General features: G+C 62.3%; 62 protein-coding genes and 2 tRNA genes (1 of these 64 cut by a window edge). 38 read left to right on the forward strand and 26 right to left on the reverse strand.

Going from position 1 to position 55460, the window contains the following annotated elements; genetic code table 11:
• The 3 genes in view from ribB to VR863_RS05745 are tightly spaced (at most 4 nt apart) and all read left to right on the forward strand, a layout consistent with a single transcriptional unit that may run on beyond the window.
• A protein-coding gene (gene ribB / locus VR863_RS05735; protein WP_324827476.1) for a 3,4-dihydroxy-2-butanone-4-phosphate synthase crosses the window boundary here: on the forward strand, positions 1–660 show its 3' portion. It extends 612 nt beyond the left edge of the window; the window shows 660 of its 1272 coding nt (coding positions 613–1272); its start codon lies beyond the left edge, outside the window; its stop codon occupies positions 658–660.
• Between the two features lie 4 nt (positions 661–664).
• Complete coding sequence (gene ribH / locus VR863_RS05740) at positions 665–1087, forward strand: 6,7-dimethyl-8-ribityllumazine synthase (protein WP_324827477.1); 423 nt, start codon at positions 665–667, stop codon at positions 1085–1087.
• A 4-nt stretch (positions 1088–1091) separates the two neighbouring features.
• Positions 1092–1922 carry a DMT family transporter gene (locus VR863_RS05745; RefSeq protein WP_324827478.1) on the forward strand — a complete coding sequence of 277 codons (831 nt, stop codon included), beginning with the start codon at positions 1092–1094 and terminating at the stop codon, positions 1920–1922.
• Here the strand turns inward: VR863_RS05745 and VR863_RS05750 are convergent.
• The 3 genes from VR863_RS05750 to eno all read right to left on the reverse strand — a co-directional run bounded on the left by VR863_RS05750 (position 1919) and on the right by eno (position 5423).
• The gene (locus VR863_RS05750; RefSeq protein WP_324827479.1) at positions 1919–3010 is read right to left on the reverse strand and encodes an Rv3169 family protein; all 1092 of its coding nucleotides are present in this window, start codon (positions 3008–3010) and stop codon (positions 1919–1921) included. The genes VR863_RS05745 and VR863_RS05750 overlap by 4 nt on opposite strands.
• Positions 3010–4059, reverse strand: a complete 1050-nt coding sequence (locus VR863_RS05755; RefSeq protein WP_324827480.1) for an aminoglycoside phosphotransferase family protein — start codon at positions 4057–4059, stop codon at positions 3010–3012. Before VR863_RS05755 ends, VR863_RS05750 begins: the two co-directional genes overlap by 1 nt.
• Before the next feature lie 80 nt (positions 4060–4139).
• On the reverse strand, positions 4140–5423 hold the full coding sequence (eno, locus tag VR863_RS05760) for a phosphopyruvate hydratase (RefSeq protein WP_324827481.1): 1284 nt from the start codon (positions 5421–5423) through the stop codon (positions 4140–4142).
• A gap of 171 nt (positions 5424–5594) precedes the next feature.
• Between eno and VR863_RS05765 the strand changes: the two genes are divergently transcribed.
• The 6 genes from VR863_RS05765 (at position 5595) to VR863_RS05790 (ending at position 8431) form a co-directional block, all read left to right on the forward strand.
• Positions 5595–6239, forward strand: a complete 645-nt coding sequence (locus tag VR863_RS05765) for a hypothetical protein (protein ID WP_324827482.1) — start codon at positions 5595–5597, stop codon at positions 6237–6239.
• Between the two features lie 22 nt (positions 6240–6261).
• Entirely contained in the window at positions 6262–6687 is a 426-nt protein-coding gene (locus VR863_RS05770; protein ID WP_324827483.1) for a phage holin family protein, read from the forward strand.
• Complete coding sequence (locus VR863_RS05775) at positions 6687–7028, forward strand: hypothetical protein (RefSeq protein ID WP_324827484.1); 342 nt, start codon at positions 6687–6689, stop codon at positions 7026–7028. The genes VR863_RS05770 and VR863_RS05775 overlap by 1 nt, the downstream gene beginning before the upstream one ends.
• 31 nt (positions 7029–7059) lie before the next feature.
• Positions 7060–7593 (forward strand): hypothetical protein, encoded by a 534-nt coding sequence (locus tag VR863_RS05780; protein ID WP_324827485.1) that lies wholly within the window; start codon positions 7060–7062, stop codon positions 7591–7593.
• A gap of 107 nt (positions 7594–7700) precedes the next feature.
• Positions 7701–7931: a DUF4170 domain-containing protein gene (locus VR863_RS05785; RefSeq protein ID WP_324827486.1), complete on the forward strand. Its 231-nt coding sequence runs from the start codon at positions 7701–7703 to the stop codon at positions 7929–7931.
• Positions 7932–7942: 11 nt separating this feature from the next.
• Positions 7943–8431: a GNAT family N-acetyltransferase gene (locus tag VR863_RS05790; RefSeq protein WP_324827488.1), complete on the forward strand. Its 489-nt coding sequence runs from the start codon at positions 7943–7945 to the stop codon at positions 8429–8431.
• A gap of 29 nt (positions 8432–8460) precedes the next feature.
• Here VR863_RS05790 and greA read toward each other — a convergent pair whose 3' ends face one another.
• The 3 genes from greA to carA all read right to left on the reverse strand — a co-directional run bounded on the left by greA (position 8461) and on the right by carA (position 13772).
• Positions 8461–8928: a transcription elongation factor GreA gene (greA, locus tag VR863_RS05795; protein ID WP_324827489.1), complete on the reverse strand. Its 468-nt coding sequence runs from the start codon at positions 8926–8928 to the stop codon at positions 8461–8463.
• A 112-nt stretch (positions 8929–9040) separates the two neighbouring features.
• Entirely contained in the window at positions 9041–12364 is a 3324-nt protein-coding gene (gene carB, locus VR863_RS05800; RefSeq protein WP_324827490.1) for a carbamoyl-phosphate synthase large subunit, read from the reverse strand.
• Between the two features lie 223 nt (positions 12365–12587).
• On the reverse strand, positions 12588–13772 hold the full coding sequence (carA, locus tag VR863_RS05805) for a glutamine-hydrolyzing carbamoyl-phosphate synthase small subunit (RefSeq protein WP_324827491.1): 1185 nt from the start codon (positions 13770–13772) through the stop codon (positions 12588–12590).
• A gap of 152 nt (positions 13773–13924) precedes the next feature.
• Between carA and VR863_RS05810 the strand changes: the two genes are divergently transcribed.
• The 9 genes from VR863_RS05810 (at position 13925) to VR863_RS05850 (ending at position 22293) form a co-directional block, all read left to right on the forward strand.
• Positions 13925–14377, forward strand: a complete 453-nt coding sequence (locus VR863_RS05810; RefSeq protein WP_324827492.1) for a GatB/YqeY domain-containing protein — start codon at positions 13925–13927, stop codon at positions 14375–14377.
• The gene (locus tag VR863_RS05815; protein ID WP_324827493.1) at positions 14374–15075 is read left to right on the forward strand and encodes a hypothetical protein; all 702 of its coding nucleotides are present in this window, start codon (positions 14374–14376) and stop codon (positions 15073–15075) included. The genes VR863_RS05810 and VR863_RS05815 overlap by 4 nt, the downstream gene beginning before the upstream one ends.
• Positions 15076–15107: 32 nt before the next feature.
• On the forward strand, positions 15108–16964 hold the full coding sequence (gene dnaG, locus VR863_RS05820) for a DNA primase (RefSeq protein WP_324827494.1): 1857 nt from the start codon (positions 15108–15110) through the stop codon (positions 16962–16964).
• 53 nt (positions 16965–17017) lie between these two features.
• Positions 17018–19039: an RNA polymerase sigma factor RpoD gene (gene rpoD, locus VR863_RS05825; protein WP_324827495.1), complete on the forward strand. Its 2022-nt coding sequence runs from the start codon at positions 17018–17020 to the stop codon at positions 19037–19039.
• Between the two features lie 74 nt (positions 19040–19113).
• A complete protein-coding gene (gene rpiB, locus VR863_RS05830) occupies positions 19114–19551 on the forward strand; it encodes a ribose 5-phosphate isomerase B (RefSeq protein ID WP_324827496.1) in 438 nt (145 codons plus the stop codon).
• Between the two features lies 1 nt (position 19552).
• The gene (glyA, locus tag VR863_RS05835) at positions 19553–20866 is read left to right on the forward strand and encodes a serine hydroxymethyltransferase (RefSeq protein ID WP_324827497.1); all 1314 of its coding nucleotides are present in this window, start codon (positions 19553–19555) and stop codon (positions 20864–20866) included.
• A gap of 10 nt (positions 20867–20876) precedes the next feature.
• Positions 20877–21113 (forward strand): hypothetical protein, encoded by a 237-nt coding sequence (locus tag VR863_RS05840; RefSeq protein WP_324827498.1) that lies wholly within the window; start codon positions 20877–20879, stop codon positions 21111–21113.
• A complete protein-coding gene (gene nrdR / locus VR863_RS05845) occupies positions 21114–21578 on the forward strand; it encodes a transcriptional regulator NrdR (protein WP_324827499.1) in 465 nt (154 codons plus the stop codon). It begins immediately after the preceding gene.
• Positions 21571–22293: an RNA methyltransferase gene (locus VR863_RS05850; RefSeq protein ID WP_324827500.1), complete on the forward strand. Its 723-nt coding sequence runs from the start codon at positions 21571–21573 to the stop codon at positions 22291–22293. Before nrdR ends, VR863_RS05850 begins: the two co-directional genes overlap by 8 nt.
• Here VR863_RS05850 and VR863_RS05855 read toward each other — a convergent pair.
• Positions 22283–22594, reverse strand: coding sequence for a chorismate mutase (locus VR863_RS05855; protein ID WP_324827501.1), 312 nt, complete (start codon positions 22592–22594; stop codon positions 22283–22285). The two genes, VR863_RS05850 and VR863_RS05855, sit on opposite strands and share 11 nt — an antisense overlap.
• A 222-nt stretch (positions 22595–22816) precedes the next feature.
• On the opposite strand from VR863_RS05855, the gene rpsD reads away from it, so the two are divergent.
• On the forward strand, positions 22817–23431 hold the full coding sequence (gene rpsD, locus VR863_RS05860) for a 30S ribosomal protein S4 (protein ID WP_324827502.1): 615 nt from the start codon (positions 22817–22819) through the stop codon (positions 23429–23431).
• 87 nt (positions 23432–23518) lie between these two features.
• Here the strand turns inward: rpsD and VR863_RS05865 are convergent, their stop codons facing one another.
• The 11 genes from VR863_RS05865 to VR863_RS05915 form a co-directional block, all read right to left on the reverse strand.
• A complete protein-coding gene (locus VR863_RS05865; RefSeq protein WP_324827503.1) occupies positions 23519–24229 on the reverse strand; it encodes a M50 family metallopeptidase in 711 nt (236 codons plus the stop codon).
• A complete protein-coding gene (gene tgt, locus VR863_RS05870; protein ID WP_324827504.1) occupies positions 24226–25356 on the reverse strand; it encodes a tRNA guanosine(34) transglycosylase Tgt in 1131 nt (376 codons plus the stop codon). The genes VR863_RS05865 and tgt overlap by 4 nt, the downstream gene beginning before the upstream one ends.
• 2 nt (positions 25357–25358) lie before the next feature.
• Positions 25359–26258 (reverse strand): DUF481 domain-containing protein, encoded by a 900-nt coding sequence (locus VR863_RS05875; RefSeq protein WP_324827505.1) that lies wholly within the window; start codon positions 26256–26258, stop codon positions 25359–25361.
• Positions 26259–26427: 169 nt separating this feature from the next.
• Positions 26428–26985 carry an outer membrane beta-barrel protein gene (locus tag VR863_RS05880; protein ID WP_324827506.1) on the reverse strand — a complete coding sequence of 186 codons (558 nt, stop codon included), beginning with the start codon at positions 26983–26985 and terminating at the stop codon, positions 26428–26430.
• A gap of 106 nt (positions 26986–27091) precedes the next feature.
• On the reverse strand, positions 27092–27856 hold the full coding sequence (locus VR863_RS05885) for an ABC transporter permease (protein ID WP_324827508.1): 765 nt from the start codon (positions 27854–27856) through the stop codon (positions 27092–27094).
• A complete protein-coding gene (locus tag VR863_RS05890) occupies positions 27856–28791 on the reverse strand; it encodes an ABC transporter ATP-binding protein (RefSeq protein ID WP_324827509.1) in 936 nt (311 codons plus the stop codon). Before VR863_RS05890 ends, VR863_RS05885 begins: the two co-directional genes overlap by 1 nt.
• Before the next feature lie 11 nt (positions 28792–28802).
• The gene (gene queA, locus VR863_RS05895; protein WP_324827510.1) at positions 28803–29834 is read right to left on the reverse strand and encodes a tRNA preQ1(34) S-adenosylmethionine ribosyltransferase-isomerase QueA; all 1032 of its coding nucleotides are present in this window, start codon (positions 29832–29834) and stop codon (positions 28803–28805) included.
• Positions 29835–29871: 37 nt separating this feature from the next.
• Positions 29872–30564 (reverse strand): peptidylprolyl isomerase, encoded by a 693-nt coding sequence (locus tag VR863_RS05900; protein WP_324827511.1) that lies wholly within the window; start codon positions 30562–30564, stop codon positions 29872–29874.
• A 78-nt stretch (positions 30565–30642) separates the two neighbouring features.
• A complete protein-coding gene (coaD, locus tag VR863_RS05905) occupies positions 30643–31155 on the reverse strand; it encodes a pantetheine-phosphate adenylyltransferase (RefSeq protein WP_324827512.1) in 513 nt (170 codons plus the stop codon).
• A complete protein-coding gene (locus VR863_RS05910) occupies positions 31155–32045 on the reverse strand; it encodes a polyprenyl synthetase family protein (RefSeq protein ID WP_324827575.1) in 891 nt (296 codons plus the stop codon). The genes coaD and VR863_RS05910 overlap by 1 nt, the downstream gene beginning before the upstream one ends.
• A 14-nt stretch (positions 32046–32059) precedes the next feature.
• A complete protein-coding gene (locus VR863_RS05915) occupies positions 32060–32317 on the reverse strand; it encodes an exodeoxyribonuclease VII small subunit (RefSeq protein WP_324827513.1) in 258 nt (85 codons plus the stop codon).
• A 63-nt stretch (positions 32318–32380) separates the two neighbouring features.
• On the opposite strand from VR863_RS05915, the gene VR863_RS05920 reads away from it, so the two are divergent.
• Genes VR863_RS05920 through VR863_RS05945 form a run of 6 tightly spaced genes read left to right on the forward strand, consistent with a single transcriptional unit; the run spans position 32381 to position 37099 of the window.
• Entirely contained in the window at positions 32381–32776 is a 396-nt protein-coding gene (locus tag VR863_RS05920; RefSeq protein WP_324827514.1) for a DUF2177 family protein, read from the forward strand.
• 10 nt (positions 32777–32786) lie between these two features.
• A complete protein-coding gene (locus VR863_RS05925) occupies positions 32787–33467 on the forward strand; it encodes a hypothetical protein (protein ID WP_324827515.1) in 681 nt (226 codons plus the stop codon).
• Between the two features lie 10 nt (positions 33468–33477).
• On the forward strand, positions 33478–35667 hold the full coding sequence (gene purL / locus VR863_RS05930) for a phosphoribosylformylglycinamidine synthase subunit PurL (RefSeq protein WP_324827516.1): 2190 nt from the start codon (positions 33478–33480) through the stop codon (positions 35665–35667).
• Positions 35668–35679: 12 nt separating this feature from the next.
• Positions 35680–36006 (forward strand): DUF6122 family protein, encoded by a 327-nt coding sequence (locus tag VR863_RS05935; RefSeq protein ID WP_324827517.1) that lies wholly within the window; start codon positions 35680–35682, stop codon positions 36004–36006.
• Between the two features lies 1 nt (position 36007).
• Positions 36008–36415 carry a DUF3052 family protein gene (locus VR863_RS05940; RefSeq protein WP_324827518.1) on the forward strand — a complete coding sequence of 136 codons (408 nt, stop codon included), beginning with the start codon at positions 36008–36010 and terminating at the stop codon, positions 36413–36415.
• Between the two features lie 12 nt (positions 36416–36427).
• On the forward strand, positions 36428–37099 hold the full coding sequence (locus VR863_RS05945; protein WP_324827519.1) for a nitroreductase family protein: 672 nt from the start codon (positions 36428–36430) through the stop codon (positions 37097–37099).
• 5 nt (positions 37100–37104) lie between these two features.
• Here VR863_RS05945 and VR863_RS05950 read toward each other — a convergent pair whose 3' ends face one another.
• Together VR863_RS05950 and serB are read right to left on the reverse strand one after the other, a co-directional pair.
• Entirely contained in the window at positions 37105–37938 is an 834-nt protein-coding gene (locus tag VR863_RS05950; RefSeq protein WP_324827520.1) for a Coq4 family protein, read from the reverse strand.
• A gap of 79 nt (positions 37939–38017) precedes the next feature.
• Positions 38018–38905: a phosphoserine phosphatase SerB gene (serB, locus tag VR863_RS05955; RefSeq protein WP_324827521.1), complete on the reverse strand. Its 888-nt coding sequence runs from the start codon at positions 38903–38905 to the stop codon at positions 38018–38020.
• Between serB and miaA the strand changes: the two genes are divergently transcribed.
• The 7 genes from miaA (at position 38904) to VR863_RS05990 (ending at position 45407) form a co-directional block, all read left to right on the forward strand.
• A complete protein-coding gene (miaA, locus tag VR863_RS05960; protein WP_434784971.1) occupies positions 38904–39863 on the forward strand; it encodes a tRNA (adenosine(37)-N6)-dimethylallyltransferase MiaA in 960 nt (319 codons plus the stop codon). The two genes, serB and miaA, sit on opposite strands and share 2 nt — an antisense overlap.
• Before the next feature lie 108 nt (positions 39864–39971).
• A complete protein-coding gene (gene ilvB, locus VR863_RS05965; protein ID WP_324827524.1) occupies positions 39972–41723 on the forward strand; it encodes a biosynthetic-type acetolactate synthase large subunit in 1752 nt (583 codons plus the stop codon).
• Positions 41723–42022 (forward strand): hypothetical protein, encoded by a 300-nt coding sequence (locus VR863_RS05970; RefSeq protein ID WP_324827525.1) that lies wholly within the window; start codon positions 41723–41725, stop codon positions 42020–42022. The genes ilvB and VR863_RS05970 overlap by 1 nt, the downstream gene beginning before the upstream one ends.
• Positions 42019–42534 (forward strand): acetolactate synthase small subunit, encoded by a 516-nt coding sequence (gene ilvN, locus VR863_RS05975; protein WP_324827526.1) that lies wholly within the window; start codon positions 42019–42021, stop codon positions 42532–42534. The genes VR863_RS05970 and ilvN overlap by 4 nt, the downstream gene beginning before the upstream one ends.
• A gap of 27 nt (positions 42535–42561) precedes the next feature.
• Positions 42562–43596, forward strand: coding sequence for a ketol-acid reductoisomerase (gene ilvC, locus VR863_RS05980; protein WP_324827527.1), 1035 nt, complete (start codon positions 42562–42564; stop codon positions 43594–43596).
• 49 nt (positions 43597–43645) lie between these two features.
• The gene (locus VR863_RS05985; protein ID WP_324827528.1) at positions 43646–44254 is read left to right on the forward strand and encodes a DUF6151 family protein; all 609 of its coding nucleotides are present in this window, start codon (positions 43646–43648) and stop codon (positions 44252–44254) included.
• A 4-nt stretch (positions 44255–44258) separates the two neighbouring features.
• Positions 44259–45407, forward strand: coding sequence for an alpha-hydroxy acid oxidase (locus VR863_RS05990; protein ID WP_324827529.1), 1149 nt, complete (start codon positions 44259–44261; stop codon positions 45405–45407).
• On the opposite strand, the gene VR863_RS05995 is transcribed toward VR863_RS05990, so the two are convergent.
• Together VR863_RS05995 and VR863_RS06000 are read right to left on the reverse strand one after the other, a co-directional pair.
• The gene (locus VR863_RS05995; protein ID WP_324827530.1) at positions 45404–46531 is read right to left on the reverse strand and encodes an epoxide hydrolase family protein; all 1128 of its coding nucleotides are present in this window, start codon (positions 46529–46531) and stop codon (positions 45404–45406) included. The genes VR863_RS05990 and VR863_RS05995 overlap by 4 nt on opposite strands.
• Before the next feature lie 2 nt (positions 46532–46533).
• Positions 46534–46956, reverse strand: a complete 423-nt coding sequence (locus VR863_RS06000; RefSeq protein ID WP_324827531.1) for a PaaI family thioesterase — start codon at positions 46954–46956, stop codon at positions 46534–46536.
• A gap of 224 nt (positions 46957–47180) precedes the next feature.
• Between VR863_RS06000 and leuA the strand changes: the two genes are divergently transcribed.
• Positions 47181–48863, forward strand: a complete 1683-nt coding sequence (gene leuA, locus VR863_RS06005; RefSeq protein WP_324827532.1) for a 2-isopropylmalate synthase — start codon at positions 47181–47183, stop codon at positions 48861–48863.
• A 27-nt stretch (positions 48864–48890) separates the two neighbouring features.
• Here leuA and VR863_RS06010 read toward each other — a convergent pair whose 3' ends face one another.
• The gene (locus VR863_RS06010; protein WP_324827533.1) at positions 48891–49064 is read right to left on the reverse strand and encodes a hypothetical protein; all 174 of its coding nucleotides are present in this window, start codon (positions 49062–49064) and stop codon (positions 48891–48893) included.
• A gap of 196 nt (positions 49065–49260) precedes the next feature.
• Here VR863_RS06010 and VR863_RS06015 point away from each other — a divergent pair, with 196 nt between their 5' ends.
• On the forward strand, positions 49261–50310 hold the full coding sequence (locus tag VR863_RS06015) for an amidohydrolase family protein (protein ID WP_324827576.1): 1050 nt from the start codon (positions 49261–49263) through the stop codon (positions 50308–50310).
• Positions 50311–50390: 80 nt separating this feature from the next.
• Entirely contained in the window at positions 50391–51359 is a 969-nt protein-coding gene (locus VR863_RS06020) for an NAD(P)H-dependent flavin oxidoreductase (protein ID WP_324827534.1), read from the forward strand.
• On the opposite strand, the gene VR863_RS06025 is transcribed toward VR863_RS06020, so the two are convergent.
• From VR863_RS06025 to VR863_RS06035, 3 genes are all read right to left on the reverse strand, one after another.
• The gene (locus VR863_RS06025; protein ID WP_324827535.1) at positions 51356–51871 is read right to left on the reverse strand and encodes an AHH domain-containing protein; all 516 of its coding nucleotides are present in this window, start codon (positions 51869–51871) and stop codon (positions 51356–51358) included. The genes VR863_RS06020 and VR863_RS06025 overlap by 4 nt on opposite strands.
• A gap of 18 nt (positions 51872–51889) precedes the next feature.
• Positions 51890–52609, reverse strand: a complete 720-nt coding sequence (locus tag VR863_RS06030) for a hypothetical protein (RefSeq protein ID WP_324827536.1) — start codon at positions 52607–52609, stop codon at positions 51890–51892.
• A gap of 205 nt (positions 52610–52814) precedes the next feature.
• Positions 52815–53300 carry a flavodoxin family protein gene (locus VR863_RS06035; RefSeq protein WP_324827537.1) on the reverse strand — a complete coding sequence of 162 codons (486 nt, stop codon included), beginning with the start codon at positions 53298–53300 and terminating at the stop codon, positions 52815–52817.
• Positions 53301–53380: 80 nt separating this feature from the next.
• On the opposite strand from VR863_RS06035, the gene recJ reads away from it, so the two are divergent.
• The 3 genes from recJ (at position 53381) to VR863_RS06050 (ending at position 55459) form a co-directional block, all read left to right on the forward strand.
• On the forward strand, positions 53381–55165 hold the full coding sequence (gene recJ, locus VR863_RS06040; RefSeq protein WP_324827538.1) for a single-stranded-DNA-specific exonuclease RecJ: 1785 nt from the start codon (positions 53381–53383) through the stop codon (positions 55163–55165).
• A gap of 95 nt (positions 55166–55260) precedes the next feature.
• Positions 55261–55335, forward strand: a tRNA-Glu gene (locus tag VR863_RS06045).
• A 49-nt stretch (positions 55336–55384) separates the two neighbouring features.
• A tRNA-Glu gene (locus tag VR863_RS06050) sits at positions 55385–55459 on the forward strand.
• Position 55460 lies beyond the last annotated feature (1 nt).

The following is a 55460-nucleotide window of genomic DNA, read 5'->3' on the forward strand; positions in this document are numbered from 1 at the left end:
CACACGGAAGCCGCGGTCGATATCGCGCGCCTCGCGGGCCTTAATCCATCGGGCGTGATCTGCGAGATCATGAACGAAGACGGCAGCATGGCGCGTCTCGACGATCTCGTCGGGTTCGCACGGCGGCACAATCTCAAGATCGGGACCATCCGCGATCTTATCGAATACCGGATGCGGCACGATCACCTGGTCGAGCGCGCCAGCGAAAGCGCGTTCACCTCGGACTATGGCGGTGAATGGCGCGCGATGACCTATCGCAACGCTGTCGACGGGAGCACGCACGTCGCTCTGCAGAAGGGCCGCGTCGAGCCGGGCAAGCCCACGCTCGTCCGGATGCACCGTATCTCGATCTTCGACGACGTCCTTGGCCGCACGGGTTCGCGCAAGCGTACCTTGCAGCGGGCGATGAAGGTCATCGGAGAAGAAGGCGCCGGCCTTATCGTGGTGCTGATGCCCAATCGTCCGGAATACCTGCAGAACGAAGTCGGCGGCGTGCGCCCGACCGATTCGGGCGAATTGCGCGAATACGGCGTCGGCGCCCAGATCCTTGCCGATCTCGGCGTGCACGAAATGGAACTTCTCACCAATTCGCACCACAATGTCGTGGGCCTCGAGGGCTACGGTATTTCTGTCACGGGCGAACGCCCCATTCCGGAGTAAGCACTTGGCCCGTTTTCTGATTGTCGAAGCGCGTTTTTACGATCACCTCAACGACATGCTGGTTGTTGGCGCGCGCGCCGCGCTGACCAAGGCCGGACACGAAGCCGATGTCATCACCGTTCCCGGTGCGCTTGAAGTGCCCGGCACGATCTCGATGGCTGCCGACAGCGGGCAGTATGACGGGTTTGTCGCCATCGGCGTGGTTATCCGCGGTGAAACCTATCACTTTGAAATCGTCGCGGGCGAAAGCGCGCGCGGGATCATGGCGTTGACTATGGACGGCATCGCCATCGGCAACGGCATCCTTACGGTCGAGAACGAGGATCAGGCGCTTGTCCGCGCCGACCCAGCCCAGAAGAACAAGGGCGGTGAGGCCGCTGAGGCAGCCATGGCGTTGCTGGATCTGCAGGCCAAATTCGCAACCTGACACGGTGGCGGAATTCGCAGCCCTGATGATGATCGCATCGGGTGCGATCCATGCGGTTGTGAACGCCGTGCTGAAGTCAGGTGACGACAAGCTGGCAAGCCGGGCGCTGATAGATCTGAGCGGGGGCCTGCTGGTCCTGCCGGCGATCTTTCTCTTCCCTGCACCGCATGGTGCCTGGGGCTGGCTGGCCGGCTCGCTGGTCGTCCACGCCATCTATTTTCTGTCGCTTGTCCGCGCTTTCGAGGTTGCGGACATGAGTGCGAGTTACCCCGTCATGCGCGGCACGGCTCCTGTTTTTGCCGCGATGGGAAGCGTCGCGTTCCTCGGCGATGCGATCACCGCGCCGGTTGCTGTTGGAATGGGCCTTGTGACGACCGGCATTTTCGCCAGCGCGATCGGTCGCAATCTGACCTGGCATGCGCTGGGCTGGTCCTTGCTGACCGGCATGTCGGTTGCCTGCTACACCGTGCTGGACGCGGGCGGTGTAAGAAATGCGCCTTCGCCCATGTCCTACATCGCCTGGGCGTTTTTCGTCCTTGGGGCCGTGATCGGCGCGTCCTTTGCGCTGTATCGCGGGCCGCAGTTCATCACCTACGCACGCCGGAATTGGCGCGGCTGTGTGGCGGCAGGCGCTCTGGGCGTGGTTAGCTATGGCCTGGCGATGCTGGCCTATTCGGTCGAAGACCTGCCGCGGCTTGCTCCGTTGCGCGAAAGTTCGATCCTGTTCGCGCTGGTGATCGCAGTCGTTTTCCTGGGCGAAAAGGCTGACCGGCTGAAAATTGCCGGCGGCGCGACAATTTTCGCAGGCGTGGTGACGTTGCTGCTTGCCCGTTAGGCGGAGCCATCCAGAAATTCGCGCAGACCAAGCGGGGAAAATGCCCCGATGATGAGTTGCTCGAACACGCCGATGCCAACCTTTCCATCGTTTGCGGTTACCTTTACCGGCATCTGGACATGGAGATTTTCCGGCTGAAGCGGGTCGAGATTGTCCAGATCGATGTCCTCACGGACCGACTTGGGACCGCCATGATACAGGCCGTGGTTCCATTCCGGATGCGTGTACCCCAGCCCCTTCATTTGAAAACGCCCCAGGGGTTCGAACGTCACTTCTTCAGGCGCACCGCGCACCGCGAGCGACAGCGTTCCATCCGACGGCCAGCGGGTTTCCGGGGTCAGCCGCGTTCGCATGCTGCCGATGCCTTCGTGGATTTCGTCCGGACCGGCGCCCTCGCCTGCCCACGCAGCGCGGGTGTTCCAGGCTTCGCCATGCTCGTCGTTGTTCACATGGAAAAACAGGCTGCCGTCGGGAAAGTTGATCGGGGTCCATTGCCAGAAAAAACCCGGCAACGTGTGCCCCGGCATCGGCTGGAGATCACGCGTCCCCACGGGCCGCACACCCCAACTGCGGTCACGTGTGCCCATCGTGTCGGCATCGAGATCGCGCCGGTCACCGTCGACCTCGATCCAGCCATCGTAACGCCCGTTCTGCGTCATGCGGGTGTAATCCATGAACGCGCGCGGCCCGATGCGGTGCGTGAAGCGCGGTTCCTCGATCGGAAATGCCCGGCCGGAAAAGGTAATGTCGGCCGAAATGCCTTCGAAATCGTCGACGACGATACGAAGCTGTTCCAGCGGCTGCACGACTTCGATACGGATCGGGCCGACGGACAGGTCCATTCGTTCCATCCCCAGCTGGCGGGTGGCGTGAATGCAGTGCTGCACACCGCCGCGGATCACGTTGAAGTGCGCGTCTATGACATCGAGGTGCGGGTAAATTCCCAGCGCCGCCGCAAAAAACCCGCTGCCATCGGGCGCATATCCGTTGAAGAAATACCGGTCGTAGAAATTCCGGTCGGTGCCGGAATACGCCACCGGTTCGGGAGTTTGGTGGATCGGGAAATCGTCGCCGCGCGTAAGTACCATCAAACTGTCTCCTTGAGTGCCGCGATACTGTCATGCGCCAGGGCCAGCGAACAGGCCCCTCGTGCCATGGACAGAAAGTTGGCGTCGCCGCGAACGGTGCGTTCCACGAAGGCGGCGCTGAATACGGCAGTAGATACCCCGTGCAGAATGCCGAGGCGGTAATCGTCCATGATATCGGCACGTGTGAGGTTTACGCCGCGCTCCGCCATTTCGGAGAGCCACAGATCGAGCAGTTCGCCCTCGTGCTCGCGCCAGAGCGCCACGCCAATCCCGCACCCCATCAGATAGCCGACATCGGTCATGGCCTTGCCGATCGTGACCGTTTGCCAGTCGAGCACGGCGATGGGTTCGGCCCCGCCACGAACGTCGAACAGCATGTTGTCGAGGCGGAAATCCCCATGGACAAGACATTGCGGCGGATCATCGCGGTGGAACCACAGGGGCGCCGCTTCGGCCAGTTCTTCGCAAACGCGCATCATCGCCGGGTCCAGCGTGTCGGCATACCTGTCACGGAAGATGGCCTGCGCCTGCGGGTACAATTCGGCGATCTTGGGGCCAAGATCGGGAGGTGGCTGGATCCACTCGGCTTCCAGCAGATCGGCCCTGCCCCAACTGGGTGCGTGGACCGCGGCGGCCTGACCGATGGCGGCGCGCGCATCGCCAATGCCGCATCCGGAAATCTGGTCGCCCTGGCGGGCCGGACCGAGGTCTTCGAAAAGAAGGATGAAATCGCCGCCGTCTTCGCTCACGTCGGCAAACAGGACTTGCGGGGCGCGGACCGCCAGATGCGGGGCCGCCTGCCGGTAGAATTCCACTTCCTTGCGGTACAGCCCGAACATCACCGCCGTGCCCCTGCTTGCGGCATCGGCGGCGGAAAATTTACCGGCAAGCGTCGACGGGCAGCCCTGCCCTTCGAGATGAAACCGCACGCTGTCGCCCACCTGGCCTGTGCCAATCGGCTGCCAGGTCACGCTGTCGACACGCAGGCCGAGCACGCCGCTCAGCCATTCGGCCGAAACCTCATCGGGATGCACTGGGAAGTCCGCCAAGCCCCTCTCCTCAAAAGAGCAATAGGGAAGGCTAACCCGTGTGCGACCCCATGACAATCACGGGGTAAAGAAACCCGGTATCAGGCCAGCTTTCCGAAGCACGCACCGCCGGCATAGACGGCGCTGTCGCCCAGTTCTTCTTCGATACGGATGAGCTGGTTATACTTGGCCAGGCGGTCCGAACGGGCGAGCGAGCCGGTCTTGATCTGCCCGCAATTGGTCGCAACGGCGAGGTCGGCGATGGTAGCATCCTCCGTCTCTCCCGAACGGTGCGACATGACGGCGGTGTAACCGGCACGGTTGGCGATGCTTACCGCGTCGAGCGTTTCGGAAAGCGTGCCGATCTGGTTGACCTTCACCAACAGGGAATTAGCCAGCCCCTGCCGGATGCCGTCGCTCAGACGCGTCGGGTTGGTAACGAACAGATCGTCCCCCACCAGCTGGACCGTCGCGCCGACACGGTCGGTCAGCGCCTTCCACCCGTCGAAATCGTCTTCCGCCATGCCATCTTCGATCGAACGGATGGGATAGTCGCGGCACAGCTTGTCGAGATATTCGGCCATTTCGTGCCCGTCGAGCGAGAGGTTTTCGCCCGAAATCTCGTATTTCCCGTTCTTGAAGAATTCGGTGGAGGCGCAGTCCAGCGCAAGGACGATGTCTTCGCCCGGCTTGAAGCCGGCCTGCTCGATCGAGGCCATGATGAAATCGAGTGCATCGCGCGTGCTGGCCAGGTTCGGTGCGAAGCCGCCTTCGTCGCCGACCGATGTCGCAAGCCCCTTTTCGTGCAGTTTTTTCTTGAGCGTATGGAAAACCTCGGCACCCCACCGCACCGCTTCCGTCAGGCTGTCGGCGCCCACGGGCATGACCATGAATTCCTGGATGTCGATCGGGTTGTCCGCGTGTTCGCCGCCGTTGATGATATTCATCATCGGGACCGGCAGCACATGGGCGGAAACGCCGCCGATATAGCTGTAAAGCGGAAGGCCACGGGCCGCTGCCGCTGCCTTGGCAACCGCCATGCTGGTGCCAAGGATAGCGTTGGCGCCGAGCCGCGCCTTGTTCGGCGTGCCGTCGAGAGCGATCATCACCTGATCGACATCGCGCTGATCTTCGGCGTCGATACCCAGTATCGCATCGGCGATTTCGGTATTGGCCGCATCGACCGCCTTGGTCACACCCTTGCCCAGGTAACGGTTCTGGTCGCCGTCGCGCAGTTCCACGGCTTCGTGGGCACCGGTGGACGCGCCCGAAGGGACCGCGGCGCGGCCGAAGCTGCCGTCTTCCAGCAGAACGTCAACCTCGACCGTGGGATTGCCACGGGAATCGAGAATTTCGCGGGCGTGGAGGTCGATGATCGCGGTCATGGTAGCGTATGCTCCGGACAAAGGTGTTGTAATTGTGTATGACACCCCCAGATGGAGAGTCGGACGCGCTCTATTCGCCGGAACATCGGCGTGCAAGTTGCGTTGGAGAAACGAGGGCCGGGTTTTGAAGATAGCCTGGATGAATACGAATTGAGGGTAAGGACGAGAGCAATGGCCGAAACCAGCGGAACCGACGCGCCGAAACAGCGCAAGACGAACAGCAAATCCACCACCAGCAAATCACCTGCCGCCAAAACGCCGCGCAAGACCGTGGCCAAGAAGGGCGCAGCCAAGGAGACCACCCCCGTGACCAACACTATCGAACCGAACACCACCACCGACAAGCGCAGCGAAGCCAAATCGCGCTTCAACGCCGCGCTCGAAGAAGCCAAGGCCGGTGCCGCTGCCCTCAAGGCAGACGGTAAGGACCGCGCTGTCGCCTATCGCGATCAGGCCAAGGGCAAGAGCGAAGATTGGGTAGCGGAAGCCAAGGCCTATGGCACCGACGCCAAGGTCAAGGGCAAGGAACTGGCCGTCGAAGGCAAGGTCAAGGCCAGCGAAGGTCTGCGCTCGCTCAGCCGCATCGTCGATGAAAACGCCCACCAGGTCGACGACAAGCTTGGCGCCAAGTACGGCGACTATGCGCGCACCGCGTCGCGTTCGCTGGATGAATACGCCTCGAAGCTGGACCAGAAGAGCGTTGACGACCTGGTCGAAGACAGCCGCGAAATGGTCCGCAAGAGCCCCGGCCTCGCGGTCGGCATTGCAGCGGTCGCAGGCTTCATGCTTTCGCGCCTGTTCCGCGGATCGCGTTGATCGTCGCTGACAGGGGATTTTGATGCGGGAAGATGAAGGCGGACAGTCCGCGGACTATGTCGGTCCGCTCGACCTGCCCGACGAACATGAGCCTTACGAACACGATGCCGCCAGCGACGAACCGTCGCTGGCGGACGAAGTCTTCGCACTGATCGACGACGGCAAGACCTATGCCGAAGCCGAGCTGGCTTTCCAGAAGAGCCGGGCTGCGTTCGCCGCCAATCGGTTGAAGGGCGCGGTCGCGTTTGCGCTTGGCGCGTTCGGCGTCTTCCACCTCGCGCTCATTGCGGGAACGGTGGGGGTTGTCCTGGCGCTGGTCCCTATTGTCGGGCCGTGGTTTGCCACGGCCATCGTGACCGTCGCTCTTATTGGCGCGGGTCTGATTCTGCTGAAGTTGCTGAAGGACCGGATCGACGACATCCGATCCGCGTTCGAGGATGACGAATAATGGCTGACCGGCGTGCGCGCATGGTGGAATACAGGTATCTGCGCGATTCCGCGCGGGCCCTGGTAGAAGCCGATATCGATCATCTGAAAACGGGTCTTTCCCAAAAGGGCTTCGCCGCACGGGCGGTGGACAGGGTCAAGACCGGTGCGCTCGACATTTACGACGAGGCGGTCGATGTCGCGGAAGACAACAAGGGTGCGCTGGCCGCGCTATTGGCGGCGATCCTTGTCTGGTTTGCGCGCAACCCGATCCTGTCGATCTTCGGAATTGGCGAGGACGAGGACGACATGGCGCATGAGCGCGACGAAACGGCGGAACGTATAGACCCCTACGACCGTTGATTTTTTGAACACGAATTTCCGGAGGATACCCATGGCCGACACAGCCCCGACCGACAACGTCACCCCGATCAGCGCCGACAGCAAGCTGACAGACGAACAGAAACGCGACCAGCTTCGCGCAAAAATCGAAGCCGGCGAACAGCGCAACGCAGACCGCACTTTTGCCGACCAGGCAAAGGAAGCGGCCGACACTGCGATCGATTTCACGCGCAAGCATCCGATTACCGTCATTGGCGGCGCGATCGCGGTTGGCCTTGCCATCGGAGCCATGACCCGTCCGGGTCGCAAGCTCGGGCGCCGTGGCGGCGTTCTCGCCACGCTCGCAGCGGAGGCCGCAATGGCCTACGGTGCGCGTTTCCTCGATGGCGCCGGCAATGCAGCGCAGCTTGCCGGTGACCGGCTCGAGGATTTCGGCGATACCGCCGCGACCACGGCGCGCGGCCTGCGCCGGGACGCGTCGCACCGTCTGGATGTTGCCGGAGACGTACTTCGCGCTTCGGGGCGCAAGGCAGCCCGCAAGGGTTCGCGCGCCGCACGGTCGATCAAGACACGCCTTCCCGGCTGATTATCGCATGTGAATACGAAGCCGTAGCGGCGCGACAGGGTTGCCTGTCGCGCCGCTTTCGTTATTGGCGCAGCCATTCCCTCCTCCCCGATACGGAAATTTGACCAATGGAAGAAAAAGAGAGCAAGCAGGCGCTCTACCTGGTGATGGGTGGCCGCGTCACCGATCCGCGCAGCGTTACCTTCGCCGATCCGGAAAGCCTGCACGTCGCAGGCGTCTACAGCACCTATGATGCGGCGGTCGATGCGTGGCGTGCAAACGCCCATCGCACGGTTGACGATGCCGAGATGAAATACGTGATCGTCCACCTGCACAAATTGCTCGATCCGGCGGGCTAAACCGCGCAGTTATGATCTACAGTCTGCGCCCTTATCGCGACGCGGATGCAGAGGATCTCGCCAGCGTCATCAAGGCCGCAATCGAGGACATCGGTCCCAGTGCCTATGCTGCAGACCAGGTCGCCGCATGGTCGGCACGCCATCCCGGCGCGGATCGGTTTCGCGAACGGGTGGCGGAAAACGATGCGATAATCGTCGCGGTCGACGGGGGCGACCGGCCCGTTGCGTACGTTCTGTTGCAACGTGACGGTCACCTCGATCATCTTTACAACCATCCCGCCCATACCCGGCGCGGACTGGCCGCGCGCTTGCTGGCCGAGGCGGAAACCCTTGCGCGCGCATGGGGCGCGCCCAGCTTATTCACCGAGGCGAGCGATCTTGCACGTCCGGCGTTCGAACGCGCAGGCTACATCATGGTCAGCAGGCGCGACTTTACCATCGAGCACGACGGGAAAGCGGTGCCGATCCACAATTGGGCGATGGTAAAACCGCTGGACTGACGAATGCCGGCAGATGCCGACACGTCCGATCAGATGAATTCGATCTTCTTGATCAGGTAGAACCGGTCACCCGACGGGACGGTCACTTCGATCTCGTCGTCGACCTGCTTGCCGATAAGCGCGCGGGCGATGGGCGAATTGTAGCTGATCCGCCCCTTGGCTGCGTCCGCTTCGGTCTGACCGACAATCTGATACTTCAACGGCTTTTCGTCCTCGTCGAGCAGAGTGACGGTTGCGCCGAAGATTACCTTGTCGCCGGAAAGCGTCGTCGGATCGATGATCTGCGCGCGGCTGACCTTGTCTTCGATATCGCCGATAAGCGCTTCCACCTGACCCTGCCGTTCCTTGGCAGCGTGGTATTCCGCGTTCTCCGAAAGATCGCCATGCGCGCGCGCTTCTTCAATCGCATCCACGATTTTCGGTCGCTCTGCGCGAAGGACCTTCAGATCCGCCGTGAGCTTTTCGTAGCCCTCGGCCAGCATTGGCACTTTTTCCATGGGGCCCCTTAATCCTTCCTGTTCAACCCCTTCGCGGACAATTCGAATACGGACCGCCAAGTGCGGATCCTGCCCTGTTCGAATGTCTGGAGGGGAAATGCGTTCGTTCTTGTCAGCTATAATAGTCTTGCAAGGAACGCACTTCAAGCTGGCTTGGCGAAACCTCCGCAATCGCCCGCGCCGCCGCCAGCGATGCCGCGGCAGTGGTGTAATACGGAAGCTTCTTTTCCAGCGCGCTCGCGCGGATGGATTGGCTGTCGAGCAGCGACTGCCAACCTTCGGTGGTGTTGAAGATCAACGCCACTTCGCCATCGATGATCGCGTCCACGATATGCGGCCGCCCTTCGGCAACCTTGTTGACGCGTTCCACGTTCAGCCCCTGATCCGTCAGGAATTTCTGGGTGCCGCCGGTTGCGATCACCTTGAACCCCTGATCGAGCAGCGTCTTGATCGCGGGCAGGATCACGTCCTTGTCGCTGTCCTTCACGGACACGAACAAGGTGCCTTCACGCGGAAGGTTCATGCCCGCCCCCAGCTGGGATTTGAGGAAGGCGGCGGGGAAATCGCAATCGATCCCCATCACTTCGCCGGTCGACTTCATTTCTGGCGACAGGATGGGATCGGAACCCGGGAACCGGCTGAACGGGAACACCGCTTCCTTGACCGACATATGCTTGGGCCGGATATTAAACGGCTCGAATTCGTGCAGGCCTTCGCCGGCCATCACGCGTGCGGCGATCTTGGCCACGGGCCGGCCGATGGCCTTGGCCACGAACGGCACCGTGCGGCTGGCGCGCGGGTTCACTTCGATCAGATAGACATCGCCATCCTTCACCGCGAACTGGACGTTCATCAGGCCGCGTACCTGAAGCGCTTTCGCCAGAGCTTCCGCCTGGCGCTCCATCTCGGCAATCACGTCGTCGGGCAGGCTGTAAGGCGGCAGCGTGCAGGCGCTGTCACCCGAATGGACGCCCGCTTCCTCGATATGCTGCATCACGCCGGCAATGCGCACTTCGAAACCGTCGGAAATGACATCCACGTCGCATTCGACCGCATCGCGCAGGTACTGGTCAACCAGCACGGGGCTGTCGCCCGATACGTTCACCGCCGTGGCGATGTAATCATCGAGCTGCGCTTCGCTGTCGACGATTTCCATGGCGCGGCCACCCAACACGTAGCTTGGGCGCAGCAGCACCGGATACCCGATGCTGCGCGCCACGGCGGCGGCTTCGTCGCGGCTGCGGGCGATGCCGTTTTCCGGCTGCATCAGTTTCAGCTTGCCGACCAGCTTGGCAAAGCGTTCGCGATCTTCGGCAAGGTCGATCGCGTCCGGGCTGGTGCCTAGGATCGGCACGCCTTCGCGTTCCAGCGCGGCGGCAAGTTTCAGCGGGGTCTGGCCGCCGAACTGCACGATCACGCCAACGACTTCACCCTTCGACATTTCGACGCGCAGGATTTCCAGCACGTCTTCTTCGGTCAGAGGTTCGAAATAGAGCCGGTCCGACGTGTCGTAATCGGTCGAAACCGTTTCCGGGTTGCAATTGACCATGATCGTTTCGAAGCCGGCTTCGGCCAGCGCGAAACACGCGTGGACGCAGCAATAGTCGAACTCGATGCCCTGCCCGATGCGGTTTGGTCCGCCACCCAGGATGACAATCTTCTTGCGATCAGAAGGATCGGCTTCATCTTCCGGTTCGCCGAAGCTGGGCGCTTCGTACGTGGAATACATGTACGGCGTTACCGCTTCGAATTCCGCCGCGCAGCTGTCGATCCGCTTGAACACCGGATAGACGCCCAGCTTGTGGCGCAGGGCGCGCACTTCCTGTTCGCTGGTGGCCCCGGCCATGGCGCGAAGTGCATCGTGCAGCAGCCCCGAACGCTTCGCCTGGGTTTCCCCCAGACCGCCCGCGACACCCACCGATCGCACCGCCAGCGTGGCGAGGCGCCGGTCGGAAAAGCCCATGGCCTTGAGCCGGCGCATTTCGGTTTCGGTATTCGGCAGGCCGTTGTGGCCGATCATGCTTTCTTCGTAGATGATCGCTTCGATCTGGCGCAGGAACCACGGGTCGAACCCGGTGATCGGCTGGATTTCCTCTACCGTCAGCCCTTCGCGGAAAGCCTGTGCGATCCGCAGGATACGGTCGGGCGTGCGCTGGCTGAGGGCGGCGTTGATCTTGTCCTTCGCCACGCCTTCCAGTTCGGGCACGCGGTTGAACCCGTCCAGCCCGGTTTCCAGACCGCGCAGGGCCTTCTGCATCGATTCGGCGAAACACCGACCGATGGCCATGACTTCGCCAACCGACTTCATCGCGGTAGACAATTCGGCCTTGGCGCCCTTGAATTTCTCGAACGCGAACCGCGGGATTTTCGTGACCACGTAGTCGATCGTCGGTTCGAAACTGGCGGGGGTCGCCCCGGTGATCTCGTTCTGGATTTCGTCGAGCGTGTAGCCCACTGCCAGCTTCGCCGCGACGCGGGCGATCGGGAAGCCGGTGGCCTTCGACGCCAGGGCGGACGAGCGCGACACGCGCGGGTTCATTTCGATCACGATCAGGCGGCCATCGACGGGATTGACCGCGAACTGCACGTTTGATCCGCCGGTCTCCACACCGATTTCGCGCAGCACATCGATGCTGGCGGTCCGCATGATCTGGTATTCTTTATCAGTCAGCGTCAGCGCCGGGGCGACGGTGATGGAATCGCCCGTGTGCACGCCCATCGGATCGACGTTTTCGATCGAGCAGATGATGATGCAATTGTCCTTGCGGTCGCGCACCACCTCCATTTCGAATTCCTTCCAACCGAGGAGCGATTCCTCGATCAGGACTTCGGTGGTGGGGGATGCGTCGAGGCCTTCGCGCACGATCCGCTCGAACTCCGCCTTGTTGTAGGCGATGCCCCCGCCCGTGCCGCCCAGCGTGAAGCTGGGGCGGATGATGGAAGGCAGTCCGGTGCGTTCCAGCACAGCATAGGCATCGTCGACCGAATGCGCGATGCCGCTGCGCGCGCTTTCGAGGCCGATCTTGTCCATCGCCTCGCGGAATTTCTGGCGGTCCTCGGCCTTGTCGATGGCTTCGGCATCGGCGCCGATCATCTGGACGCCGTATTTCTCGAGCGTACCGTCCTTGTCCAGGGCAAGCGCGCAGTTGAGCGCCGTCTGCCCGCCCATCGTCGGCAGCACCGCATCGGGACGTTCTTTCGCGATGATCTTGGCGACGATTTCGGGCGTGATCGGCTCGATATAGGTCGCGTCCGCCATATCCGGATCGGTCATGATCGTGGCGGGGTTGGAGTTGACCAGAATGACCCGGTAGCCCTCCTCCTTCAGCGCCTTGATCGCCTGCGTGCCGGAATAGTCGAACTCGCACGCTTGGCCGATAATGATCGGGCCGGCGCCAATGACGAGAATCGAGGATATGTCAGTGCGTTTGGGCATTAAAGGTGCTTTCTCGCCAGTTCCGCAAGCTGTTCGATGGCATCTTTGCTGAGACGCAAAGTTTGTGAGACCTTCCCAGGTATTTCCCTGTCAGCCGAACCCATCGTATTGATTTGGAGGAACTTCTCGCCGTTTTGGCCTCGGATGGACCAACCTCCGTACGTCTGTGAATGACGAGCATTCGCTTTGAGATCGAGCTCTTCGAATTTCCGGATTATCGCCATTAGCTCTCTCCAAGCCCCCCCACGAATTTCTCGAACAGATAGAAGCTGTCCTGCGGGCCGGGGCTTGCCTCGGGATGATACTGCACCCCGAACGCCTTCTTGCCCTTGATGCTGATCCCGCAATTGGTGCCGTCGAACAGCGACACGTGCGTTTGCTCCACATTATCCGGCAGGGTGTCCACATCGACCGCGAAGCCGTGGTTCATGCTGGTAATCTCGACGAGGCCCTCGCTCTCACCCCATCCGCCGCCGACGCGCTGCACGGGGTGGTTGGCGCCGCGGTGGCCCTGGAACATCTTGGCGGTCTTTGCGCCAGCCGCCAGGCCAAGCATCTGGTGGCCGAGGCAGATGCCGAACAGCGGCACGTCCGCATCCAGCAGGCCCTTGATCACCGGAACCGCATATTCGCCCGTCGCCGCCGGATCGCCCGGGCCGTTCGACAGGAACACGCCGTCCGGCTTCAGCGCCATGATCGCGTCCAGCGAAGTGCGCGCGGGAACGACCGTTACCTTGGCCCCCGCCTTCACAAGATTGCGGAAGATGTTGTCCTTGGCGCCGAAGTCCATCGCCACCACGTGCGGTTTGTTCGCCCCTCCCTGCGTATAACCGAAGCCCAGCTTCCACTGGCCGCCGTCCCATTCCTCGTTCCCGTCACGGGTGACGCCCGGAACCAGGTCCAGCCCTTCGAGGCCCGACCATTCGGCCGCCTGTTTCTTCAGGGCTTTCAGGTCGAATTCGCCGCGCGGGCTGTGGGCGATTACCGCGTTCGGCGCGCCATTGGTGCGGATGCGGCGCGTCAGCGCGCGGGTATCGACACCCGACAGGCCGATCTTGCCGTGCGCCGTCATCCATTCGACAAATTCCTGCTGGGCGCGGAAATTGGATTGCGGGGTCACTTCCTGCCGCACGATGCAGCCGACCGCGCCTAGGCCGCGGCTTTCGTGATCTTCCTCGTTCGCGCCGACGTTGCCGATGTGCGGGAAGGTGAAGGTGACGATCTGGCTGTCATAGGAGGGATCGGTCATTACCTCCTGATATCCGGTCATCGCCGTGTTGAAGCAGACTTCGCCGACGGCCGAACCGGTCGCCCCGAAGCCCTTGCCCCAGATACAGGTTCCGTCGGCAAGAACGAGGACTCCCGTCGCGCCTTTGGGTTGCGCGTGCGAGAATGCGGGCAGGGCCATTGTGGGCTCTCCGAGTCAGGGGTTTTCCGGCGATGTCGCTAAGCCGTGGCCGCTATAGGTGTGGCCGCGTCCCGTCAAGCGCAACACTTGGCTTTGCGGCAGCTTCCCCTACATGAGGCATCAACCATCCACAGATTAGGTTACGAGACCCCATGCTCCGCGAAAAGATCCAGACCGAGACCGTCACCGCCATGAAGGCCAAGGACAAGGAACGCACCGCCGCGCTCCGTCTGATCGGCGCCAAGATCAAGGATCGCGACATCGAGCTGCGCACCTCGGACAAGAAGCCCGACGATGACGAGATGGTGACCGACGTGCTGCTCAAGATGGCAAAACAGCGCCGCGAATCGATCGAAATGTACGAAGACGGCGGCCGGCAGGAACTGGCGGACAAGGAAAAGGCCGAACTGGCCGTGATCGAGGAATTCCTGCCCAGGCAGATGAGCGAGGATGAAACCCGCGCCGCCATCGGTGCGATCAAGGCCGATCTTGCTGCTGACGGCATGAAGGACATGGGCCGCGTGATGGCCGAATTGAAATCCCGCCACGGCGCCACGCTCGACATGAGCAAGGCCAGCGGTCTGGTGAAGGAAGCGCTGTCGTGAAACGTATCGTTTTCGCCCTGCCCGCGCTGGCGATGATGGCCGCTTGCGGCGAACCTGCCCCCCAGCCCGAACCGACGCCCACTGCCACGGTCGCCGCGCCGCGCAACCTGGTGGCTGCGGACCTCGATATTTCGGCTCTCGGTGCGCGTATCGTCGGCCCGCAAGGTCCCGAGGTGGAAACCGTGCTGAGCGCGGGCAACCGCCAGGTGGGGCTGATGACCAGCTTCGTCGCGTGTCCCGAAGGCACGCAGGAATGTGTGCCCGGCGCCATGCCCGAAGGCACGGTGTACACCTACGTCCACCGCGTGACCCTGGCCGATGTAGACGACGGCGCAGAAGAACAGCCGCAGCCGGAAGACGGGCCGGAAGTCGCCGAGGCACCGCCCACCTTGTTCCGCACCACGCACAAGGCGCATGGGTTCACCGGCGCGCTGGGTTACACTAGCGCCGAAGCCGCGACCGCGCTTGGCAGCCCCGACGCCCTGACGACCACGCTCGATAACGGACACATTATCTGGCGCGTGACCAGCGGCGAAGGATGGCAACCGGGTGCTACGATCACCTTCTGGTGGCAATCCACGATGCCGCCCGCCGGTCCGGCCGACGCCTATCTGCTGGAAGTGGACGGCAACCAGTCGATTGCCCGCGGCCCGTTTCCGGCCGAAGAAAAAGCGGCAACCGCGAAACGGGTGAACTAGCGGTCATGGCCCTGCCGCGATAGGAAAGGCCAATGGCCCTTTCACCCCAATGGCTGGACGAATTGCGAATGCGGACCACGCTGTCCGCCGTGATTGGCCGTACCACGCGGCTGACCAAGGCAGGGCGTGAATTCAAGGCCTGCTGCCCGTTCCACAACGAAAAGACGCCCAGCTTCTACGTCAACGACGAGAAGGGCTTTTACCACTGCTTCGGGTGCGAAGCGCATGGCGATGCCATCCGCTGGCTGACCGACCAGCGCGGGATGCCCTTCATGGACGCGGTGAAGGAACTGGCCGCAGAAGCCGGGATGGAAGTGCCCGCCGCCGATCCGCGGTCCGCAGAACGCGCCGAAAAACGGGCCAGCCTGCACGATGTGACCGCTGCGGCGCAGGAATGGTTCGCCGCCAATTTGCGCGGGGCCGAGGGGGCCGCCGCCCGTGCCTACCTCGGGCGTCGCGGGTTCAACGAAGCGATCGTGCGCGAATTCGGCTTCGGCTTCGCGCCCGAGGACCGACAATCGCTCAAACGCGCGCTCGGTCGGTACGAAGAACCGATGCTGATCGAAGCTGGAATGCGCATCACGGTCGAGGACAAGGAACCGTACGACCGGTTCCGCAATCGCCTGATGCTGCCAATCCACGATACCCGCGGGCGGGTGATCGCCTTCGGTGGCCGTATCCTCGACGCCGAAGCGAACCCCAAGGCCCCGAAATACCTCAACAGCCCGGACACGCCGCTGTTTGACAAGGGGCGCACGCTTTACAATCTGCACCGGGCCGCACCGGCGGCGCGCCAGTCCGGCCGGATAATCGTGGTCGAAGGCTACATGGATGCCATTGCGCTGGCCAACGCAGGCATTGCCGAAGCGGTCGCCCCGCTGGGCACGGCGTTGACCGAAAACCAGATCGAGCTGCTTTGGCGCCAGGTCGAACGGCCGATCTTGTGCTTCGACGGGGACAACGCGGGTCAACGCGCCGCGATGCGTGCGATCGCCCGTGCGCTCCCGATGCTGCGGCCCGCGCATTCGCTGTCCATCGTCCGCCTTCCGGCTGGGATGGACCCCGACGATCTGATCAGGGAACAGGGCGTCGGAGCGATCGAGCGTCTGCTGGCAGAACCTTCAAGCCTACTCGACACCTTGTGGGACTTCGAGAAAGCGGCCGGTCCGCTCGATTCGCCGGAAGACAAGGCCGGACTGAAAGCCCGCTTGCTCGCCCACGTAGAGACAATCCAGGACCCCGATATCCGCTCGCTGTACAAGCGCGAACTGCTCGAGAGGTTTTCCAGTTTCGCCTTTCCGCCCCGCCCGCAGCGCGAATTCAAACCGCGCACGCCGTGGAAAAAAGGCGATTGGCGCCAGCCCAATCCCACGCTCGCCCCCGAAGTGGCCGACCGGCTGAGGCGTACCATGGCCGGCGGCGCGCGCGACGCCTTCACCCGCGCCGTCATAGCGGGGCTGGTCCGTTTCCCGGACCAGATCGTTCGCCACGAACAGGCCCTTTCGGATTATGCGCGTCGTGACCAAAATGTCGGTCCGACGATAGATTTGCTGCTGGAAGCGGTAGAGGCGCTTGATTTACCCGACCAATCGCCCATATCGCTAGTTCAGGGCCTTCCCGCCCCACCCGAGAAAGCTCATTTCGCCTTTCTAGATGAAGGCATCGACCCGGGTGATGCGCGCGAGGATCTGGCCGAAGCCGTGTCGTTGCTGGTCGAAAGGCCCGCGCTTGAATCCGCGCTCGCGGAGGCTACAGCGCGTTTCGAACGCGACCCGGAAGGTTCTATCGCCGAACAGGCACGATTGCGCGAGCGGTTGCTGGCCCTTAACGAGCGGTTGAAGCTTTTCGGTCGAAGGAAAGCTGCGGCGACGGACGAAACGGATTCATGATCGCTGTGGGGGCCGGCCCCGCTTCGATCGCAGGAACGGATTGACAAGAGTTTATGGCCACCAAGTCGAAGTCCACCGACAAGGACGACGCACCGCTGATCGATCTCAACGAGGCATCGATCAAGAAGCTCATCGCCAAGGCGAAGAAGCGCGGATACGTCACCTATGACGAATTGAACGACGCTCTGCCGCAGGGCGAAATGAGTTCGGACCAGATCGAGGATATCCAGTCGGCATTGTCCGACATGGGCGTGCAGATTGTCGAAAGCGACGACGAAGCGGAAAGCTCCGACGAAGCCGAGGTGGAGGAAATCGCTCCTTCCGCGACCGACGGCGGCGAGGAAAAGGCGGCCAAGAAGGTCGCCACCCCCACCCGCAAACTTGCCGCTGGCGAGCGTACCGATGATCCGGTTCGCATGTACCTGCGCGAAATGGGCGCTGTCGAACTGCTCAGCCGCGAAGGCGAAATTGCCATCGCCAAGCGCATCGAGGCTGGCCGCGACATGATGATCATCGGCCTGTGCCAGAGCCCGATCACGTTCCACGCCATCATCCAGTGGTCCGAAGCGCTGAACGCCGAGGAAATGCAGCTGCGCGAGATCCTCGATCTCGATGCGATGCTTTCCAAGGAACCGCCGGCAGACAAGATGACCGACGACGCCGAAGACGATGACGACGGCGAAATCTCGGAAGAAACCGCCGGCCCGTCGATTCGCGAGGATGACGACGAGGACGAGGACGAATCCGAGGACGGTGAAGAAGGCGAAGAAGGCTCTTCCAAGGACGACGAGGAAGAGGAAGAGGACAACACCATGTCCCTCGCCCAGATGGAAGCCGCGCTCAAGCCGGACGCCATCGAACGATTCGCCCGCATCACCGACCTGTTCCGCAAGTTCGAGAAACTGCAGGCCGAACGCGTCGACACGCTGGGCCGCGGAGACGCGTTCCCCGCCGCGAAGGAAAAGAAGTACGAAGCGTTGAGCGAACAGCTCACCGCCGAGGTCGAGAGTGTCCAGTTCCACGCGACCAAGATCGAATTCCTGGTCGACAATCTTTACGCCTTCAACCGTCGTCTGACGGCTCTGGGCGGCCAGATGCTTCGCCTTGCCGAACGCCACAAGGTCAAGCGCATCGACTTCCTCGAAGCCTATATCGGCAACGAGCTCGACGATGCATGGCTGCATGACCGGGTAAAGAAGGACAAGAAGTGGGCGGCCTTCGCCGAGAAGGAAGCCGATGCGGTCGAGCGCATTCGCGCCGAGATTACCGATATCGCCAGCCAGACCGGCATGAGCCTCGAAGAATTCCGCCGCATCGTGAACATGGTGCAGAAGGGCGAGCGTGAGGCACGCATCGCCAAGAAGGAAATGGTCGAGGCGAATCTGCGGCTCGTGATTTCCATCGCCAAGAAATACACCAACCGCGGTTTGCAGTTCCTCGACCTTATCCAGGAGGGCAACATTGGCCTGATGAAGGCGGTCGACAAGTTCGAATACCGCCGTGGGTACAAGTTCAGCACTTATGCAACCTGGTGGATTCGGCAGGCCATCACCCGTTCGATCGCCGACCAGGCCCGTACGATCCGTATTCCGGTCCACATGATCGAAACGATCAACAAGCTGGTCCGCTGTTCGCGGCAATTCCTGCACGACCAGGGCCGCGAACCGACACCCGAAGAGATGGCGGAAAAGCTTTCCATGCCGCTCGAGAAGGTTCGCAAGGTGATGAAGATCGCCAAGGAGCCGATCTCCCTCGAAACGCCGATCGGCGACGAGGAAGATTCGCATCTCGGCGACTTCATCGAAGACAAGAACGCGATCATCCCGGTCGACGCCGCAATTCAGGCCAACCTCAAGGAAACGGTTACCCGCGTCCTGGCCAGCCTGACCCCGCGTGAAGAGCGTGTGCTGCGTATGCGGTTCGGCATCGGCATGAACACCGACCATACCCTCGAGGAAGTCGGCCAGCAGTTCTCGGTTACCCGCGAACGCATCCGTCAGATCGAGGCCAAGGCGCTGCGCAAGCTCAAGCACCCGAGCCGCAGCCGCAAGATGCGTTCCTTCCTCGACCAGTAAATATTGCCGCTTTGCCGGTGATTTTCGGTTCGGCCCGCTGGCAATCAGCGGGCCGTTTCCGTATGGGCGACGCCATGCGTATCGCCATTGCCTCCGACCACGCCGCAATCGACCTCAAGGCCGAGCTGCGCGACTGGTTGATCGAACAGGGCCACGAGGTCGCGGACCTCGGCCCGGACACAGCAGACAGCGTCGATTATCCCGACTTCGGCTACAGGTTGGCGGCAGTCGTGGCCGACGGAACGGCTGAACGCGGCGTCGCCCTGTGCGGATCGGGAATCGGCATTTCGATCAGCGTCAATCGTAACCCGTCGGTTCGCTGCGCGCTGGTGTCGGAACCCCTGTCCGCTGCGCTTGCGCGCGAACACAACGATGCGAACTGCCTTGCAATGGGCGCCCGCCTGACCGGGATCGACATGGCCAAGGCCTGTCTCACCGCTTTTCTAGAAACCGAATTCGCCGGCGGCCGCCACCAGCGCCGCGTCGACAAACTCACCAATCCGGATATCTGACATGGCTACGCACCCCGCGAACTCGACCCGCGACCCGATGGACCGTTTCTGGCACGACACGCTGGCCGAAGCCGATCCCGAGATCTATTCCGCCGTCCGCAAGGAACTGGCCCGCCAGCAGGACAAGATCGAACTGATCGCGAGCGAGAACATCGCCTCCAGCGCAGTGCTGGAAGCTGCGGGCAGCGTGTTCACGAACAAGTACGCCGAAGGTTATCCCGGCAAGCGTTACTACGGCGGATGCGATTATGCGGATGTGGTCGAAACCCTCGCGATCGAACGGGCCAAACAGCTTTTCGGCTGCGAATACGCCAACGTGCAGCCCAATTCCGGCAGCCAGATGAACCAGGCCGTGTTCCTGGCTCTGCTGCAGCCGGGGGACACGTTCATGGGCCTCGACCTCAATTCGGGCGGGCACCTTACGCACGGATCGCCCGTTAACATGAGCGGGAAATGGTTCAATCCGGTCGGCTACGGCGTTCGCAAGGACGACGAACTGATCGACATGGACGCCGTCATGGCCACGGCACGCGAGCATAAGCCCAAGCTGATCATCGCCGGCGGCACCGCCTATTCCCGCGTGTGGGATTGGGAAGCCTTCCGCAAGGTGGCGGACGAAGTGGGCGCGATCCTCATGGTAGACATGAGCCACATCTCCGGCCTGGTTGCCGGCGGTGCGCACCCTTCCCCCTTCCCCCACGCCGACGTTGTCACGACGACCACACACAAGAGTCTGCGTGGACCGCGTTCAGGCGTTATCCTGTGGAACAGGGAAGATCTGACCAAGCCGCTCAACATGGCGGTGTTTCCCGGAATGCAGGGCGGCCCGCTGATGCATATCGTGGCTGCGAAAGCCGTCGCGTTCGGCGAAGCGCTGCGCCCCGATTTCAAGGACTACGCCGCACGCGTAGTGGCCAACGCCCGCGCATTGGCGGCAAGCCTCGAGAAAAACGGCCTGCGCGTGGTTTCGGGCGGGACCGATAACCATTCGATGCTGGTGGACCTCACCGCCAAGGACGTGACCGGCAAGGACGCGGAGAAAGGGCTCGATCGGGCCTGGCTCACCTGCAACAAGAACGGCATCCCCTACGACACGCGCAGCCCGTTCGTGACCAGCGGCATTCGCCTGGGCACTCCCGCCGGGACGACGCGTGGCTTCGGCCCGGATGAATTCACGAAGATTGGCGCGTTGATCGCCGAAGTGGTAGACGGGTTATCGCGCAACGGTGCGGAAGGCGACGGACAGTTCGAAGAACGTGTGCGCGGCAAGGTAGCCGAACTTTGCGCGGCCTTTCCCGTTTATCCGGGCCGCTGAGGAACTGACGATGACCGACCAGAATCCCGATCAAAATCCCGACCACCAGGACCATGACCTCATTCCCGATGCCCAGGACGAAGTGAAGGGCATGATGAAGCAGGGCCTTCAACACCCGTCCACCAAGCCGGTCCTCACCGGTGCCGCCATCGGCGCAGTGGTCGGTGGAATCCTGCCCGTCGTGTCTTGGCCCATTGGCCTCGTCGCAGGAGCCGGCTTTGCTCTCTACAAGCGCCTCCGCCCGTAAATGCGTTGCCCGTTCTGCGCCCATGACGACAGCCAGGTAAAAGACAGCCGCCCGACTGAGGACAGCACGTCCATCCGCCGCCGTCGGCAATGTTCCAGCTGCGGGGCGCGGTTCACCACATTCGAACGGGTCCAGTTGCGCGAAGTGACGGTCGTCAAATCCAACGATCGGCGCGAGCCGTTCGAGCGCAGCAAGCTGGAACAGTCGATCTCGCTCGCCTGTCGCAAGCGCGATGTTCCGCACGAACGGATCGAACGGCTGGTGTCTGGCATCCAGCGGCAGGTCGAAACCGCGGGCGATGCCGAAGTCGCATCGCAGCGGATTGGCGAAATGGTCATGAACGGGCTGCGCCAGATCGACAGCGTGGCCTATATCCGTTTTGCATCGGTTTATCGCGACTTCAGCGAAGCCCGCGATTTCGAGGAATTTGCCAGCACGGTGCAGGAGGCCGCCAAAGGTGGCTGAGGCACAAAAGCCCGTAATTGTCCTGATTCGTCCGCAGCTTGGTGAGAATATCGGCAAGGCGGCCCGCGCGATGCTGAATTTCGGCCTCGTCGAAATGCGGCTTGTCGAGCCGCGAGACGGGTGGCCAAATCCGGCCGCAGGTCCGGCGGCCGCCGGAGCTGATCTGGTCCTTGAAAAAGCGCAGGTTTTTTCGTCCACCGCCGAAGCGGTTGCCGATTGCGCGCATGTCTACGCCACCACTGTCCGCAAACGCGGGGTGACGAAGCCGGTTCTCACGCCCGAACAAGCGGCGCAGGAAATTAGCCGGAACGTGGGCCGAAGCGCGTTTCTGTTCGGACCCGAACGTTCGGGGCTGGAAACCGAGGACGTGGCCCTGGCGCGCGCGATTGTGACGGTGCCGATCAACCCCAGGTTCGGATCGCTCAACCTGGCACAGGCCGTCATCCTGTGCGCTTACGAATGGTCAAAATCGGCGGATCTGGTGCAACCGACGCAGGAAGACGTACTTCCGCCGGCACCGCAGGACGAGCTGGAAGGGTTGATCGCCCATCTGGAACGTATGCTGGAGCCCAAGGGCTACTTCATGCCTGAGGCGCGGGTGGAATCGACCCGGCGCACGCTGCGCGGTGTGTTGACCAAGCCCGCCTGGAATCACCTCGAAGTGCGAACGTTGCGCGGTGTCCTGTCGAGCCTGGAGCGTGAACCTAGGACGTGACGCGGTCCCACTCCTCCAGTTCGTAATCGATAGATGTTTCGACCAGAAGTTCCCAGATTTCCGCGATTTTCTCTGCGGGAAGCGACCGCTTCGCCGCATCGTCACGGGCGTTGGCAATCACCTCGGCCTTGCGGGCTTCGTCACGCACCACGTTGCGATCGGTCTTGATCCGCGCCGCGGCCCGCATGTAACCGAAACGCCGGTCAAGCAGCGCGACCAGTTCCCGGTCGGTCGCATCGACGCCGGTCCGGACGTCGCGCATATCGGTGCAATTTTCGGGCAGCTTGAATTCGTCGCTCATGGCCGCGCGCCCTGCCTCGGTTGGAGCCGCTTGTCGAGCGCCTATGTCGATGCTTGACCCATTGCCCAAAAATGCTAAGGCGCGCGCTCGCGAATTGGCTCCGCATCCCGGTGAAGCGGTAGCCGCGCATGATCTCTCGTCAGCTTGCCTGATGATCATGCGGTGCGGTGCCGGGTTGAATGGCTGCCGATGGGGCAGCCCAGCAAATTGAAGGAAAGACTTATGTCGAAGCGCAAAAGCGCCAAGTACAAACTCGACCGCCGGATGGGTGAAAACATCTGGGGTCGTCCCAATTCCCCGGTCAACAAGCGTTCGTACGGCCCCGGCCAGCACGGTCAGCGCCGCAAGGGCAAGACCAGCGACTTCGGCCTCCAGCTGCGCGCCAAGCAGAAGCTCAAGGGCTATTACGGTGACGTGACCGAAAAGCAGTTCAAGCGCACGTACACCGAAGCTTCGAAGATGAAGGGCGACACCGGTCAGAACCTGATCGGCCTGCTCGAGCAGCGCCTCGACATGGTCGTCTACCGTGCCAAGTTCGCACCGACGATCTTCTCGGCCCGTCAGGTCGTCAGCCACGGTCACATCTATGTGAACGGTGTGAAGTGCAACATCGCCTCGCGCCGCGTGAAGGTCGGCGACGTCATCAGCCTCGGCAGCAAGGCCAAGGAAATGGCGCTCGTGATCGAAGCGCAGAGCCTTCCCGAGCGTGACATTCCCGATTACGTCGCAACCGACGGCAACGACAAGGTGACCTTCACCCGCGTGCCGAAGCTCGACGAAGTGCCCTACCCGGTCACGATGGAACCGAACCTGGTCGTCGAATTCTATTCGCGCTGATCCGGTTTCGAACCGAATTACGAGAAGGGCGGTCCTGCGGGGCCGCCCTTTTTCGTTCCGGCTATCTGTTCGTCGGTGGTGTCCGGCTCAACGCAGCGCGCGGGAAACGCTTGCGTACAATATCGCCGCAATGGCGAGGCTGATCACCGCACCCCAGAACCAGTAGGGCAAGAGCAGGACTTGCGCGATCGCGCTGGTGTCTGATCGCTGCGACACGCCGCCGACAGTACCCCCGCTCGAAAACAGGTAATCGAACTGGCGCCATGCGCTTATGCAGGCCTGCACACCCAGAAACTGCGCCGCAAATGTCTGGACGGGCGGCTTGGCCCGCGTGGCGATCGACAGGATCGCCAGGCCAAGAGCGGGCAAGACAACCCAACCCGTCACGCTGCGCACCCAGATCAGCGTGGACAGAAGCAAAACCGATCCGAGGGCATAGAGGGCAAAGCGTGTTGCCCGCCGATTGCGTGAGGCAAGGATCAGCCCTGAACCGGCCACCGGCGGCCCGAGCGGTCCCCCGGCAGCGATCAACGCGCCGGGTATATCGACAAGGGCAACTGGCCGGGTGGAATACGCCACACCCGATCCGTCGGGATGGATCACCAGATACTCAAGCGCGCCGCCCATCGCCATTGCGACAAGACCGTGGCCCATCTCGTGAAACCACGTCGAAAGTATTGTGAAGGGGTAGAGGGCGATGCTTCCCCAATAGGTTTGCCAGAGCGCAATCGAACCGATGGCCAGCCCTGCAAGCAGGGCGATGCGCTGGCGGCGGTCCTGATTCGCGAGACGGGTCATTCTTCGCCCAGATAATCCGCCCGGAAACCTTTGGCAAAAGCGGCAAAGCGCCCTTCCCGGATTGCATCGCGCATGGCCTGCATCAGCTGCTGGTAAAAGGCGATGTTGTGTTCCGTCATCAGCATCGCCCCGAGAATTTCACCAGACTTTACAAGATGGTGGAGATACGCGCGCGAATAGATGCCGCACGTATCGCAGGAACAGCGGGTGTCCAGCGGCGTCTCATCCTCGGCAAAGCGAGCGTTGCGCAGATTGATCGGTCCGGCCCAGGTGAAGGCCTGTCCGTTACGCCCGGAACGGCTGGGCAGAACGCAGTCGAACATGTCGACCCCGCGCTCGACCGCGCCGACCAGATCGTCGGGCTTACCAACCCCCATCAGGTATCTCGGACGATCTGCGGGCAACTGACCCGGAGCGAAATCGAGCGTTGCGAACATCGCTTCCTGCCCTTCCCCCACGGCGAGGCCGCCGATGGCGTAGCCATCGAACCCGATTTCGGTGAGTTTTTCGGCGCTCGTCCGGCGTAAATCTTCGTCCAGCGCCCCTTGCTGAATGCCGAAAAGGGCGGCCTTTTCGGCATGTTCGCCGCCAGCATCAAACGCGTCCCGGCTGCGTTTGGCCCAGCGCATGCTCATTTCCATGCTCTGCGCGATAACGTCGCGCGGCTGGTCGGCGCGCGGGCATTCGTCGAACGCCATCACGATATCGCTGCCGAGGAGCCGTTGGATATCCATCGACCGTTCGGGCGTCAGCAGGTGCTTCGAACCATCGATATGGCTGCGAAATTCCACGCCGTTTTCAGTCAGCTTCCGCAGCTCGGACAAGCTCATCACCTGATACCCGCCGCTGTCGGTCAGGATCGGGCGATGCCAGTTCATGAACTTGTGCAGACCTCCCAGCCTGGCCACCCGTTCGGCACCCGGGCGCAGCATCAGGTGATAGGTGTTGCCAAGGATGATGTCCGCGCCGGTCTTGCGCACGGTCTCGGGTTTCATCGCCTTGACGGTAGCGGCCGTACCGACCGGCATGAACGCAGGAGTACGAATATCGCCGCGAAGCATGGAAATGCTGCCCGTGCGTGCCGCACCGTCGGTGGCGTCGATCGTAAAGGCGAAGCGGTTTGCCATCGTCAAAATCCGTAGATCAGGGTCGCGCGCGTCAGCGTGTCGGTCGACACCTTGCCGGCGGGTGGGTTGCTGTCATAGTCGATCTGATACGCCATGCGGGCGCGTAGACGGTCGCTCACTTCAAAATCCAGTCCGGTCACAAGGTTCAGCGTCGTGTTGGACCCATCGACGATGAGAACCGCCTCACCACCGGTTTCCGCGACGACATTCGTGTCCTGCGTCAGCTTCAGGCGGTCAAGCACCTGCCAGTCGAAATCAAGCGCGGCCAGGCCCGCCAGGCTGCTTTCGGAACTTCCATCGGTGAACTGCGTCACCCTCCACGCGGGACCGGCCTTTACCGCCAGGGACAATCCGTCGCGGTCGATCACCTTGTATCCCAATCCACCGGAAACCGCGTACCGCCCATCGAAACCCTGCAACCGGTTGCGCTCGTACTGTGCCAATCCATAGGCGAAGACGTTCTTGCCGAATTGCCAGCGGGGTTCATACGAGGCGAGAAACTGTTCGCGGCTGGTGGTGCCGTCCTGCCGTTGGTAATCGACACGCGCCTTTACCAGATGGGCCCAGTCCAATCCCTTGCGCTCAAGTTTGAGCGATGCGGAAATGCCAGCGGTGTCGGTGTTGCCACTCGATTTGAAACCGCCGAATTCCCCTTCGCCCGACCACAGCGCGAAGAACCCGGCCTGGCGCACCGCTTCCGCCTCGTGCGCCGCCTTGGCGGATTTCCGCTGGGCAAGTTCGACCTTCCACTGGCTTTCGATCGCGTCGATCTCGGCCGAATCGCCGGGCCACGTCGCGCGCGCCAGTTCGATCACTGTCGCTACCTTGGTGTCGTCACCGATGGCCACCGCGGCATCGATCATCGCACGCGCCCCGTCGGGAAGTTCAGCGCGGGCGACCATTGGCGAAAGAGCAACGCCAAGAACCAAGGCTATGCGAAAAGGGAATGTCGTTTTCATTGGCATGGCGGTCGCCTAGCGCCTCGATGCGCTGGCCGCTACCCTCGTGCGGGTCGCAAAAAAGGCCGGCTCCCGCAAGGGAACCGGCCTCTCATGATAATCCGAAGTGCGATCAGAAGCTGAAAGCAACGCCGGTGGTTGCGCGCAGCGAATCAAACCCGATCGTGTCGAGGTTCACGCGAAGCGCGGCCTTGCCGATCGGGAATTCGACGCCGGCGCCGACGAGGTAATCGCCGTCGCTGTCGTCGATGCCGTCAAACGTGCCGGCCGGCTGTTCGGGTTCGATGATCTTGTAGAGGTCGAAATCGACTTCCTGGTAACCACCGCGAATGTAGTACTTCGCGCCGCCTTCGGCACGGAAGCCGAGACGCAGCGATGCGCCGTATTCGCTGTCGATTGCATCGGTACCGATGTGGTAGTTTGCTTCGACACCAGCGAACAGGTTGCTGGCAACCGGGAAATCAACGCCAGCGATGACGCCGACAATCGGGCTTGCATCGTTGATGGCGAAACCGGCGTAGGTGGCATCGCTATCGTCGACACCCAGGTCGTGATAGCCGGCCGAAATACCCACGAAAGGCTGTGCTGCTGCGGCGCTCTGGGCCTGAGCAGCGGCGGGGAATGCGATCGCGGAAACCGCGACGCAGGCAGCGAAAACTGTCTTATTCATCTTTATGTCGTTTCCCTGACAATATTTGGGCACCGGACCATCCGGCGCGGGGGTCCATTGCAAGTTTTGCACTTGCCGCAAGATGAACAAATTCAGGAAATTACGATCAGGCGCGCAGCCGCCATCCGGTTTTGAAAATATATGCGATAATAAGGACACAGAAAGCGAGAAAGCCCAGAGTTATCGCGAAACTGATCCGAATATCGACGTCGGCCGTTCCGTAGAATGTCCAGCGCAGGCCACTGACAAGGTACACGATGGGATTGGCCAACGCGATGATGTCCCAGGGACGGGGCAGCATGTCGATCGAATAGAATGTCCCGCCCAGAAACGTCAGCGGGGTCAGGAACAGCATCGGAATGATGCCCAGTTTTTCGAAATTGTCGGCCCAGATGCCAAGGATGAAGCCGAACAGGCTGAACGCGGCAGCGACCAGCATGATGTAGAACACCGCAAGCACGGGGTGGGCGATCGAATAATCGACGAACAAACGCGCGGTCAGAAGGATGATCGCCGCCAGGATCAGGCTCTTGGTCATCGCTGCGCCCACAAAACCGATCAGCGTTTCACCAACGCCCACCGGCGCGCTCAACAATTCGTAGATCGTGCCGGTGAAGCGCGGCATGTAGATGCCGAAGCTGGAATTGCTGGTGGTTTCGCCCAGCAGGGTCAGCATCAAGAGGCCGGGAATGATGAAGGCACCGTAACCCACCCCGCCCAGGTCGGGCATCCGCCCGCCGATGGCCGCCCCGAAAACGATGAAATACAGCGATGTCGTCAGCACGGGGGCCAGAACCGACTGAAAGCCGGTACGCAGAAAACGCACCAGTTCGCGCTTGTAGATCGACCAGGTGGAACGCCAGGCTATCATCACGCGTCCTCGCCCAGAAGCGTCACGAAGATGTCTTCCAGGCTGCTTTCGCGTGTGTCGATGCCAACGTAATCGATGCCCGCTGCAATCAGCGCCTTGGTCAGATCGGCGACTTCGGCCTTGCCCTTTCCGGTGCCGTCGCCGCCGTGATAGCGCAGCGACGTGCCGCCATGTTCCAGTTCGACCGGAAACCGAGCGATTTCGGGCGGAAGCCGGGTGAGCGGCTGGGCCAGTGCGATGTGCGCTTCGGTGCGGCCAAGCCGGGCCATCATCGCGTCTTTTTCATCGACCATGATAATCCGGCCCTTGCTGATAATGCCGACGCGGTCGGCCATTTCTTCCGCTTCCTCGATGTAATGCGTCGTCAGGATGATGGTCACACCGCGCGCGCGCATTTGTTCAATGATCGCCCACATGCTTTTGCGCAGTTCCACATCCACGCCCGCCGTCGGTTCGTCGAGGAACAGCAGGTCCGGTTCATGCGCCAGCGCCTTGGCAATCAGAACGCGCCGCTTCATCCCGCCCGAAAGTGCCATGATGCGTTCGTCGCGCTTGTCCCACAGTGACAGGCTGCGAAGGATTTCCTCGATCCGCGCCTTGTCAGGCGCAAGCCCGAACAGGCCACGCGAATAGCTCACCGCGCGGATGACCGGCTCGAACATATCGGTGCTGAGTTCCTGCGGAACGAGCCCGATGCGCTTGCGAGCGCTGCGCCAGTCGGTGGACAGATCCTGTCCGAAAGCACGGATCGTGCCGCCACTGGGCCTTACCAGTCCGCAAACAGCGCCGATCAAAGTCGTTTTTCCCGCGCCATTCGGGCCCAGCAGCGCGAAGATTTCGCCGCGGCGGATCGTGAGGTCGACATTGTCGAGAGCCTTCAACCCGCCGGGGTAGACCTTGCTCAGGCCATCGAGTTCGAGGATCGGTTCCGCCATGCTGGCCCGGCTTATGGCAGCAGCAACGAGGAGTCGCCATAGGAATAGAAGCGGTATCCCTCGGCTATCGCGTGGGCATAGGCCGCCTGCATCCGTTCGCGCCCCATGAGGGCACTCACCAGCATCATCAGCGTCGACTTTGGCAGGTGGAAATTGGTCATCAGCCCGTCAACGGCGCGAAACCGGTAGCCGGGGGTGATAAAAATCGCGGTATCCCCGGCGAAAGGCCGTATCAGATTATCTTCGCCCGTCGCGCTTTCGAGCAAACGCAGGCTGGTTGTGCCAACCGCAATGATCCGCCCGCCTGCCGAGCGTGCCGCATTCAACCGATCGGCTACATCGGCTTCGATGCGCCCCCATTCCGCGTGCATCTTGTGATGGTCGGTATCGTCCGCCTTGACCGGGATGAATGTTCCCGCCCCGACATGCAGGGTCAGCGTTTCGCGGCCAATTCCGGCTTCGTCCAGGGCGGCGATCAACCGGTCTGTAAAATGGAGCGCAGCAGTTGGCGCGGCAACGGCGCCATCCTCGCGCGCGAACATCGTCTGATAATCTTCGCGGTCCTGCGCATCCGTGGGGCGCTTGCCCGCGATATAGGGCGGCAGCGGCATGCGCCCTGCCCGCTCCAGCAACAGTTCGACAGGTTCATCCCCTTCAAACCTCAGGGTGATGCTGCCATCGTCAAGCCGCGCTTCGGCAATGGCCGTAACTTCGCCGCCAAATTCCACGCGATCGCCTTCGCGCAAGCGCTTGGCGTTGCGGACGAACGCCTGCCAGCGGCGCAGGTCCAGCCTCTTGTGCAAAGTCGCGCCAATCCTGGCTTCGCCGCGCCGCCCCTCGAGCTGTGCAGGAATGACGCGGGTGTCGTTGAAGACCAGGACATCGCCGGCGCGCAACAAGCCCGGAAGGTCGAGTACGCCGCAATCGCGGAAAGGGGCATCGCTCCCTTCGACCACCAGCATGCGCGCCGCATCGCGTGGACGCGCCGGGCGCAGCGCGATCAGATCGGTGGGTAATTCGAAATCGAAGAGATCAACTTTCATGCGCCGCCGCTTAGTCGCGCGGCGGCGCCATGGAAAGTCAGTTGCCGATCGGCGCGTTCAGAGCGTCGACCGTAATATCTTCCTGAACCTGCGGTGCAGAGAACGCCGGGACGGGCTTGTCGTCGCTGGCGATGGATGCCTGAACCACGCGGGTCGGGTTTGCCGGCGGTTCGCCGCGCTCGATCGCGTCGACTGCGGCCATGTTCGAAATCACGCGGCCGAAGTTGGTATAGCGTTCATCGAGGCTGAAACGCGGATAGAACACGATGAAGAACTGGCTGTTGGCGCTGTCTTCGCTCGTCGAACGGGCCATGGAAACGGTGCCGCGCACGTGCGGCATCGGGTTGAATTCCTGCGCCACGTCGGGAAGCTGCGAACCACCGGTGCCGGTGCCCGTCGGGTCGCCCGTTTGGGCCATGAACCCGTCGATCACGCGGTGGAAGACGACGCCGTCATAGAACCCTTGCCGAGCAAGTGTCTTCACCCGCTCGACGTGATTGGGCGCCCAGCTCGGCATCAGGCGAATTGCGACACGTTCGCCGTTCGACAGGTCGAGCAGGAGGATATTGTCGCGGTCTTCCGCAATGTTGAAGTTCACCGGATTATAGGTGCGCTTCACGGGAGCGGGCGCGGCAGCGGCAGTTTCCTCTGCGGCTTCCTGCGCCTGCGCGGCGAAGGGAGCGATTGCGAGCGAAAGCGTAGCAGCGAAGGCGAGCGAAAACCTGTTCATCGAAATCCCGTCGAAATGTCCTGAATGTCGTGCGCCCTAGCGGGTGCGGTCTGTCCGTTCAATGAATAGGTCGAAAAGTCAGTAATCGCCCATCCGGCCGATCTTGTCGACGCGGGCAATCACGTCCTCGCAAACGCGCTGGCTGACGAACTGGTTGATCGAACCGCCGAACAGGGCGATTTCCTTGACCAGCTTCGATGCGATCGGTTGGAGCGACACGTCGGCCATGAGGAACACGGTTTCAATGTCGTCATCGAGCTGCTGGTTCATGCCGGCCATCTGATATTCGTATTCGAAATCCGCCACGGCACGCAGGCCGCGAACCAGGACGGTGGCCCCTTCGCGCTTGGCGAATTTGACCAGCAGGGCGTTGAAGCCCTTCACCTCCACGTTCCCGAGGCGGAGCGATTCAACCTCGCGCTTGACCATGGCCAGGCGTTCCTCGGTCGAGAACATCGGATTCTTCGACGGGTTGGTGGTGACGCCGATGATCAGCTTGTCGACCAGACGGCTGCCCCGACGGATAATGTCCGCATGGCCCAGCGTCATGGGGTCGAATGTCCCCGGATAGATCCCGATGCGTTGCGCCATCAATGGTCCCTCTTCACGATAAAGCGTGCCAGTTCGACCAGCAGTCGCGCCTCTTCCCCGTGTCCGGCAAGATGCCGGCCCGCCTGTTCGACCAGCATTTCCGCCTGCCGCCGGGCCGCGTCGACCCCCATCAGCGTGACGAACGTCTGCTTGCCCTGTTCGCTGTCCTTGCGAAGGGCCTTGCCGGCCTTTTCCTCGTCGCCTTCCACGTCGAGCAGATCGTCGGCAATCTGGAATGCCAGCCCGATGTCGCGCGAATAGGCGCGCAGATGCGCCCTGCCTTCGGGCGGTATGCGGCCCAGTATCGCGCCCATTTCCACGCTTGCGGCAAGCAGGGCACCGGTCTTCAGCTGCTGGAGCCGCGTGACCTGGTGCAGGTCGTAATCCTGTTCTTCGGAAACGATATCCATCATCTGGCCGCCCGCCATACCGTCATGCCCGCTGGCGCGCGCCAATGCGGCAACCAGTTCGGCACGCACGAACGGATCGGTGCTGGTGTCCGGCTGGGTCAGAATGTCGAAGGCGAGCGCATGGAGGCAATCGCCCGCAAGCACCGCGGTCGCTTCGTCGAACGTCTTGTGAAGCGTGGGCTTGCCGTGGCGCATGTCGTCATCGTCCATGCACGGCAGGTCGTCATGGATCAGCGAATAGGCGTGGATCGCCTCGACCGCACAACCGGCGTTTACCGCCGCGTTTCGGTTGACCCCGAACAGATCCGCCGTGGCCACCAGCAGCAAAGGCCGCACACGCTTGCCGCCGCCAATCGCGGCATAACGCATGGCTTCCACCAGACGCGCCCGGCTGTCATCCGGAACGGGCAGGAACGCGTCGAATGCGCTGTCCACTTCCGCTTGTATCTGGCCGAAAGCGTCTTCCAGGAGGTTCGGCATAACCTCTACAACGCTCACGCAGGACCGTCGGCGTCGAACGGCACGGTGCCCGAAGGTTTGCCGTCTGCGCCCTGCACGATCTTCTCGATCCGCGCCTGGGCGGCATCGAGCCGGGCCTGACATGCCTTTCGCAACGCCTCTCCGCGCTCGTAAAGATTGATGCTGTCGTCCAGCGGCACTTCGCCGCCTTCCAGTTGCCGTACCACGCCTTCAAGGGCGCGGAGCGCTTCCTCGAAAGTCATGTCCTCGATCGGTTTGGGTTCCTCTGCCATCCGGCCGAGCATTGACCGTGCGCGTTGATGCGGTCAAGTAACCGCAAAACAGGGGAAGCGGATATGACGTGGATTGTCGCCTATATAGCCGCCGCAGTGGCGTTCGGAATTCTCGACGCGATATGGCTGGGATGGGCTGGCGAAAATTTCTACCGCCCCCGCCTCGTCGATATGCTGGCTGACAGTTTTCGCATGATGCCAGCGCTCGTATTCTACGCCGCGTATATCGCCGGCATCTGCTGGTTCGCCGTTCGTCCGGGTCTGGCCAGCGGGATCGGAACGGCCGCGCTGAACGGCGCCCTGCTGGGTGCGCTGTGTTACGCGACCTACGACCTGACAAACCAGGCCACGATGCGGCAGTGGTCCACCACGATCACGGTGGTTGATATTGCATGGGGCGCTTTCGCCACGGCCGTCGCGGCCAGCATCGCCACCTTCGCCGCAACCCGGCTGGGCTGATACCACCGGTATGTATATTGGCCACTTTGCACCAGCCTTTGTCGCGCGCGCCGTAACCGACGAATCCCCGGGCCTCAGCACCCTGTTCATCGCGGCCCAACTTATTGACTGGGCGTTCTTCACCTTCGCGATTTTCGGGATCGAGAAGATGCGGATGGTGCCCGGCATAACGGCGATGAACCCGCTCGACCTGTATCACATGCCGTTGACGCACAGTTTGCTGGGCACAGCGGTGTTCGCGCTCGGCTTCGGCGGCATCGTGTATTTCGTATCGCGGAACATGGTCGCAGGCTGCTGGGCGGCGATCGTCGTCGCGGCACATTGGATTCTGGACCTGCTCGTTCACCGCCCCGACCTGACGATTGCGGGCTCCGAACCCAAATTCGGATTCGGACTGTGGAACCGGCCCGAAATCGCCATGCCGCTGGAATTGGGGATAATCCTGATCGCGTTCTGGTGGTATATGCGCCGGACCAAGGGGCCGATCGTCCCCCCGATAATCCTGCTGGCGACCATGGTGCTGTTCCAGGCCATAAACTGGTTCGGTCCTCCGCCGGAAGAAGCCACGCTCGGCTTCTATCTGACCGCGCTGGCAAGCTTCGCAATTCTGACCGCCCTCGCCTACTGGCTCGACGAAACTCGGTGGCATAAGAGCACCGTAGGGCTGGCGGTTGCGAGCGCGCGCCGCTAAGGGCGCGCGCATGGCTATTATCGAGTCCGCGATCACCCCCGAAGTCGTCGAGCAGCACGGCCTCAGCCCCGAGGAATACGAGCGCGTCCTGCACGCCCTGGGCCGCGAGCCCAATCTCGTTGAACTGGGCATCTTTTCGGTCATGTGGTCGGAGCATTGCTCCTACAAGTCGAGCCGGCTTCACCTGAAGAAGCTTCCGACCGAAGCACCGTGGGTGATTTGCGGCCCGGGGGAAAACGCCGGCGTGATCGATATCGGGGATGGCCAGGCGGCGATCTTCAAGATGGAGAGTCACAACCACCCCAGCTATATCGAACCCTATCAGGGCGCGGCCACCGGCGTGGGCGGTATTCTGCGCGATGTGTTCACGATGGGCGCCCGTCCGGTGGCCAACGCCAACGCGCTGCGCTTCGGACGGCCCGATCACCCCAAGATGAAGCACCTCGTCAAAGGCGTGGTCGCGGGCATTGGCGGCTATGGCAATTGCGTGGGCGTGCCCACCGTGTGCGGCGAAACCAATTTTCACCCAGCGTATGACGGAAACATCCTCGTCAACGCGATGACGGTCGGCGTCGCGGATGCGGACAAGATCTTCTATTCGGCGGCAACCGGTCTGGGCAATCCGATCGTCTATGTCGGGTCCAAGACCGGACGCGACGGGATTCACGGCGCAACCATGGCGAGCGCGGATTTCGGCGAAGACGCCGAGGCGAAACGTCCCACGGTGCAGGTCGGCGATCCGTTCACCGAAAAGTTGCTGATCGAAGCGTGCCTGGAGCTGATGGCAACGGACGCCATCGTGGCAATTCAGGACATGGGCGCCGCGGGCCTCACGTCCTCCAGCGTCGAAATGGCGACGAACGGCAAGGCCGGCATCCGGCTGGACATGAACAAGGTCCCTTGCCGCGAAGAGGGCATGACCCCTTACGAAATGATGCTGAGCGAAAGCCAGGAGCGTATGCTCATGGTTCTGAAGCCCGGCAAGGAACCGATGGCCGAAGCGATCTTCAGGAAATGGGAACTCGACTTTGCCGTGATCGGCGAAGTGACCGACACCCGCCACATGGTCCTGGAATTCGACGGCGAGGTGGTGTGCGACATCCCGCTTGGCCCGCTTGCCGCCGATGCACCGGAATACGACCGGCCCTACCTTTCCAAGGGCGAATACCAGGCCTGGGCGAAGGTCGGATCGCTCGACGATGCGCCGCAAAGCGAAGACATCGGCGCGGAATTGCTGAAACTGCTCGCCTCGCCGAATCTCGCCTCGAAGCGCTGGATTGCGGAACAGTATGACAGCCAGGTTGGCGCGGATACGCTGCAGACCGGCGGCGATGCCGGGGTCGTGCGCGTTCACGGTACCCGCAAGGCGCTGGCCATCAGCACCGATTGCAATCCCCGCTATGTTTTCGCCAACCCCTATGAAGGCGGGAAACAGGCAATCGCGGAAGCCTTTCGCAACCTTTGTGCCGTGGGCGCCCGCCCGCTGGCTGTGACCAATTGCCTCAATTTCGCAAATCCCCAGCGGCCCGAAATCATGAGCCAGTTCGTCCATGCCCTGGAAGGCATGGGCGATGCGTGCCGCGCGCTGGATTTCCCGATCGTGAGCGGTAACGTCAGCCTCTACAACGAAAGCAAGGCAACGGGCGGCGGTTCCGCCATCCTGCCGACGCCTGCCATCGGCGGTGTCGGGATCATCGATGATTACGCGACGATGATGACCATGGGCTTCAAGGCCGAGGGCGAAAACATCGCCATCATCGGCCCGAACTACCCGGCAATGGGTCAATCGATGTGGCTGCGCGAAATCCACGGTCGCGAAGATGGTGACGCCCCGGGCGTCGATCTCGCCGACGAGCGGCTGAACGGTGAAATCGTCCGCAAGCTTATCGCGGACGGCAAGGTCACGGCGGTGCACGATATTTCCGACGGCGGTCTGGCTGTCGCGCTGGCGGAAATGGCCATGGCGGGCGGCATCGGCGCCTCCATCGACGCGATGACCGGGGACTTCGCCTTCAACGAAAGCCAGGCCCGCTACGTGGTCACCTATCGTGCGGACGGCGATCTCGACCGTTCGCAAGTGCCTTTCGAGAAGATCGGCACCGTAGGCGGAGACAGGCTGACCATTGGCGAAAGCACGGTTACCCTGTCCGAAATGCGCGAAGCACACCAATCCTTCTTCCGCGACTGGATGGAGGCATAAGGCCACCTTTTCGTGGGCCTGCTTCAACCCGTTCTGCACTATGGCGGGCACTGGCTCGTCCCGTTCGCCTTCGCTTTTCTGGTCTGGCGGGAAGACTGGCTGCGGGCCGGGCTGGTTGCCGCACTGGCCAACCTTGTCGATCTGGACCACCTGCTGGCAGTTCCGATATTCGACCCGCATCGCTGTTCAATCGGCTATCACCTGCTGCACGGCTGGGAAGCGGCCTTTGGCTTTGCCCTGATCGCCGCGGTTCCGCGTTGGTGGGCTCGGGCCTTGGGACTTGGCGCTTTGTGGCATCTCGCGGTCGACTATGGCGATTGCATCATGCAAGGTCTGTGACATGACATCGGGATATTCAGACACGCCGCTGGCGAAGAAACTGTCTCTGCGCGACGGGCAACGGGTCTGGTTCGACGCAATGCCGGAAGACATCCACGACGAAATCGACGAATACGCGCTGGAACTCACCTTCGTTGCCGATCCGGCCGAAGGCGTGGACGCCGCGCACATTTTCGTGACGGAGCAGAGCCAGCTCGAGGCAAAGCTCGATAGCCTGCGCGAACAGATCGCAGCCGATGGGCATGTGTGGGTAAGCTGGCCCAAGCAGGCGTCGGGTGCCCAAACCGAAATTGACGAGCACGCCGTCCGGGAAGCCGGGCTTGCCCGGGGTTTCGTCGACACCAAGAAATGCGCGGTGGACGATACATGGTCGGGGCTGAAGCTCGTCATCCGCAAGGATCTGCGCTGACGGGAATGTTCGATGCGTGACCACGACACCTTACCCTACGCCCTTCCGCCGCTGTCCGATGAGGATCGCGTTGCACGGGCGCAGGCGATGCGGGACACGTTGAAGACAAGGCGAAGCTGTCGGTATTTCGCGGACACCGCCGTGCCGCGCGAAATTATCGAAGCCGCACTGGAAGCCGCCGGCTCGGCCCCCAATGGAGCCAACCATCAGCCGTGGCATTTCGCGGTCGTATCCTCACCCGAAATCAAGCGCGCGATCCGCCACGCTGCCGAAGAAGAAGAACGCGCCTTCTACGAAGGAAAGGCCAGTGGTGACTGGCTCGACGCGCTTTCCCCGCTCGGGACCGACGCGGACAAACCGTTTCTCGAAACCGCGCCATGGCTGATCGTTGTGTTCGCCCAGCGCAAAGGCGGCATTGCCGAGGATGGCAAAACGCAGAATTACTACGTCACAGAAAGCGTCGGGATTGCCTGCGGGCTGATGATCGCCACCTTGCACGAAGCCGGGTTGGCCACGCTGACGCACACACCGTCACCGATGGGTTTCCTTCGGCAGATATGCGGCCGCCCGGACCATGAAAAACCCCTCATGATCGTGGTGGCGGGGCATCCTGCGGAAGGAGCCACGGTTCCCGTTCATGCCGTGCACAAGAAACCGCTGGACCAGATTTCCAGCTGGTTCTGACCGGTTCAGGCCGCCAGCGCGCTATCTTCGCGGATTGGGGCCATCAGATCGTAAGGGTCGATGCCTTCCGATTTCCAGACGCGGTGGCATTCGCGGTACCAGTGCGGTTCCGCGATGTTCAGATCGGCCCGCGCCTGCTGTAGATCCTTGGCCAGAAGATCGCGGATCGACAGGCTCACCAGCGGCGGGCACGCCTTGCCCATGCGGTGCGCTTCGCGCGTGGCCTTCATCACCGGAGCCGCGCTCTTGCGAAGCTTCTTGATGTGCAGCGAACCGGCATAGCCCAGCAGCAAATGCCCCTGGCTTGGCGATTGTCCGTGGGTGAACAGCAGCACGCATTGTTCGCCCAAGGCATCGCGCCCGTAGCCTGTCAGAACGTGCATCAGATCATGCGTATCGCGCTGGCGAAAGCCGAACCACTGGACCAGATCGTCGTATGTGGGTCGGCCCGATGCATCGGATTCGGCCACCAGACCGGCTGCGGTCAGGCCTTCTCGTTCCATGAAATCGCAATAGGCGTGAGCCACGCTACCGGCAGGGAACCGGCGCAACGAATCGTGATCGTCGAGAAACGCGGGCAGGAACGGTTCGTTCTGGCGCAGTTTCTCGCCATGCTCGCTCAGCGTGAGAGCCCGCACACGGGGCATGAAGTCACGTGACGGCAAGGCTTCGTAGATCTTGAAAACAACCGCGGTGTTTTCCTTGTCCTTCAGCAATTCACGGAAATTCCGCACCGCTTCCAACGGGCGGTACTTCGGCTTCGGGCGCTGTGGATGGCGCAGCGGGGTGCCGTCGCGCGCAGAATCAATTCCGGTCATAGTCGTCGTCGCTTCGTTCATGTCTGGCGATCCCCTTTGCGTTTATGAAATAGCGGGGATTCGTGAACAAAGATTGGAAGGGCGCGCCAAATTGCGCCAATCAGCCGGCGCTGACCCATTCCGACTGCGGGATGCCCAGAAGTTTCAGGATTGCTGTCAGGTCCACGCTGGCGATGCGTCCACTCGACGCATCACGGGCCTTGGGTTTTGCGCGGTAGGCGATGCCGTAATCTGCCGACTGGATCATGGGGATGTCGTTCGCTCCGTCACCGGTCGCCAGCACGCGCGCCCCGGCTCCCAGCCTTGCGCGCTCTTCCTCCAGCGTGCCCAGCTTTGTGGACGCGTCGCTGACGGGACCGACGATCTGGCCCGTCAACTGGCCTTGCGCCACCGCCAACCTGTTTCCGACCACCCGTTCGAAGCCGAGCTGCTCGGCCACGGGGTCCGCAAAATGGTGAAATCCGCCTGTCACGAGCACCGCGCGGCATCCCCTGGATTTCAGCGTTTGCACCAATGTGCGCGCACCGGGCACGGGACGAATACGTTCCTCAAGGCAGGAATCGATCGCGCCTTCGGACAACCCTTCGAGCAGGGCGACCCTTTCCAGCAGAGCGTCGGCAAAATCCAGTTCGCCCAGCATGGCGCGTTCGGTGATCGCGGCAACCTGGTCCTTTATTCCTGCGTAATCAGCCAGTTCGTCGATGCATTCCTGGCCGATCATGGTCGAATCCATGTCCGAAACGAACAGGTGCGGCACTTCGATATCGTGATCCGCCACGAGCAGATCGCATTCACCGAAATGGGCAACCAACGTGGCGGTGACGGCAAACCTGTCCCCTTCGGGCAAGGACAGCTGCAGCACGTCACCGCACGAATCGAGCAAGCCGGCCATGGCCACGGGCGTGCCCAAATCGGCCAAAGCCGCCGATACTGCATCCATGCGGGTTTCGATGCCTTGCGGGTCTGCTATCAGCCGGGCGATGAGCATGAATAAACCTCCGCTGGGAACCGGCGCCAAACCGCCGGTCGCGCTCATTGCAGGGCCAACCGCGAGCGGCAAGAGCGATCTGGCCGTCGATCTGGCGCAATTGCTTGAACGCGAAGGCCGGCGCGGCGTGGTTATCAACGCCGACAGCGCGCAGGTTTACGCGGACCTGCAAATTCTATCCGCGCGCCCGGATGAAGCGGACATGCGCGGGGTCGAGCACCGCTTGTTCGGCAGTTGGGATGGCGCGCAGCCGTGTTCCGCCGCCGATTGGGCCAATGCGGCAAAGCGCGAGATTGCGGATATCCATGCGCAAGGCGCTGTGCCCATTCTTTGCGGGGGCACCGGACTTTACCTGCGCACCTTGCTGGACGGTATCGCGCCCGTCCCGCCCATTGACCCTTCCGTGCGGGAGGATGTTCGCGCGATGGCGCAGGCCGATGCCCGCGCGGCGCTGGAGGCGGAAGATCCACCTGCCGCCGCCGGGATCGCACCGGCGGATATGGCCCGCACCGCCCGGGCGCTGGAGGTAGTGCGATCAACCGGCCGCCCGTTGGCCACGTGGCAGTCGCGCAAGGTTGGCGGGATCGGCGAGGGGATCGAACTCCACCCCCTCGTGCTGCTGCCGGATCGTGAATGGCTGTACCAGCGGTGCGATGCACGGTTCGAAATCATGATGGAAACAGGTGCCGTTGCCGAAGTGGATACACTTCTCGCACGCAACATCGACCCGTCCTTGCCGGTCATGCGCGCCATAGGCGTGAGGGAGATTTCGTCCTTCCTGCAAGGCGAACTTTCGCGCGATCAAGCAATCACCGCTGGCCAGACGTCGACGCGCCAGTACGCAAAGCGCCAGTACACGTGGTTCAGGCACCAACCGCCCGAAACCTGGCCCCGCGCTGATAACAATAGAATCGTTTTAGAGGATGTTTTTGTATCATTGTTTCGCAAAAACGGTTGACTTTGGAACTTGTCACGGCTTAACGGCGCCATGTCGGCCCGGCGCTTCAGACCCCAGCGCCGGGCCGATTTGTAGTTTTCGCACACGAATGCGGGTCCGGAGAATGATGTGAGTACCGAGCGCAGCGGCGCTGCCATCCTGATCGAATGCCTCAAGCGGCAGGGCGTGGAATTCGTTTTCGGCTATCCCGGCGGCGCAGTTCTTCCGATTTACGACGAACTTTTCGCCGATGACGGCATCCGTCATATCCTCGTCCGTCACGAAGCTGGCGCGGCACACGCGGCAGAAGGTTATGCGCGCTCGACCGGCAAGCCAGGGGTGGTCCTCGTCACCAGCGGACCCGGGGCGACGAACGCGGTGACCGGCATCGCCGATGCGTACATGGATTCGATCCCGATGGTCGTGATTACCGGCCAGGTGCCAACCGCGCTGATCGGCACAGATGCGTTTCAGGAAGCCGATACCGTCGGCCTCACCCGCCATTGCACCAAGCACAACTATCTCGTCAAAGATCCGGCCCGCCTCCGCGCAACGGTCGAGGAAGCCTTTCGGATCGCCACCACCGGCAGGCCCGGCCCCGTCGTCGTCGATATTCCCAAGGATGTGCAGATCGCGCTGGCGGAATGGAACGAACAGGACACAGCCCCGCTCCCTTCGCACCGGTATCAGCCCCGCATGGTGGGCGCGGCAGACGAAATTTCGGAAGCGGTCGAAATGCTCGCCGCTGCCGAACGCCCGATTTTCTATACCGGAGGCGGCGTCATCAATGCCGGCCCCCGCGCAGCCGATTTGCTGCGCCAGCTTCAGCGGGCAGCCGACGTGCCTGTAACCAGCACGCTCATGGGCCTTGGCGCGTTTCCTGCCGACCATCCGGACTGGCTGGGCATGTTGGGAATGCATGGCACGTTCGAAGCCAACATGGCGATGAACAAGGCCGATCTGATCGTGGCGATCGGTTCGCGTTTCGATGACCGCGTAACGGGCCGTCTCGATGCGTTTGCCCCGAATGCCAGGAAAATCCACATCGACATCGACCGGGCCCAGATCAACAAGATCGTCCCGGTCGATCTGGGGATCGTGGGCGATTGCGGGCACGTGCTCGAACAATTGCTCGGTGCGTGGGGCAATCGCAAACCGCGTGACAGGTCCGAATGGAAGGCCCGCATATTGGGCTGGAAGGCGCGCGATTGCCTGGCATACCCCGATCACGGCGAAGGCCTGATCATGCCCCAGAAATCGGTGGAGCGGCTGTTCGCGCTGACCGGCCACCGAGATCCGATCATCACGACGGAAGTCGGCCAGCACCAGATGTGGGCGGCGCAATATTTCCGCTTCATGGGACCGAACAAGTGGCTGACCAGCGGCGGGCTCGGGACGATGGGTTATGGCTTGCCGGCCGCAATCGGCGCGCAGCTGGGCAATCCGGACAGTCTGGTGATCGATATCGCCGGAGAGGCTTCTATACAGATGAACATCCAGGAACTCGGCACGGCCAGCCAGTACCGCCTGCCGGTCAAGGTGTTCATCCTCAACAACGAATACATGGGCATGGTCCGCCAATGGCAGGAACTGACCTACGAAAGCCGGTATTCGAACAGCTATTCGGATAGCCTGCCCGACTTTGTGAAGCTGGCGGAGGCGTATGGCTGGAAGGGCATCCGCATCGAGGATGAAAGGCAGCTCGATGCGGGTATCGAGGCCATGCTTGCCCATGACGGGCCGGTGATGGTGGATTGCATGGTGGCCAAGGAAGCCAACTGCTTCCCGATGATCCCCAGCGGCGCGGCGCACACCGATATGCTGCTGTACGGCGATCAGGTGAACGGCACGATGGATGACGAAGCAAAGGCGCTTGTGTGATGGGTATGCATCAACGGATTCCGCAACAATTCGAAGCCAGCGTGGAACGCCGCGTGTGGTTCGACCGGGAACATGCCGACCAGTTCCTCGACTGGATCGAAGACACCGGTCAGCGGTTCCTTGGCATGGATGTGGCGCAGAAGCAGGATGACGGCAATTGGGTGCTGTTGACGGACAGCCTCGATCTCGCCCGACAAACCGACAATTTCGAAGCTGTCCGCATGGGCCGCGTCTTCCTTGCCGATTACGATGGCGACGGACGGATGTTCGAACCTGTATGGCAGGAGCGGCCGCGATGAAGATCGCCGAACAATCGAACGAACGCCACGTCCTCAACGTGATCGTCGACAACGAAGCGGGCATTCTCGCCAAGATCGCGGGAATGTTCACGGCGCGCGGCTACAATATCGACAGCCTGACCGTGGCCGATATTTCCGAAGACCATGCCATCAGCCGGATCACCATCGTGACCCGCGGCCCGGAACCGGTGATCGACCAGATCCGTGCCCAGCTGGAACGCCTCGTCCCGGTGCACAAGGTCATCGACCTGACCGAACAGGGCGCGCACGTCGAACGTGAACTCGCCCTGGTGAAGGTGGCCGGAAAAGGTGACAACCGCGTGGAAGCCCTGCGAATTGCCGAGCTGTTTCGCGCCAATGTGGTCGATACCACGACCGCCAGTTTCGTTTTCGAGCTTACCGGTGCGCCGGACAAGATCGACAGTTTCATCGCCCTGATGCGCGAACTTGGCCTCGTCGAGGTCGGTCGATCGGGGATCGTGGGAATGATGCGCGGCGCCCAACAAGCCTGATGGGCCGCGCTTTACGTGAGGAATACGATGCAAGTTTATTATGATGCCGATTGCGACCAGCAGCTGATCAAGGACAAGAAGGTCGCGATTGTCGGCTATGGCAGCCAGGGCCATGCCCACGCCCAGAACCTGCGCGATAGCGGTGTGGGCGAAGTCGCCATCGCGCTGCGCCCCGGTTCGGCAACGGCCAAGAAGGCCGAAGGCGCCGGTTTCACGGTAAAAACCGTGGCTCAGGCCGCGGAGTGGGCCGACGTGCTGATGATCCTCGCGCCGGACGAGCACCAGGCGGCGATCTATGCCAACGAAATAGCCGGCAAGATGAAGCCGGGCAGCGCCCTTGCCTTCGCCCATGGCCTCAACATCCACTTCGGCCTGATCGATCCCCCCGCCGATGTGGACGTGATCATGATCGCGCCCAAGGGCCCCGGCCACACCGTTCGCGGCGAATACATCAAGGGCGGCGGCGTCCCGTGCCTGATCGCGATCCATCAGGAAAGCGAACAGAGCGGCGGCAACGGTTATGCCAAGCAGCTTGCCCTTTCCTATGCCAGCGCTGTCGGGGGTGGCCGTTCGGGCATCATCGAAACCGATTTCAAGGAAGAGTGCGAAACCGACCTCTTCGGCGAACAGGCCGTGCTTTGCGGCGGGGTGACCCATCTTATCCAGGCCGGGTTCGAAACCCTGGTCGAAGCCGGATACGCCCCTGAAATGGCGTATTTCGAATGCCTCCACGAAACCAAGCTGATCGTCGATCTGTTGTACGAAGGCGGCATCGCCAACATGCGCTATTCGATCAGCAACACGGCTGAATACGGGGACATCAAGACCGGGCCGCGCATCATCACGGATGAAACAAAGGCTGAAATGAAGCGTGTTCTGGCCGATATCCAGTCGGGACGCTTCGTGAAGGACTTCGTGCTCGACAACCAGGCCGGTCAGCCGGAACTGAAGGCGAGCCGCAAGGCCGCCGCAGCCCACCCGATCGAACAGACCGGCGCCAAGCTGCGCGCGATGATGCCCTGGATCGGTGCGAACAAGCTGGTCGACAAGGACAAGAACTGAAGCCTAGGCTCGCGCTCACGAAGTCATCTTCAGGAGCGCGAGCCAAAGCATGCCGACCCCGTCAGACATCGCGTTTTCCTGCGCTTGCGGCGCAGTGTCGGGAACGCTGCTCGAAGCCGGTCCGTCGCAGGGCGATCACGTCGTTTGCCATTGCACCGATTGCCAGGATTTCGGGCGTTACCTGGGCAAGTCGGAACGGATCGTCGGGGTCGCAGGCGGCACACCGCTTTACCAATGCCGCTGCGCCCGAATGCGAATGCAAACGGGCCGCGACAAACTGGCTTGCCTCCACCTGACCGACAAGCCGACCCTGCGCTGGTACGCGGCGTGTTGCCGCACACCGATGTTCAACACTTACGCCAATGGCCGCGTTCCTTACGTGACAGCCATGGTTGGCAATTGCGATCCGAACCGGCGCGAGGCTGTATTCGGCCCGCCCATCGGTCACCTGTTCACTGGCGATGCCACGGGCGACGTGGGCGATGTCCCGAAAATGTCGATGACCAGGATGGTCGGGCGATCCATGCGACGGATTGTGAAGGACGTGGTTTCGGGCGATCGGCGGCGAAGCGAATTGTTCGACGGCCAGACCCTGCAACCGATTGCCACACCCCATCGCCTGACCGCTCGCGAGCGGCAGGACCTGGCGGAGAAATAGCCACATGCGCCTGAACGACTGTCACAACATCGACGATTTCCGGCAACTGGCAAAACAGCGCCTGCCGTGGCCCGTGTTCGATTACATCGATGGTGCCGCCGATGACGAAATCACCAAGGCGCGCAACACCAGCGCCTTCGATACGGTGGATCTTGTGCCCGATGTCCTGGCGGGCGTCGGATCGATCGACACCTCCTGCACCATCATGGGGCGGACCAGCGCCCTGCCCCTCATGCTGAGCCCGACCGCGCTCCAGCGGGCGTTTCACCGTGACGGCGAACGCGCGGTGGCGCGGGCCGCCGAAAAATTCGGCGTGTGGTTCGGCATATCCAGTCTCGCCACCCATTCGATCGAGGAAATCGCCGCGCTTACCCGTGGGCCGAAGCTCTTCCAGCTGTATGTTCACAAGGACAAGGGCCTGAACGCATCGATGATCGAACGGTGCAAGGAGAGCCGGTTTGACGCCCTCGCCCTGACTGTCGACACGATTGTTTCGGGCAAGCGCGAACGATGCCTGCGTTCCGGCTTCACCACCCCGCCCCGGTTCACCCCGTCGGCCCTGTGGAGTTATGCCACGCGGCCACGCTGGACGATGGATTATGTCTTCGGGCCGAAGTTCCGGCTGCCGAACCTTGATGGCCACGTCGATGAAGGAACCGGCAAGCCGGTCAGCATACAGAATTATTTCAACACCATGCTCGATACCGGTATGGATTGGGATACCGCCGCGCGCATCCGGCAGGACTGGGGCGGCACTTTCTGCCTCAAGGGCGTGATGAGCGCTGCCGATGCCCGCCGCGCGGTGGACATCGGGGCCGATGCGATCATGATTTCGAACCACGGTGGGCGGCAGCTCGACGGAAGCCGCGCGCCCTTCGACCAGTTGCGCGAAATCGGCGATGCCGTCGGCGGACAGATCGAGATCATCTGCGACGGCGGTGTCCGGCGCGGCACGCACGTCCTCAAGAGCCTGGCCGCCGGGGCCACGGCTGCATCAGGCGGCAGGTTGTATCTCTATGCCCTTGCCGCCGCCGGTCAGCCGGGGGTGGAACGCGCCCTGTCAATCCTCAAGGACGAGATCGAACGGGGAATGCGGCTGATGGGTGTCACCTCGGTCGACCAGTTGACTGCCGACCGCCTGCGCTGGCGCTAGATCATCTTGGCAAAACAGGCGCGCAGTTCGGCAACGAACAGGTCGGGCTGTTCCCAGGCGGCGAAGTGCCCGCCTTCGGCAACCTCGCTCCAGTAAACGATGTTGGTCAGGCTGCGCTGCGCCCATTCGCGCGGTGTCAGCAGGATCTCCTTTTCGAATACGCTGACCCCGGTCGGCACGGCAACGTTTCCTGCACCGAAGGTGCCGAAGCTTTCCCAATACAGGCGCGCTGCCGAAGCGCCCGTGGCGGGCAGCCAATAGAGCATCACGTCGTCGAGCACCTGATCCATCGACAGGGCATCCCACGGTGACCCCTGGTTATCCGTCCAGTAGTAGATTTTTTCGAGAATCCAGGCGGCAAGCCCGACGGGCGAATCCACCAGCGAATATCCGATGGTTTGCGGCCGCGTGCTCTGCTCCTTGGAATAACCCGAATCCCATTCCTGGTAGAACATGAGCCGCTGGACGGCCTTGAGTATGGCCGGGTCCTTGCTCGCCATGTCTTCCGGATTCGGACGCACGATCGGCATATTCAGGTGGATGCCGATGCAGCCATCCGGCGCCTGGTGGCCGATGGCAGTGGTCACCGCCGAACCCCAATCGCCCCCTTGCGCCACCCAGCGATCATAGCCGAGGCGCTGCATTAATTCGGACCAGGCGGACGCAATGCGTTCGATCCCCCAGCCGGTTCCCGATGGCTTCTGCGAAAAGCCGTAACCCGGCAGTGACGGCGCGACCACATGGAACGCCTGCGCTTCCGGATCGGCCGGATCGGCAAGTTCATCGATCACGCCGAGGAATTCGACAACCGATCCCGGCCACCCGTGCGTGATGATCAGCGGCAAGGCATCGGCGCGGGGAGAACGGCGGTGCAGGAAGTGGATCGCCAACCCGTCGATTTCGGTCGTGAATTGACCCACGGCGTTGAGCCGGGCTTCGCACCGCCGCCAGTCGTATTCGATACGCCAATAGGCCACGAGTTCGCGCAAGGCGGCAAGCCTTGTTCCCTGCGACCAGTCGTCGACCGGCTCCTGCTCTGGCCAGCGGGTGTTATCCAGACGGTCCGCCAATCGAACGAGGTCGTCTTCGGCAATGTTCAGGTGAAAGGGTTTGATCTCGCTCATCGTCACGCTCCGGTTGCGGCCCTGGATGCCTGTTCGACCCGTGCCCTGTCGGCCAACAGGATCGTGCTCGTGGCCTTGGCCAGCACCGTGCCCTGCGCGTCCTTCAGATGCCCTTCGTAAAAGCTGGTCCGCTTGCCATGCCGTTCGACCCAGGCTTCGGCAATGACCAGGCCGGGCCTGACGGGTGCAAAAAAGCTGACCTTCAGCTCCAGCGTCATCGGCACCACGCCGTCCCCGTTCTTCGCAATCGCGGCGTGCGCCATCGCCGCATCGATCCATCCGGTAATGAAGCCGCCCTGCACCACGCCGCCCGAATGGCATTGCTCCAGCTTCGCCTCGTATTCCAGGGACGACCGGCCCTCCGGATCCATCGTAACGATGCGGATCAAGCCCAGTGTCTGGCTGAGCGGGTGCTGTTCGGACATTCTTCCCCCTTGTCGTTTGAAATATAATTTCTTGCGATGCCCAAGCCTGTTTTGCTTTACAACCCCGGCCTGCTTTCGCATAGCGGATGCCATGCACAGCGCACTCGGACTAGACCTGCGACTTACACGCCCTTGGGCGTGATAGCTGGCGTGCCTTCCACGGTGCGCTGAGCGCCCAAGGGACCCGTCGACCATCCCCACAATCGCAGTACCCGAGATTTTCCATGTCCATGCTTCGCGATCCCGCGCAGAAATATTCCGCCTTCCCGCAAGTGCCCTTGCCTGACCGGCAATGGCCGTCGCGCACGATCACCGCGCCGCCGCGCTGGCTTTCAACCGACCTTCGCGACGGAAACCAGGCGATTGTCGATCCGATGGACGCCCACAAGAAGAACCGCTTCTTCGACCTCCTGATCGAAATCGGCGTCAAGGAAATCGAGGTCGGCTTTCCCAGTGCGGGCGCAACCGAATTCGATTTCATTTCCGGCCTTATTCAGTCGGGCCGCGTGCCCGACGACGTGATGGTGCAGGTCCTCACCCAGAGCCGTGCCGACCTCATTCGCACCAGCTTCGCCAGCCTTACCGGCGCGCACGCCGCCATCGTCCACCTGTACAACGCGGTCAGCCCGGCATGGCGCGAAGTGGTGTTCGGCATGTCGCGCGACCAGGTGCGCGACATAGCGGTTGCCGGTGCGAAGGTCATGCGGGACGAAGCGGCAAAGCAGCCCGGTACCGATTGGCATTTCGAATATTCACCCGAAACATTCTCGACCGCCGAACTCGATTTCAGTCTCGAGGTTTGCGAAGCGGTAATGGAGGTTCTTGCGCCCACGCCCGATCACCCGATCATCCTCAACCTGCCCGCCACGGTCGAAGCGGCAACGCCGAATATTTACGCCGATCAGGTGGAATATTTCATTCGCAACCTGCCCAATCGCGACAGCGCGGTCATCAGCCTGCATACGCATAACGATCGCGGCACCGGCGTGGCGGCGGCCGAACTGGCGCTGATGGCCGGGGCCGACCGGGTCGAAGGGTGCCTGTTCGGCAATGGCGAACGCACCGGCAATTGCTGCCTCGTTACAATGGCGCTCAATATGTACACCCAGGGCGTAAACCCGGGGATCGATTTTTCGAACATCGACCGCGTGATCGAGACGGTGGAATACTGCAACCAGATACCCGTCCACCAACGCCATCCCTATGGCGGCGAACTGGTCTACACAGCGTTTTCCGGCAGTCACCAGGATGCGATCAAGAAGGGGTTTGCCGCGCACCAGACCCAGAACGACCCGCATTGGCGCGTGCCGTATCTGCCGATCGATCCGGCCGATCTGGGACGCAGCTACGAAGCGGTCATCCGGGTCAATTCCCAGTCTGGCAAAGGCGGGTTTGCATGGGTTCTCGAACAGGATCAGGGGCTCAAACTGCCCAAGAAAATGCAGGCCGATTTCTCGCCCCATGTCCAGCGCATGGCCGATGAACTTGGCCGTGAACTTGGCGCCTCCGATATCTGGGACGCGTTCCGCAACGCGTACCACGTGCAAACGAACGACAAGCATTTCCAGCTCGTGGGATACGAGGAAAGCCGCGCCAGCGATGGAACGCGCCTCTTCACGGGCACGATCGAGGTGGATGGACAGGCCAAAAGCGTTTCCGGCCGCGGAAACGGGCTTATCTCAAGCGTGATGGGTACGCTGAGCGAAGCCTTTGGCGTCGATCTGGAAGTGGTCGACTACACCGAGCACGCGCTTGGCGCCGGCACGGATGCCAACGCGGCAGCTTTCCTCGAATGCCGCACCTCCGACGGCCGGACCGTTTGGGGCTGCGGGATCGACGAGGACGTGGCGACCGCCAGCGTTCGCGCCGTGCTCAGCGCTGCCAATTCGGCGGTCGGTCAGGCATAGGAAATACGCGGCGCGGGCAGCGCCGGTTCAGCCGGCCGTTACCTGCGCCGCGATCTCTTCGATCGACCCTTCGACCAGCAGCGGCTGCCCCCCGACAATGCCGACTTTCGTCTGGCCGTTCTCGTCCGAACGGAGCCACGCGATATTCTGTGCAACCACGAGGTAATTTCCGCCGCGCGACTTGAGGGGTACGAATTTCATTGGGTGTCTCCTGACCGGCACGCCGATACCACTTCGCCCGCACAAAAGTAGTTAACGCCGGCAGCGGATTTTGCGGATTTTGCGGCGACAGCGATAATCCATTCCCTCCCCCTTCACGGCTTGCTAGCCTCCTTGTTCGACGTAGCCGAAAAATCGGACCGCTCGCCTTGCGAACGCTGGAATGGGACAGGAAACTATGGCTGAAGAAATTCTCGAACCCGAACTGCCGATCATCGATCCGCACCACCACCTGTGGGACCTGCGCCCGCTGATTGGCGGGTTCCCCCAGCCGCGGCACGATTTCCTCGAGGCGCTGGTCGATGCGTCCTATTACACCTTCGATGCGCTTCATGCCGATACGCACAGCGGTCATAACATCGTTGGCACCATCTTCATGGAATGCGGCGCCTTCTACGATGCCTCGCGCAGCGATGCGATGAAGCCGGTCGGCGAAGTCGAATTCGTCAACGGCGTCGCTGCCCAGGGTGCCAGCGGGCTTTATGGCGCATACCGGCCATGCGCGGGCATCGTCGGCCATGCAGACCTGACCCTGGGCGATGCGGTCAAGCCGGTGGTGGAGGCGTTGCTAGCCGCCGGTAACGGGCGTTTTCGCGGGATCCGCCACGCTGCGGCGTGGGATGCCGACCCCGAAGTCCTCGGCCCTCCCTTCCATGCGCCTCAAGGCCTGTACTTGAGCGATGCTTTCCGCACGGGTTTTGCCGCTTATGCGGAATACGGCCTGACCTTCGACGCTTGGCTGCTGGAACCACAGCTCGGCGACGTGCTGGACCTGGCGCGCGCGTTTCCCGAACAGCAGATCGTTCTCGACCATTGCGGAACGCCGCTCAACATCGCCAGCTACCGCGGCAAGCTGCACGAGAATTTCGACCGCTGGCGCCGCTCGATCCATGCGCTTGCCGAATGCCCGAACGTCTCGGTCAAACTGGGCGGGTTGGCGATGGCGTTTTGCGGGATGCCCGAAAAAGGACCCGCTGCGGGCGATGGGTCAGAGCATCTGGCCGCCCTTTGGCGCCCCTACATTGAAACCTGCATCGAATCCTTCGGGGCAAATCGCGCTATGTTCGAAAGCAACTATCCGGTCGACCGGTGGGGGGCGAGTTATGCGGTTTTGTGGAACGCGTTCAAGCGCCTTGCGCACGGTGCCAGTGCGGACGAAAAGCACGCCCTGTTCGCCGGGACTGCCGCGCGCATTTACGGCGTAGAACACGTCCTCCCGACTGCCTGACGTTTACGTAACGTCAATCTCGACAAGTGCCCCGGCCCGCCATAGGCCGGTGTGCAACCCGTGAGAGAGGAACTGCCATCATGAGCTTGCCCGCCCCGTTCGACCGTCTGCGCCTGCCCGTAATCGGATCGCCCCTGTTCATCGTGTCGGGCCCCGAACTGGTCATCGCTCAGTGCAAGGCGGGCATCGTGGGCAGCTTCCCGGCGCTCAACGCCCGCCCGCAAAGCGAGCTGGACGAATGGATCCACCGCATCACCGAAGAACTGGCCGCGCACAACCGCGACAATCCCGATCGTCCCGCCGCACCGTTTGCCGTCAACCAGATCGTCCATAAATCGAACGATCGTCTCGATGCGGATATGCAGACATGCGCCAAGTGGCAGGTGCCGCTGGTCATCACCTCGCTCGGCGCGCGTGAGGAAGTCTTCAGCGCAGTTCGCAGCTGGGGCGGCATCACCATGCACGACGTGATCAACGATCGATTCTCACGCAAGGCCATCGAAAAAGGGGCCGACGGATTGATTCCGGTGGCCGCAGGTGCAGGCGGTCACGCCGGCACGCTCAGCCCGTTTGCGTTGATGCAGGAAATCCGCAGCTGGTTCGACGGGCTGGTGGCCCTGTCCGGCTCGATCGCGCATGGCCGATCGATCCTTGCCGCACAGGCCCTTGGTGCGGATTTCGCCTATATCGGCTCGCCCTGGATCGCCGCGGAAGAAGCCAACGCCGACGAAGCGTACAAGCAGGGAATCGTCGAAGGGGACGCCAGCGGCATTGTCTACACCAACCTGTTTACCGGCGTTCACGGCAATTACCTGCGTTCGAGCATCGAGGCAGCCGGTCTCAATCCGGAAGACCTGCCGACCAGCGATCCGAGCAAGATGAACTTCGGCAGCGGCGGAAACACCAAGGCCAAGGCATGGAAGGACATCTGGGGTTCGGGCCAGGGTATCGGCACGGTGACCAGGTCCGCACCGGTTGAAGAAACGGTCGCCCGCCTGGAACGCGAATACAACGACGCAAAGGCGGCCCTGGCAAAAGCCACCGCCTAGGTCGAATTCCAGAGGTCATCCGCCATTGCATCGAGGCTGGAGAAATCCAGACCGGTGCCCAACGGGTCCTTGCGATTGAGCCGGTAGGGCGCACGTTCGTCGAGCAGGCGCTTGCGCAAGCTCACCTGCAGAAGCGCAAGGCCCGCGATGGCCGCGCGGCCTGCGTCCTGCGGCTGACGCGCCCTATGCGCCGACCATCGGTGTTCGATCCGGCCGACTTTCTCGATCACCATCTCGTTGTAATCGCGGTGCGGGCCGCGATGCAGCGGAAGCGCGAGGCGGCGCACCGCTTCCTCGCGCGCGGGAAGCAGTATTCCGTTGCGGCGAAAATCGTCGAACCCGACGCGATCGATCCCGAGACCGGCAAAAAGCCGCGAAAAACACCGTAAGGTCAGCAATTGGCAGGGCAACAGGTGATGCCTTTGCAGGGCCGGATCGTGCTGGGGAGTTCCGGCCCGATTGACCGATCGAAACGGCAGTCGCGCACGCACTTCGGTCCACCGCTGGTGCATCAACCGCGCCACGAGACGTTATGCGATGGAAACCAGGATTGGCCGTGATTGCCCCTGTGGCTCCAGTCGGAGACGTGTCCCGTCGGCGCCGTTGACTGCCAAAGGCCCCGACAACCCGCCCATCCCGACAAGTTCGTGGACCAGCCTCGCGCCGGTGCGCGTTGCGGCAACCGGATCGGCGGCGATGTGTTCGTCCATTTCGATTTCTTGCCCGATCAGAAAGCCCAGCCCTTCGGTGACCATTCGGCCACGGGCATCTTTTGAAAAGCCGACCAACCCAAGCGCCGGAAATGGCCCGCCGCTGGTCCAGCTATCGACCAGCCTTGCAAACAGGCTTGGCGCGATGGCGGATCGGGCGGGCGTCCAGCAGACGGCTGCCACATCGGGCAATTGCTGCACCAGTTCCGCACCGAGAGACAGCATGGTTCGGACCACAGGCAGGCTCGACGCGCCCTCGGCAAGATGGGGACCGGGAAACAGGCCGATCGAAACCAGACCCTGGTCGTGCAGATCGACCGGGCAACTGAACCGGTAAGCAATGTCGGGAAGCGTCAACGAAGGCCCCGGATCAAGGCCGAGCAGGTCGAATGTCAGCCCGTCGCGAAGCAGTTCCAGCCAATTCCCGGGACCGCCATCCTCCCCACCCTCTGCGGACCGCATAGTGCGCGTGGACGGCTGTTTGCCGGCAGGATCGTGACTTACCGCAGACCGTCCATGCGCCGCGACAGCGGCTTTCACTTGCGCGGAAGAAGGGCGCAACTTTGGCGGAAAAAGAAGATGCAAACCCGGCAATCCGAATGCTGGCCCCGCCGGTTCCGGGGTCTCTGTATCAACTTGATCGACGATCGAACTGCCCCCCAGTCACACGGTCATATTCTCGTCCCGTTTCAAAGACCTGTCCAGTCCGAGCGGAAGCAAATTCCTCCATTTTGGAAGAACTCGGCTAGAAAACACCGATGGCAAGTCCCTCGGCGAGAGACTGGCCCAAAGCAAACGCGGCGTCGATATCATCTTTCGCTACGATTTTCGGAGCGAGAATAGCTTCGGGTGTTTGCGCGTCCATCATGACAATCCAGGGTTCCGCCACCCTCTTCAGGCGCCACCCTGTCGCGATCCGGTCAATCTGGCGCTGCGCCCCTTCCCCGTCCGATCCAGCGGCGATGATTGTCGCATAAGGTCGCCCCTCGATGCGGCCCAGGACAGGGTAATAGCAGGTGTCGAACATTTCCTTCATCGCACCGCTCATGGTCCCCAGATTTTCCGGGCACGCGAAGAGATATCCGGCGCACGACATGAGATCGTGCGGCATGACATCGGACACCTCGATACACAGAGCGCGGTTGCCTGCCCCCCTGGCCGCAGCCAGGGCAAGCGTTTCGGCCGTGCCTGTCCGGCTGTGCCAGGCGATGAGGAGCCTCTTGTCGTCCATGGCCCCACCTTCGCCGCCATCTGTCGATTGTCAATCGCGCCTGCTTTCACTGGGGGGAACAGTGGTCTATTGCCCGCTGCATGGCATCGCAGGCCCTTTCCAACGTCTTTGGCGTCACGCAATCGCTCAGCGGGCGTGCCTGGCGCTGGCGCGGCGGCAACATGCAGCTCGGCTCCGGTCTCGGGTCGGGGGAGGACATCGTTGCCCAGCTTATGCTGGCCCGCGGGGTCGACAGGGACGACCTCGATCGTCACCGCAACCCTACCTTGCGCGGCTTTTTGCCGGACCCTTCGGTCTTCAACGACATGGATGCCGCAGCGGACAGGATCGCGCAGGCCGTTCTGACGCGCGAACGGATCACGATCTACGGTGATTACGATGTGGATGGCGCAACCAGTTCGGCGCTGCTCATACGGTTGCTGCGCGATCTGGGTATCGATGCGGACTATTACATTCCAGACCGCCTTCTCGAAGGATACGGTCCATCGGGCGAGGCGCTGGTCAAGCTGGGCCAGCAAGGCAGCAGCCTGGTGGTCACGGTGGATTGCGGCGCGATGGCGCACGAGGCGCTGGCCATGGCGCACGATGCGGGCGTCGACGTGATCGTCGTCGATCACCACAAATGCTCCGCCGACTTGCCCAGAACCATAGCCCTGGTGAACCCCAACCGGCTCGACGAGAACGATCTGGCTGCCTCGCACGGGCATCTGGCGGCGGTCGGCGTGGCATTTCTGCTTGCCATCGCGCTGGTCCGTACGCTGCGTGGTCACGGCTTCTTCGAGAACCGCAGGGAACCGGACCTGCTCTCCCTGCTCGATCTAGTCGCGCTGGGAACTGTTGCCGACGTCGCCGCGCTCCACGGCCTCAATCGCGCCTTCGTGGCGCAAGGGCTCAAGGTCATGGCCAGGCGGGACAACACCGGAATGGCGGCGTTGATCGATGCAAGCCGCCTCAAGCGCGCACCGGCCTGTTCGGACCTGGGTTTTGCGCTCGGTCCGCGCATCAACGCGGGTGGCCGCGTGGGCGAATCCACCCTTGGCGTTCGCCTGCTGACGACCGAGGATCCGGACGAGGCGCGCGAAATCGCGGCCCAGCTTTCCGCGCTCAACGATGAACGCCGCGCCATCGAGGCCGAGGTGCAGCAGGCGGCCGAAGAAATGCTGGGCGCGCAGCACAATCGCGCCGTGCATGTTCTGGCCGGGCACGGGTGGCACCCCGGCGTGATCGGGATTGTTGCCGGACGCATCAAGGAAAAGACCGGCAAACCTTCGCTGGTCATCGCACTCGATGCCGACAGCGGACAGGGCAAGGGTTCGGGCCGTTCCATATCGGGCGTCGATCTGGGGGCGGCCATCATCCGGGCACGGGCGGAAGGCCTGCTTGTCGCCGGCGGCGGTCATGCGATGGCGGCCGGCCTGACCGTGGATGCCGATCAGGTGGACGCGCTGGCAGAATGGCTGGACGCGACCTTGGGAACGCAAGTGGCACGGGCTTCGGCCTCGCGCGAAATGCTGATGGACGTTGCGGTGGCGGCGGGCGGGCTGACGCCTGATCTCGTGTTCTCGCTGGAAGAAGGCGGGCCGTACGGTGTTGGCTGGCCCGGTCCCCGTGTCGCGGTTGGTCCGGTTCGTTTGGTGAAATGCGATATCGTCGGCACGGATCACGTCCGCCTTATCGCAGCGGGCGACGATGGCCGAAGTTTCAAGGGCATCGCATTCCGGGCTGCCGAAAGCGAACTTGGGCAGACGCTGCTGCATGGATCGCAAGGTCGGCGGCTGTGGCTCGCCGGTCGCGCGAAGATCGACGATTGGGGAAACCGCCCGCAAGCCGAATTGCACCTGGAAGACGCCGCCTGGGCCGATTGACGAAAAACATCGCATTCCAAGCACCATTGGAGGGTTGACGCCCTGCCCCCTCCCGCTTAAGTGCGCCGCCACGCCACCGACCCGGAAACGGGACTGGCCCCTTCGTCTAGCGGTTAGGACGCGGCCCTTTCACGGCTGAAACACGGGTTCGATTCCCGTAGGGGTCACCATCGGTGGCGTTTTTCATTCCAGCGCCTTGCGGCCCTCGAATTCTGGGATGGCCCCTTCGTCTAGCGGTTAGGACGCGGCCCTTTCACGGCTGAAACACGGGTTCGATTCCCGTAGGGGTCACCAT

Origin of the sequence: Qipengyuania zhejiangensis (assembly GCF_035607565.1) — a bacterium.
Classification (GTDB): domain Bacteria; phylum Pseudomonadota; class Alphaproteobacteria; order Sphingomonadales; family Sphingomonadaceae; genus Qipengyuania; species Qipengyuania zhejiangensis.

Bases quoted from the DNA above. Each gene is read 5' to 3' on its own strand.
- VR863_RS05750 (WP_324827479.1), bottom strand. From the start codon at position 3,010: ATGGTACTTACGCGCGGCGACGATTTCCCGATCCACCAAACTCCCGAA.
- eno (WP_324827481.1), bottom strand. From the start codon at position 5,423: ATGACCGCGATCATCGACCTCCACGCCCGCGAAATTCTCGATTCCCGT.
- VR863_RS05765 (WP_324827482.1), top strand. From the start codon at position 5,595: ATGGCCGAAACCAGCGGAACCGACGCGCCGAAACAGCGCAAGACGAAC.
- VR863_RS05770 (WP_324827483.1), top strand. From the start codon at position 6,262: ATGCGGGAAGATGAAGGCGGACAGTCCGCGGACTATGTCGGTCCGCTC.
- VR863_RS05775 (WP_324827484.1), top strand. From the start codon at position 6,687: ATGGCTGACCGGCGTGCGCGCATGGTGGAATACAGGTATCTGCGCGAT.
- VR863_RS05780 (WP_324827485.1), top strand. From the start codon at position 7,060: ATGGCCGACACAGCCCCGACCGACAACGTCACCCCGATCAGCGCCGAC.
- VR863_RS05785 (WP_324827486.1), top strand. From the start codon at position 7,701: ATGGAAGAAAAAGAGAGCAAGCAGGCGCTCTACCTGGTGATGGGTGGC.
- VR863_RS05790 (WP_324827488.1), top strand. From the start codon at position 7,943: ATGATCTACAGTCTGCGCCCTTATCGCGACGCGGATGCAGAGGATCTC.
- greA (WP_324827489.1), bottom strand. From the start codon at position 8,928: ATGGAAAAAGTGCCAATGCTGGCCGAGGGCTACGAAAAGCTCACGGCG.
- carB (WP_324827490.1), bottom strand. From the start codon at position 12,364: ATGCCCAAACGCACTGACATATCCTCGATTCTCGTCATTGGCGCCGGC.
- carA (WP_324827491.1), bottom strand. From the start codon at position 13,772: ATGGCCCTGCCCGCATTCTCGCACGCGCAACCCAAAGGCGCGACGGGA.
- VR863_RS05810 (WP_324827492.1), top strand. From the start codon at position 13,925: ATGCTCCGCGAAAAGATCCAGACCGAGACCGTCACCGCCATGAAGGCC.
- dnaG (WP_324827494.1), top strand. From the start codon at position 15,108: ATGGCCCTTTCACCCCAATGGCTGGACGAATTGCGAATGCGGACCACG.
- rpoD (WP_324827495.1), top strand. From the start codon at position 17,018: ATGGCCACCAAGTCGAAGTCCACCGACAAGGACGACGCACCGCTGATC.
- rpiB (WP_324827496.1), top strand. From the start codon at position 19,114: ATGCGTATCGCCATTGCCTCCGACCACGCCGCAATCGACCTCAAGGCC.
- glyA (WP_324827497.1), top strand. From the start codon at position 19,553: ATGGCTACGCACCCCGCGAACTCGACCCGCGACCCGATGGACCGTTTC.
- VR863_RS05840 (WP_324827498.1), top strand. From the start codon at position 20,877: ATGACCGACCAGAATCCCGATCAAAATCCCGACCACCAGGACCATGAC.
- nrdR (WP_324827499.1), top strand. From the start codon at position 21,114: ATGCGTTGCCCGTTCTGCGCCCATGACGACAGCCAGGTAAAAGACAGC.
- VR863_RS05855 (WP_324827501.1), bottom strand. From the start codon at position 22,594: ATGAGCGACGAATTCAAGCTGCCCGAAAATTGCACCGATATGCGCGAC.
- rpsD (WP_324827502.1), top strand. From the start codon at position 22,817: ATGTCGAAGCGCAAAAGCGCCAAGTACAAACTCGACCGCCGGATGGGT.
- VR863_RS05865 (WP_324827503.1), bottom strand. From the start codon at position 24,229: ATGACCCGTCTCGCGAATCAGGACCGCCGCCAGCGCATCGCCCTGCTT.
- tgt (WP_324827504.1), bottom strand. From the start codon at position 25,356: ATGGCAAACCGCTTCGCCTTTACGATCGACGCCACCGACGGTGCGGCA.
- VR863_RS05875 (WP_324827505.1), bottom strand. From the start codon at position 26,258: ATGGTCGCCCGCGCTGAACTTCCCGACGGGGCGCGTGCGATGATCGAT.
- VR863_RS05880 (WP_324827506.1), bottom strand. From the start codon at position 26,985: ATGAATAAGACAGTTTTCGCTGCCTGCGTCGCGGTTTCCGCGATCGCA.
- VR863_RS05885 (WP_324827508.1), bottom strand. From the start codon at position 27,856: ATGATAGCCTGGCGTTCCACCTGGTCGATCTACAAGCGCGAACTGGTG.
- VR863_RS05890 (WP_324827509.1), bottom strand. From the start codon at position 28,791: ATGGCGGAACCGATCCTCGAACTCGATGGCCTGAGCAAGGTCTACCCC.
- queA (WP_324827510.1), bottom strand. From the start codon at position 29,834: ATGAAAGTTGATCTCTTCGATTTCGAATTACCCACCGATCTGATCGCG.
- VR863_RS05900 (WP_324827511.1), bottom strand. From the start codon at position 30,564: ATGAACAGGTTTTCGCTCGCCTTCGCTGCTACGCTTTCGCTCGCAATC.
- coaD (WP_324827512.1), bottom strand. From the start codon at position 31,155: ATGGCGCAACGCATCGGGATCTATCCGGGGACATTCGACCCCATGACG.
- VR863_RS05910 (WP_324827575.1), bottom strand. From the start codon at position 32,045: ATGCCGAACCTCCTGGAAGACGCTTTCGGCCAGATACAAGCGGAAGTG.
- VR863_RS05915 (WP_324827513.1), bottom strand. From the start codon at position 32,317: ATGGCAGAGGAACCCAAACCGATCGAGGACATGACTTTCGAGGAAGCG.
- VR863_RS05920 (WP_324827514.1), top strand. From the start codon at position 32,381: ATGACGTGGATTGTCGCCTATATAGCCGCCGCAGTGGCGTTCGGAATT.
- VR863_RS05925 (WP_324827515.1), top strand. From the start codon at position 32,787: ATGTATATTGGCCACTTTGCACCAGCCTTTGTCGCGCGCGCCGTAACC.
- purL (WP_324827516.1), top strand. From the start codon at position 33,478: ATGGCTATTATCGAGTCCGCGATCACCCCCGAAGTCGTCGAGCAGCAC.
- VR863_RS05940 (WP_324827518.1), top strand. From the start codon at position 36,008: ATGACATCGGGATATTCAGACACGCCGCTGGCGAAGAAACTGTCTCTG.
- VR863_RS05945 (WP_324827519.1), top strand. From the start codon at position 36,428: ATGCGTGACCACGACACCTTACCCTACGCCCTTCCGCCGCTGTCCGAT.
- VR863_RS05950 (WP_324827520.1), bottom strand. From the start codon at position 37,938: ATGAACGAAGCGACGACGACTATGACCGGAATTGATTCTGCGCGCGAC.
- miaA (WP_434784971.1), top strand. From the start codon at position 38,904: ATGAATAAACCTCCGCTGGGAACCGGCGCCAAACCGCCGGTCGCGCTC.
- serB (WP_324827521.1), bottom strand. From the start codon at position 38,905: ATGCTCATCGCCCGGCTGATAGCAGACCCGCAAGGCATCGAAACCCGC.
- VR863_RS05970 (WP_324827525.1), top strand. From the start codon at position 41,723: ATGGGTATGCATCAACGGATTCCGCAACAATTCGAAGCCAGCGTGGAA.
- ilvN (WP_324827526.1), top strand. From the start codon at position 42,019: ATGAAGATCGCCGAACAATCGAACGAACGCCACGTCCTCAACGTGATC.
- ilvC (WP_324827527.1), top strand. From the start codon at position 42,562: ATGCAAGTTTATTATGATGCCGATTGCGACCAGCAGCTGATCAAGGAC.
- VR863_RS05985 (WP_324827528.1), top strand. From the start codon at position 43,646: ATGCCGACCCCGTCAGACATCGCGTTTTCCTGCGCTTGCGGCGCAGTG.
- VR863_RS05990 (WP_324827529.1), top strand. From the start codon at position 44,259: ATGCGCCTGAACGACTGTCACAACATCGACGATTTCCGGCAACTGGCA.
- VR863_RS05995 (WP_324827530.1), bottom strand. From the start codon at position 46,531: ATGAGCGAGATCAAACCCTTTCACCTGAACATTGCCGAAGACGACCTC.
- VR863_RS06000 (WP_324827531.1), bottom strand. From the start codon at position 46,956: ATGTCCGAACAGCACCCGCTCAGCCAGACACTGGGCTTGATCCGCATC.
- leuA (WP_324827532.1), top strand. From the start codon at position 47,181: ATGTCCATGCTTCGCGATCCCGCGCAGAAATATTCCGCCTTCCCGCAA.
- VR863_RS06010 (WP_324827533.1), bottom strand. From the start codon at position 49,064: ATGAAATTCGTACCCCTCAAGTCGCGCGGCGGAAATTACCTCGTGGTT.
- VR863_RS06015 (WP_324827576.1), top strand. From the start codon at position 49,261: ATGGCTGAAGAAATTCTCGAACCCGAACTGCCGATCATCGATCCGCAC.
- VR863_RS06020 (WP_324827534.1), top strand. From the start codon at position 50,391: ATGAGCTTGCCCGCCCCGTTCGACCGTCTGCGCCTGCCCGTAATCGGA.
- VR863_RS06025 (WP_324827535.1), bottom strand. From the start codon at position 51,871: ATGCACCAGCGGTGGACCGAAGTGCGTGCGCGACTGCCGTTTCGATCG.
- VR863_RS06035 (WP_324827537.1), bottom strand. From the start codon at position 53,300: ATGGACGACAAGAGGCTCCTCATCGCCTGGCACAGCCGGACAGGCACG.
- recJ (WP_324827538.1), top strand. From the start codon at position 53,381: ATGGCATCGCAGGCCCTTTCCAACGTCTTTGGCGTCACGCAATCGCTC.